The 56981-nt window shown below is 66.7% G+C and carries 48 protein-coding genes (1 of these 48 running past the window's edge); 28 read left to right on the plus strand and 20 right to left on the minus strand.

The window, feature by feature from the left end:
- Nucleotides 1-401 precede the first annotated feature (401 nt).
- Nucleotides 402-1661 (plus strand): enoyl-ACP reductase FabV, encoded by a 1260-nt coding sequence (gene fabV, locus AC5P60_RS17300; protein WP_164223292.1) that lies wholly within the window; start codon nt 402-404, stop codon nt 1659-1661.
- Between the two features lie 106 nt (nt 1662-1767).
- Here the strand turns inward: fabV and AC5P60_RS17305 are convergent, their stop codons facing one another.
- The 3 genes from AC5P60_RS17305 to AC5P60_RS17315 all read right to left on the minus strand — a co-directional run bounded on the left by AC5P60_RS17305 (nt 1768) and on the right by AC5P60_RS17315 (nt 5658).
- Nucleotides 1768-3837 carry an EAL domain-containing response regulator gene (locus tag AC5P60_RS17305; RefSeq protein WP_483692801.1) on the minus strand — a complete coding sequence of 690 codons (2070 nt, stop codon included), beginning with the start codon at nt 3835-3837 and terminating at the stop codon, nt 1768-1770.
- 91 nt (nt 3838-3928) lie between these two features.
- Nucleotides 3929-5113, minus strand: coding sequence for a BaiN/RdsA family NAD(P)/FAD-dependent oxidoreductase (locus AC5P60_RS17310; protein ID WP_049449849.1), 1185 nt, complete (start codon nt 5111-5113; stop codon nt 3929-3931).
- Nucleotides 5110-5658, minus strand: a complete 549-nt coding sequence (locus tag AC5P60_RS17315) for a YaeQ family protein (RefSeq protein WP_005409263.1) — start codon at nt 5656-5658, stop codon at nt 5110-5112. Before AC5P60_RS17315 ends, AC5P60_RS17310 begins: the two co-directional genes overlap by 4 nt.
- Nucleotides 5659-5783: 125 nt before the next feature.
- Here AC5P60_RS17315 and AC5P60_RS17320 point away from each other — a divergent pair, with 125 nt between their 5' ends.
- Nucleotides 5784-6662 (plus strand): pseudouridine synthase, encoded by an 879-nt coding sequence (locus tag AC5P60_RS17320; RefSeq protein WP_099604703.1) that lies wholly within the window; start codon nt 5784-5786, stop codon nt 6660-6662.
- Between the two features lie 6 nt (nt 6663-6668).
- Here AC5P60_RS17320 and AC5P60_RS17325 read toward each other — a convergent pair whose 3' ends face one another.
- Nucleotides 6669-7157, minus strand: a complete 489-nt coding sequence (locus AC5P60_RS17325) for a YaiI/YqxD family protein (RefSeq protein ID WP_005409265.1) — start codon at nt 7155-7157, stop codon at nt 6669-6671.
- A gap of 301 nt (nt 7158-7458) precedes the next feature.
- Between AC5P60_RS17325 and AC5P60_RS17330 the strand changes: the two genes are divergently transcribed.
- The 4 genes from AC5P60_RS17330 to AC5P60_RS17345 all read left to right on the plus strand — a co-directional run bounded on the left by AC5P60_RS17330 (nt 7459) and on the right by AC5P60_RS17345 (nt 11320).
- Entirely contained in the window at nt 7459-7668 is a 210-nt protein-coding gene (locus tag AC5P60_RS17330; RefSeq protein ID WP_004153307.1) for a cold-shock protein, read from the plus strand.
- A gap of 183 nt (nt 7669-7851) precedes the next feature.
- A complete protein-coding gene (locus tag AC5P60_RS17335) occupies nt 7852-8541 on the plus strand; it encodes a glutathione S-transferase family protein (protein WP_049402535.1) in 690 nt (229 codons plus the stop codon).
- Nucleotides 8542-8573: 32 nt separating this feature from the next.
- On the plus strand, nt 8574-10139 hold the full coding sequence (locus AC5P60_RS17340; protein WP_483692800.1) for a protein adenylyltransferase SelO: 1566 nt from the start codon (nt 8574-8576) through the stop codon (nt 10137-10139).
- A gap of 644 nt (nt 10140-10783) precedes the next feature.
- Entirely contained in the window at nt 10784-11320 is a 537-nt protein-coding gene (locus AC5P60_RS17345; RefSeq protein WP_285309950.1) for an adenine phosphoribosyltransferase, read from the plus strand.
- Between the two features lie 174 nt (nt 11321-11494).
- Here the strand turns inward: AC5P60_RS17345 and dbpA are convergent, their stop codons facing one another.
- Both dbpA and AC5P60_RS17355 read right to left on the minus strand, forming a co-directional pair.
- On the minus strand, nt 11495-12871 hold the full coding sequence (gene dbpA, locus AC5P60_RS17350; protein ID WP_483692799.1) for an ATP-dependent RNA helicase DbpA: 1377 nt from the start codon (nt 12869-12871) through the stop codon (nt 11495-11497).
- Between the two features lie 137 nt (nt 12872-13008).
- Nucleotides 13009-14088, minus strand: coding sequence for a YeiH family protein (locus AC5P60_RS17355; protein WP_033834911.1), 1080 nt, complete (start codon nt 14086-14088; stop codon nt 13009-13011).
- Nucleotides 14089-14190: 102 nt separating this feature from the next.
- On the opposite strand from AC5P60_RS17355, the gene AC5P60_RS17360 reads away from it, so the two are divergent.
- Together AC5P60_RS17360 and AC5P60_RS17365 are read left to right on the plus strand one after the other, a co-directional pair.
- A complete protein-coding gene (locus AC5P60_RS17360) occupies nt 14191-15066 on the plus strand; it encodes a LysR family transcriptional regulator (RefSeq protein WP_033834910.1) in 876 nt (291 codons plus the stop codon).
- A gap of 381 nt (nt 15067-15447) precedes the next feature.
- Nucleotides 15448-17331, plus strand: a complete 1884-nt coding sequence (locus AC5P60_RS17365) for an ATP-binding cassette domain-containing protein (RefSeq protein ID WP_005409272.1) — start codon at nt 15448-15450, stop codon at nt 17329-17331.
- A gap of 181 nt (nt 17332-17512) precedes the next feature.
- On the opposite strand, the gene AC5P60_RS17370 is transcribed toward AC5P60_RS17365, so the two are convergent.
- Entirely contained in the window at nt 17513-17974 is a 462-nt protein-coding gene (locus AC5P60_RS17370; protein ID WP_483692798.1) for a c-type cytochrome, read from the minus strand.
- Nucleotides 17975-17983: 9 nt separating this feature from the next.
- The gene (locus AC5P60_RS17375) at nt 17984-18373 is read right to left on the minus strand and encodes a c-type cytochrome (protein WP_005413034.1); all 390 of its coding nucleotides are present in this window, start codon (nt 18371-18373) and stop codon (nt 17984-17986) included.
- Between the two features lie 205 nt (nt 18374-18578).
- Here AC5P60_RS17375 and AC5P60_RS17380 point away from each other — a divergent pair, with 205 nt between their 5' ends.
- The 3 genes from AC5P60_RS17380 to AC5P60_RS17390 are packed head-to-tail and all read left to right on the plus strand — an operon-like array spanning nt 18579 to nt 26331.
- On the plus strand, nt 18579-19730 hold the full coding sequence (locus AC5P60_RS17380) for an efflux RND transporter periplasmic adaptor subunit (RefSeq protein ID WP_021204157.1): 1152 nt from the start codon (nt 18579-18581) through the stop codon (nt 19728-19730).
- The gene (locus AC5P60_RS17385; protein ID WP_005413037.1) at nt 19727-23248 is read left to right on the plus strand and encodes an efflux RND transporter permease subunit; all 3522 of its coding nucleotides are present in this window, start codon (nt 19727-19729) and stop codon (nt 23246-23248) included. Before AC5P60_RS17380 ends, AC5P60_RS17385 begins: the two co-directional genes overlap by 4 nt.
- Nucleotides 23245-26331, plus strand: coding sequence for an efflux RND transporter permease subunit (locus tag AC5P60_RS17390; protein ID WP_483692797.1), 3087 nt, complete (start codon nt 23245-23247; stop codon nt 26329-26331). The genes AC5P60_RS17385 and AC5P60_RS17390 overlap by 4 nt, the downstream gene beginning before the upstream one ends.
- Before the next feature lie 141 nt (nt 26332-26472).
- Here the strand turns inward: AC5P60_RS17390 and AC5P60_RS17395 are convergent, their stop codons facing one another.
- From AC5P60_RS17395 to ykgO, 6 genes are all read right to left on the minus strand, one after another.
- Nucleotides 26473-27693, minus strand: coding sequence for a TraB/GumN family protein (locus AC5P60_RS17395; protein WP_005409278.1), 1221 nt, complete (start codon nt 27691-27693; stop codon nt 26473-26475).
- A gap of 4 nt (nt 27694-27697) precedes the next feature.
- The gene (locus AC5P60_RS17400; protein WP_483692796.1) at nt 27698-28228 is read right to left on the minus strand and encodes a GNAT family N-acetyltransferase; all 531 of its coding nucleotides are present in this window, start codon (nt 28226-28228) and stop codon (nt 27698-27700) included.
- Nucleotides 28229-28241: 13 nt separating this feature from the next.
- Entirely contained in the window at nt 28242-29129 is an 888-nt protein-coding gene (locus AC5P60_RS17405) for a carbon-nitrogen hydrolase (RefSeq protein ID WP_005409280.1), read from the minus strand.
- Nucleotides 29130-29289: 160 nt separating this feature from the next.
- Nucleotides 29290-30327, minus strand: a complete 1038-nt coding sequence (locus AC5P60_RS17410; RefSeq protein ID WP_005413039.1) for an agmatine deiminase family protein — start codon at nt 30325-30327, stop codon at nt 29290-29292.
- A gap of 39 nt (nt 30328-30366) precedes the next feature.
- Nucleotides 30367-30666: a hypothetical protein gene (locus tag AC5P60_RS17415; RefSeq protein ID WP_227837998.1), complete on the minus strand. Its 300-nt coding sequence runs from the start codon at nt 30664-30666 to the stop codon at nt 30367-30369.
- A gap of 176 nt (nt 30667-30842) precedes the next feature.
- A complete protein-coding gene (gene ykgO, locus AC5P60_RS17420; RefSeq protein WP_005409283.1) occupies nt 30843-30968 on the minus strand; it encodes a type B 50S ribosomal protein L36 in 126 nt (41 codons plus the stop codon).
- A 197-nt stretch (nt 30969-31165) separates the two neighbouring features.
- On the opposite strand from ykgO, the gene cmk reads away from it, so the two are divergent.
- From cmk to galU, 8 genes are all read left to right on the plus strand, one after another.
- Nucleotides 31166-31843, plus strand: coding sequence for a (d)CMP kinase (gene cmk, locus AC5P60_RS17425; RefSeq protein WP_005409284.1), 678 nt, complete (start codon nt 31166-31168; stop codon nt 31841-31843).
- Nucleotides 31844-32041: 198 nt separating this feature from the next.
- Nucleotides 32042-33727, plus strand: a complete 1686-nt coding sequence (gene rpsA, locus AC5P60_RS17430; RefSeq protein WP_005409285.1) for a 30S ribosomal protein S1 — start codon at nt 32042-32044, stop codon at nt 33725-33727.
- Between the two features lie 88 nt (nt 33728-33815).
- The gene (locus AC5P60_RS17435; RefSeq protein WP_005409286.1) at nt 33816-34121 is read left to right on the plus strand and encodes an integration host factor subunit beta; all 306 of its coding nucleotides are present in this window, start codon (nt 33816-33818) and stop codon (nt 34119-34121) included.
- Nucleotides 34122-34197: 76 nt separating this feature from the next.
- Nucleotides 34198-34482, plus strand: coding sequence for a lipopolysaccharide assembly protein LapA domain-containing protein (locus AC5P60_RS17440; protein ID WP_005409287.1), 285 nt, complete (start codon nt 34198-34200; stop codon nt 34480-34482).
- 6 nt (nt 34483-34488) lie between these two features.
- Nucleotides 34489-35667, plus strand: a complete 1179-nt coding sequence (lapB, locus tag AC5P60_RS17445; protein WP_111188510.1) for a lipopolysaccharide assembly protein LapB — start codon at nt 34489-34491, stop codon at nt 35665-35667.
- Between the two features lie 3 nt (nt 35668-35670).
- Nucleotides 35671-36660, plus strand: coding sequence for an MraY family glycosyltransferase (locus tag AC5P60_RS17450; protein ID WP_033834903.1), 990 nt, complete (start codon nt 35671-35673; stop codon nt 36658-36660).
- Between the two features lie 3 nt (nt 36661-36663).
- Entirely contained in the window at nt 36664-38577 is a 1914-nt protein-coding gene (locus AC5P60_RS17455) for a polysaccharide biosynthesis protein (protein WP_005413043.1), read from the plus strand.
- Nucleotides 38574-39452, plus strand: coding sequence for a UTP--glucose-1-phosphate uridylyltransferase GalU (gene galU / locus AC5P60_RS17460; protein ID WP_483692794.1), 879 nt, complete (start codon nt 38574-38576; stop codon nt 39450-39452). The genes AC5P60_RS17455 and galU overlap by 4 nt, the downstream gene beginning before the upstream one ends.
- Nucleotides 39453-40006: 554 nt before the next feature.
- Here the strand turns inward: galU and AC5P60_RS17465 are convergent.
- The 3 genes from AC5P60_RS17465 to AC5P60_RS17475 all read right to left on the minus strand — a co-directional run bounded on the left by AC5P60_RS17465 (nt 40007) and on the right by AC5P60_RS17475 (nt 44350).
- A complete protein-coding gene (locus AC5P60_RS17465) occupies nt 40007-41215 on the minus strand; it encodes an acetyl-CoA C-acyltransferase (RefSeq protein WP_005409292.1) in 1209 nt (402 codons plus the stop codon).
- A 69-nt stretch (nt 41216-41284) separates the two neighbouring features.
- Complete coding sequence (locus tag AC5P60_RS17470) at nt 41285-43657, minus strand: 3-hydroxyacyl-CoA dehydrogenase/enoyl-CoA hydratase family protein (RefSeq protein WP_033834902.1); 2373 nt, start codon at nt 43655-43657, stop codon at nt 41285-41287.
- 39 nt (nt 43658-43696) lie between these two features.
- Complete coding sequence (locus AC5P60_RS17475) at nt 43697-44350, minus strand: TetR/AcrR family transcriptional regulator (protein ID WP_033834901.1); 654 nt, start codon at nt 44348-44350, stop codon at nt 43697-43699.
- Nucleotides 44351-44663: 313 nt separating this feature from the next.
- On the opposite strand from AC5P60_RS17475, the gene ndk reads away from it, so the two are divergent.
- From ndk to der, 7 genes are all read left to right on the plus strand, one after another.
- Nucleotides 44664-45089, plus strand: a complete 426-nt coding sequence (ndk, locus tag AC5P60_RS17480) for a nucleoside-diphosphate kinase (protein WP_005409295.1) — start codon at nt 44664-44666, stop codon at nt 45087-45089.
- Between the two features lie 10 nt (nt 45090-45099).
- A complete protein-coding gene (gene rlmN / locus AC5P60_RS17485; RefSeq protein ID WP_005409296.1) occupies nt 45100-46305 on the plus strand; it encodes a dual-specificity RNA methyltransferase RlmN in 1206 nt (401 codons plus the stop codon).
- Nucleotides 46292-47077 (plus strand): tetratricopeptide repeat protein, encoded by a 786-nt coding sequence (locus AC5P60_RS17490; protein ID WP_483692792.1) that lies wholly within the window; start codon nt 46292-46294, stop codon nt 47075-47077. The genes rlmN and AC5P60_RS17490 overlap by 14 nt, the downstream gene beginning before the upstream one ends.
- Before the next feature lie 18 nt (nt 47078-47095).
- Entirely contained in the window at nt 47096-47968 is an 873-nt protein-coding gene (locus AC5P60_RS17495) for a RodZ domain-containing protein (protein ID WP_005409298.1), read from the plus strand.
- 65 nt (nt 47969-48033) lie between these two features.
- Nucleotides 48034-48672, plus strand: coding sequence for a YfgM family protein (locus AC5P60_RS17500; RefSeq protein ID WP_005409299.1), 639 nt, complete (start codon nt 48034-48036; stop codon nt 48670-48672).
- Nucleotides 48672-49880: an outer membrane protein assembly factor BamB gene (bamB, locus tag AC5P60_RS17505; RefSeq protein WP_005409300.1), complete on the plus strand. Its 1209-nt coding sequence runs from the start codon at nt 48672-48674 to the stop codon at nt 49878-49880. Before AC5P60_RS17500 ends, bamB begins: the two co-directional genes overlap by 1 nt.
- 17 nt (nt 49881-49897) lie before the next feature.
- The gene (gene der / locus AC5P60_RS17510; RefSeq protein ID WP_005413118.1) at nt 49898-51295 is read left to right on the plus strand and encodes a ribosome biogenesis GTPase Der; all 1398 of its coding nucleotides are present in this window, start codon (nt 49898-49900) and stop codon (nt 51293-51295) included.
- 138 nt (nt 51296-51433) lie between these two features.
- Here the strand turns inward: der and AC5P60_RS17515 are convergent, their stop codons facing one another.
- The 3 genes from AC5P60_RS17515 to AC5P60_RS17525 form a co-directional block, all read right to left on the minus strand.
- Nucleotides 51434-52183 carry a hypothetical protein gene (locus AC5P60_RS17515; RefSeq protein WP_033834896.1) on the minus strand — a complete coding sequence of 250 codons (750 nt, stop codon included), beginning with the start codon at nt 52181-52183 and terminating at the stop codon, nt 51434-51436.
- 94 nt (nt 52184-52277) lie between these two features.
- Entirely contained in the window at nt 52278-52913 is a 636-nt protein-coding gene (locus AC5P60_RS17520; RefSeq protein ID WP_483692791.1) for a LysE family translocator, read from the minus strand.
- Between the two features lie 74 nt (nt 52914-52987).
- Nucleotides 52988-53803 carry a helix-turn-helix domain-containing protein gene (locus AC5P60_RS17525; RefSeq protein WP_483692790.1) on the minus strand — a complete coding sequence of 272 codons (816 nt, stop codon included), beginning with the start codon at nt 53801-53803 and terminating at the stop codon, nt 52988-52990.
- A gap of 89 nt (nt 53804-53892) precedes the next feature.
- On the opposite strand from AC5P60_RS17525, the gene moeB reads away from it, so the two are divergent.
- Complete coding sequence (gene moeB / locus AC5P60_RS17530; RefSeq protein WP_483692789.1) at nt 53893-55029, plus strand: molybdopterin-synthase adenylyltransferase MoeB; 1137 nt, start codon at nt 53893-53895, stop codon at nt 55027-55029.
- A 441-nt stretch (nt 55030-55470) separates the two neighbouring features.
- Nucleotides 55471-56981: the 5' portion of a monovalent cation:proton antiporter-2 (CPA2) family protein gene (locus tag AC5P60_RS17535; protein ID WP_483692788.1), read on the plus strand. Its footprint extends 322 nt past the window's final position; the window shows 1511 of its 1833 coding nt (coding positions 1-1511); its start codon is at nt 55471-55473; its stop codon lies off the right edge, out of view.

Genomic DNA, 56981 nt, shown 5'->3' on the forward strand with positions numbered 1-56981 from the left:
GTGGGTCCGGTTGCGGGGGCGTGAGCCGCATGGATGCGGCGACCGAGCTTACATGGGTGAGGGCGCTTTGCTTGCGAAGCACTGCTTCGCAAGCGCCCGAACGCACAGCCGCCAGCGGCTGGGCCGGGCCCCGGAGGGGGACTTGCAGCGCCCCCCTCAACCGGACCCACCCCGCCAACCCACAGGAACCCAGCTTATGACGTTGCTGTTGAGGTTGCCGGCCAGCGGCCGGCACTACCGCAGGTGCAGGGTGCAACCCTGCAAAACAAACACAACCCTACGCCAGCGTCGGTTGTGCATTCGGCCCCCGCGCACTACGATCCTGCGGTTCGCGCGCGCAGGCGCGCGCCCGTATTCCTGCTGAGCGCCCCGTGCGCCGCATCTGCCAACCCGAGGTATCCATGGTCATCAAACCGCGCGTCCGCGGCTTCATCTGCGTCACCACCCACCCGACCGGCTGCGAGGCCGCGGTCAAGCAGCAGATCGACTACATCCGCGCGCGTCCGCCGATCCAGAACGGCCCCAAGCGCGTGCTGGTGATCGGCGCCTCCACCGGCTACGGCCTGGCTGCGCGCATCACCGCTGCCTTCGGCAGCGGCGCCGCGACCCTGGGCATCTTCTTCGAGCGCCCGGGTACCGAATCCAAGCCGGGCACCGCGGGCTGGTACAACTCGGCCGCGTTCCACAAGTACGCCGACGAAGCCGGCCTGTACGCCAAGAGCATCAACGGCGATGCCTTCTCCGATGAAGTGAAGGCGAAGACCATCGAAATGATCAAGGCCGATCTCGGCCAGGTCGACCAGGTCGTCTACAGCCTGGCGGCGCCGCGTCGCAAGCACCCCAGGACCGGTGAAGTCATCAGCTCCACGCTGAAGCCGATCGGCGAGCCGATCACCCTGCGCGGCCTGGATACCGACAAGGAAGTAATCACGGAAACCACCCTGCAGCCGGCTACCCCGGAAGAGATCGCTGGCACCGTCGCGGTGATGGGTGGCGAAGACTGGCAGATGTGGATCGACGCGCTGGCCGACGCCGGCGTGCTGGCCAACGGCTGCACCACCACGGCCTTCACCTACGTGGGCGAAGAGATCACCCAGGCGATCTACTGGAACGGCTCGATCGGCGCCGCCAAGAAGGACCTGGACACCAAGGTGCTGGGCCTGCGCGAAAAGCTGGCGAAAATCGGCGGCGACGCGCGCGTGTCGGTGCTGAAGGCCGTGGTTACACAGGCCAGCTCGGCCATTCCGACCATGCCGCTCTACCTGTCGCTGCTGTTCAAGGTGATGAAGGAAAAGGGCACCCACGAAGGCTGCATCGAGCAGCTGGACGTGCTGTACGACATCCTCTACGGCGGCAAGGCCGACGGCGTGGCGATCGATCGCCTGCGCCACGATCTGGTCGATGGCGATGGCCATACCGTCGCGCTGGTCGACGAGGAAGGCCGCCTGCGTGCCGACTACAAGGAAATGGCGGCAGACGTGCAGGGCAAGGTGGTCGCGCTGTGGCCGCAGGTCACCAATGAGAACCTGTACGAGATCAGCGACCTGGCCGGCTACAAGGCCGACTTCCTGCGCCTGTTCGGTTTTGGCGTGGAGGGTGTCGACTACGAGGCCGACGTCAATCCGGACGTGAAGATCGACAATCTGGTCGACATGACCTGATCAATGAAAAGGCCGGCGAAAGCCGGCCTTCTCTTTTGGTGGGGCCGGCCGCTGGCCGGCAACCCTGGGGACCAAGGACGCCGGCCAGCGGCCGGCACTACCGCGGTCACCCGAACTCGAACCCCATCTCCGGCAGCGCCGGGCCGACGAAGTCGCCCTGCACGTAATCCACGCCGGCACTGAACAGCAGGGTCATCGAATTGGCGTCGCTGATGAACTCGGCGATGGTGCGGATGCCGGCCTCCTGCGCGCGTGCGGTGATCTGGCTGATGCGGTCGATGTTCTCGCGGGTGGCCGCCAGATCGCTGGTGAAACCGCGGTCCAGCTTGAGGAACTGCGGCTGGAAGTGGGCGAGCAGCTGGAACGAGTCCAATCCCGAACCGAACTGCTCCAGCCCGATGCGGCAGCCCAGTGGCGCCACTTCGGCAAGGAACTGCTGCGCACTGCGCAGGTGGGTGAACACCTTCGCTTCCGGCGCATGCAGCCACAGCCGTTCGCCGGGCACGCCCTGCGCCTGCAGCTCGCGCCGCAGGGTGGCGATCATCTCGGGGTCGTCGAACGATTCCGGCGTCACCTTCACCAGTACCTGGGTGGCGTGGCCCTGGCGTGCGCGCTGACCCAGTACGGCGATGGCCTGCGAAACCACCCAGCGGTTGATCTCCGCCAGCAGGCCGTACTCCTCGGCGATGCCCAGGAACGCGGTCGGGCTCAGCAGTTCGCCGTTGTGCTCCAGGCGCAGGTAGGCCTCGTACAGCTCCAGCGGCTCGCCCTGCAGGTTCAGCACCGGCTGGTAGTGCAGCTGGAAGCCGTCGCCGGCCAGTGCTTCACGGATACGGGTGACCCAGCGCAGCACGCGTTCTTCCTCGACGCGGTCGGCCGCAGCCGGGTCGAAGATGCGGCAGGTATTGCCCAGTTCGGCGGCGGCATGCGTGCACTCGCTGGCGCGTGCGAGCACCTGGCCGATGCTGGCGATCTTCTCGCCCACCTGCACGCCACCGATGCTGACCGTCACCGTAGCCGAGCGCGCGCCGATGCTGAACACATGCGCTGCATACGCTTCGCGGATGCGCTCGGCCAGTGCCACGGTCTGCGCGTAGGGCCCGGCCTGCAGCACGGCGAAATTGTGTTCGCCGAAGCGGGCCAGCTGCGCGTCCTCGCCAACGACCTCGGCCAGCAGGCCGGCAAGGGCGCCGATCAGCGCGTCGGCCGAGGCCAGGCCGATGTCCGGGAGCAGGCGCGCGTAGTGGTCCGGCTCGATCAGCAGCAGGCCGAACTGGCCTTCGCTGCGCCCGGCCTGTGCCACTGCGCTTTCCAGCTGCAGCATGAAGGTCGGGCGGTTGAGCAGGCCCGTGACCTGATCGCGCTGGCGCAGGTCCTCGACCTCGCGGGCCAGCTCCGGATCGAACTCCATGCGGCGGCGAAGCACCACCTGCAGGCAGGATTCGCCTTCGTAGGTGGCAGCGGTGAATTCCATGGTTGCCGCGAACGTACTGCCATCCTCGTGGCGGGCATCGAGCTGGTACTGCGGCGGCGGCGCCTCGCCACGGCTCAGGCCCTTCAGCAGCTGCTTGAAGCCTTCCACATGCTGCGCGGCGACCATGTCCAGCAGCGAGATGCCTTCGATGTCGTCGAACTGCTCGTAGCCGAACATTTCCAGGTAGGCATCGTTGGCACGGATGTGCATGCCTTCGTGCACGTAGGCGATGGGATCGCGCGAAGAGGCGATCAGCGCATCGCAGCGGCGCTCGGTCTCGCGCATCTGCGCCTCGATGCGGCGCAGGCCGCGACGGGCCTGCAGGTCCACCCATTGGTCGCGGACCACGGCCAACAGATGCTCGGAGCGCTGGCGCAGGGCGAGGGCACGGATGCCGTGGCTGCTGGCCTGCACCAGCTCGTCCTCGTCGATGCGATCGGCCAGCAGCACCAGCGGAATGTCCTTGCCGCTGGCGGCGATGTGCTGGGCCACCAGCGGCAGCGGGATGCCCTGCGAGGGGGACGCCAGCACCAGGTCGATGGCCTGGCTGGACAGCACCTGGGACAGCTCGGCCGCATCCTGTGGACGCCAAGGGCGCACCGCGATGCCGCTGTTGCGCAGCGTGCTGACAATGGCTTCGGCATTCTCGCCGCTGTCATCGACGATCAGCAGGCGGATGGTGATGTCGTTCGCGTTCTGCATGCACTGCTCCCCAATCTGCGAATCTAGATACACGATGCGCGGCGAACCGTCCATGCGCGCGCCCCTTGCACGCATCGAACGGCGATCTGGTTCACACCACGCCACCGGCCGCGTGGCCGCTGGCCCAGGCCCACTGGAAGTTGTAGCCGCCCAGCCAGCCGGTCACATCCAGCACCTCGCCGACGAAATGCAGGCCGGGTACGCGCTTGGATTCCATCGTCGAGGACGACACCTCAGCGGTATCCACGCCGCCCAGGGTGACTTCGGCGGTGCGATAGCCCTCGGTGCCGCTGGCCACCAGCGGGAACGCGCCCAGCAGCTGCGCGGCCTGGCGCAGCACCGGCTCGTCCAGCTGGCGCACGGGCCGGTCGGGCAGCCAGTGCTCGCACAGGCGCTGCGCCAGCCGCTTCGGCAGTACCTCGGCCAGCACCGTGCGCAGCTCGGCGGCCGGGCGCTCGCGCTTCATCTGGCGCAGCCACTCGCCGGCATCCTGGCCGGGCAGCAGGTCCAGCTCCAGCGCATCGCCGGGTTGCCAGAACGAGGAGATCTGCAGGATCGCCGGGCCGCTCACGCCGCGATGGGTCAGCAGCATGAAGTTCTGGAAGCTCTTGCCGTTGCAGCGCGCCTCGATCGGCAGGGCGACACCACTCAGATCAGCCAGCCGTTCCTGGTGCTTGCCGCTGAGTGTCAGCGGCACCAGCCCGGCGCGGGTCGGCAGCACCTGATGGCCGAACTGGCGGGCAATCTCGTAGCCAAAGCCGGTGGCGCCCATGCTCGGAATCGACAGGCCGCCGGTGGCCACCACCAGCGAGGCGCTGTGGAACAGGCCATGGGTGGTGTGCACGCGGAAACCGTCGCTGCCGTGCTCGATGCGCTGCACGCTGCACCCGGTGCGGATCTGCGCGCCGGCCGCCTGGCATTCGTCCACCAGCATCTTCACGATCTGCTTGGACGAGATGTCGCAGAACAGCTGGCCCAGCTCCTTTTCGTGATAGGCGATGCCGTGCTTGCTGACCAGCTCGATGAAGTGCCAGGGCGTGTAGCGCGCCAGCGCCGATTTGCAGAAGTGCGGGTTGGCCGACAGGAAGTTGGCCGGGGTGGTGCCGGTGTTGGTGAAGTTGCAGCGGCCACCGCCGGACATCAGGATCTTCTTGCCGACCTTGTTGGCATGGTCGATCACCTGCACCTGGCGGCCGCGCTGGCCAGCCGTGATCGCGGTCATCAGCCCGGCCGCGCCGGCGCCGATGACCACCACGTCGCAACGGATCGTGCTCATGCCTTGGCGCGCTTGCGCCAGTTCGGGACCACGTCGAGCTGCATCTGATCGTTGAGCAGCTGCACTTCACCGTCCTGGATCAGCACGCTCCAGCGCATCGCGCGCTGGATCTGCTGGCCCCACAGTTCGACGAAGGCACCATCGAGGTCAACCACCGACAGGTTGTCGAAGCGCGCCAGGCCCTTGCCCTGCTTGCCCCACCAGATCTCCGAGGCGTTGCCGCCGTAATTGACCACCTGCACCTGTCGGCTGCGGTTGCTGGCCTTGCGGATGCGGGATTCGTCGGGATGGCCCAGGTCGATCCATTGCAGGATGTCGCCGGTGTAGTCGTGTTCCCACAGGTCCGGCTCATCGTCGGTACTCAGGCCGCGGCCGAATTCCAGGCGGTCGCCGGCGTTCAGCGCGAAGGCGAGCAGGCGCACCATCAGTCGTTCGTCGGTCTCGGACGGGTGCTGGGCCAAGGTCAGGTTGTGGGTCGCGTAGTAGCCGCGATCCATGTCGCTGATCTGCAGTTCGGCCTTGCGGATGGTGGCGGTAAGAGCCATGGGGGATCCGTGGACTAAAGACGTCAATGATAGAGGTTTGCTCCAAGGGTGTCCGTTGCCGGGCTGTCTGCGCAGCGTCAACGGTGGCACTCTTGGCGCTCTTTCCCGTGGCCGGAATGGACGCCATGACCCTGCCCAGCCACCTGCAGCTGCCCCCCGGCCACTGGCCCAGCCTGCTCGATGGCCTGTGCGCGCGTTTCCCGCGCATCGGTCGCGCGCAATGGCAGGACCGCTTCGCCCGAGGCCGTGTGCAGGATGCGCAGGGCAGGGCACTGGCGCCGGACATGCCCTGGCAGGTGGGGCTGGAAATCCAGTACTTCCGCGAGGTTGCCGACGAGCCGGTGATTCCCTTCGCTGAGACCATCCTGCATCTGGATGCGCACCTGCTGGTGGCCGACAAGCCGCACTTCCTGCCGGTAACGCCGGCCGGTGGGTATGTGCGCGAAACCCTGCTGTCGCGCTTGGTCGCACGCACCGGCAACACCGAACTGGCGCCGTTGCACCGCCTGGACCGGCTGACCGCCGGCCTGGTGCTGTTCTCGACCCAGGCAGCCACGCGCGATGCCTATCAGCGGCTGTTCCGCGAGCGGCGCATCGAGAAGACCTATGAGGCGTTGGCACCGGCGCTGCCCGGGCTGGCGTTTCCGTTGCTGCGGGACAGTCGTCTGGTGCCGGGGGAGCCGTTCTTCCGCATGGCCGAAGTGCCGGGCGAGCCCAATGCGCGCAGCCTGATCGAGCCGATCGAGGCCGAAGGGCCGGTCTGGCGCTACCGGCTGAAGCCGGAAACCGGTCGCAAGCATCAGCTGCGCGTGCACATGGCCGCGCTGGGCGCCCCCATCGAGGGCGATGACCTGTATCCGCAGCTGAGGCCGCGCCGGGATGACACGTTCGAGTCGCCCCTGCAGCTGCTGGCGCAGGGGCTGGCCTTCGATGACCCATTGAGCGGGGAGCCACGGCGGTTCAGCAGCCAGCGCCGCCTGTGCCTGCCCGGCCAGAGCGGGTAGGGCCGTTCAGCGAACCGGGCGCCGCGCCAGCCAGCGGTCCAGCTCGGCGGCGAACAGCTGCCGGTCGCGCTGGCCCAGTGGCGGCGGGCCGCCGGTCTGGACCCCGGCGCCGCGCAGTTCTTCCATGAAATTGCGCATCGACAGCCGCTCGGCCATGTTGTTCGGCGTGTACAGCTGGCCGCGCGGGTTCAGCGCCACAGCCTTCTTCTCCAGCACCAGCGCGGCCAGCGGGATGTCCTGGGTGACGACCAGGTCTCCGGCAGCGACCCGTTCGACGATGGCGCTGTCGGCCACGTCCAGGCCCTGGGGCACTTGGATCGAACGCAGCCAGCGTGAGGGCGGGGTCCGGATCCACTGGTTGGCGACCAGAGTCAGCTCGATGCCAACGCGTTCAGCGGCACGGAACAGGATGTCGCGAATGACGGTGGGGCAGGCGTCCGCGTCCACCCAGATGCGGGGGAGGGCGGGTTCAGCTTGGGTTTCAGCTTCAGTCATTTACCCAGTGTAGGGTAGGAAAATCCTGAATGGGGACTCGGGGTTAGCCTCGATCGGCTGCCAGCCCTTGTCACGTCTAGCGGGCGGGGCCAGCCGATGAACGTCCGGGCTATCGCTTTTTGCAGAAAACACGCGTATCGTTCGTCCCACTGTGTTTGCTAGGGTCACCGTGAATCGTGGCCTGGTGCAGTTGATCTCACGATCCGCTCATCGATCCGCTTTACCAACGCCTGCAACTCAGTCTCGGCCCCGATACCCGGTGGCTGCGATTTTTTCAACATGTGTTTCAGGAGTTAGTCAAATGTCTGATCGTCAGACCGGCACCGTCAAGTGGTTCAACGACGCCAAGGGCTTCGGCTTCATCACCCCGGAAAGCGGCCCGGACCTGTTTGTGCACTTCCGTGCCATCCAGGGCACCGGCTTCAAGACCCTGCAGGAAGGCCAGAAGGTTACCTTCATCGCCGTCCAGGGCCAGAAGGGTATGCAGGCTGACCAGGTGCAGGCGGTCTAATCCGTCTGCTACCGTTTGGTAGCCAGAACGCCGGAAGCGAAAGCTTCCGGCGTTTTTTATTGCCTGCTGCTTTGTAGAGTCGAGCGTGCTCGACTGTCTCTGGAAAGCAGTCGAGCACGCTCGACTCTACAAGGGGCATGCAGCTGGCGCGGTACGATGTGGGCCTCCCCAAGGATCATCTCCATGCGCATCGTCCACCACCTGGAAAACTCCCGTTCCCTGCGTGTGCTGTGGATGCTGGAGGAGCTGGGGCTGGACTACGAACTGCGCCGTTATCCCCGCGATCCGAAGACGCTGCTGGCACCGCCCGAACTGCGCAACGTGCATCCGCTCGGCAAGTCGCCGGTGCTGCAGGATGGCGAACTGGTGCTGGCCGAGTCCGGTGCCATCCTCGACTACCTCGCGGATCGCTATGACACCCAACGCCAGCTGTCGCCGTCACCGATACCGGCCGACGGGGCCGAACGCATCGCTTATCGCTACTGGCTGCACTACGCCGAAGGCTCGGCGATGCCGCCGCTGCTGCTGACCCTGGTGATGGGCCGCATCCGCAACGCGCCGATGCCGTTCTTCGCGCGCCCGATCGCGCGCAGCATCGCCGACAAGGCCGAGCGTGGCTTCATCGGTCCGCAGCGGCGCCTGCACCTGGACTGGATGGAGCGCCGCCTGGCCGAAAGCCCGTGGTTCGCGGGTGAGCGGTTCAGCGCAGCCGACATCCAGATGAGCTTCCCGATCCAGGCCGCGGCCGCACGGGGTGGTGGCCTCGACGACAAGCCGGCGCTCCGTGGCTTCCTCAAGCGCATCAGCGAGCGGCCGGCGTACCAGCGCGCCGAAGCCCATGGCGGGCATCTGCAGGCGCTCAGCGGCAATTGAGGCGGGCGGCGGCCGCCCCCATCTTCAACCCCATGGATACCGACAGCCCCCGTTTCGACAACCGCCTGCTGCATGCCCTGCCGGGTGATCCCGAATCCGGCCCGCGCCGCCGCGAAGTACTGGGCGCCGCCTGGTCGCCGGTGATGCCGACGCCGGTGGCAGCCCCCACGCTGCTGGCCTGGTCGCCGGAGGTTGCCACGATGCTCGGCTTCGATACCGCTGAAGTCGAAAGCGAAGGCTTCGCGCGGGTGTTCGGCGGCAATGCGCTGTACGCCGGCATGCAGCCGTGGGCGGCCAATTACGGTGGCCATCAGTTCGGCCAATGGGCGGGCCAGCTCGGCGACGGCCGCGCGATCTCGCTGGGCGAACTGGTCGCACCGGATGGCCGTCATTGGGAACTGCAGCTGAAGGGTGCCGGTCCCACGCCGTATTCGCGGGGTGCTGATGGCCGCGCAGTGCTGCGCTCATCCATCCGCGAATTCCTGTGCAGCGAAGCGATGCATCACCTGGGCGTGCCGACCACGCGCGCGTTGTCGCTGGTCGGCACCGGCGAAGACGTGGTACGCGACATGTTCTACGACGGCCACCCGCGTGCCGAGCCCGGCGCCATCGTGTGCCGGGTATCGCCCTCGTTCCTGCGCTTTGGTTCATTCGAACTGCCAGCGTCACGCGGCGAAACTGCCTTGTTGCGGCAGCTGGTCGACGCGTGCATCGCCCGCGACTTTCCGGAGCTTGAAGGGCAGGGTGAGGCGCTGTACGGCGACTGGTTCGCGCAGATCGCGGTGCGCACTGCCGAGATGATCGCGCACTGGATGCGCGTCGGTTTCGTGCATGGCGTGATGAACACCGACAACCTGTCCGTGCTCGGCCTCACGCTCGACTACGGTCCTTATGGCTGGGTCGAGGACTTCGACCCGGACTGGACGCCGAACACCACCGACGCACAGGGCCGCCGTTATCGTTTCGGTACCCAGCCGCAGGTGGCGTACTGGAACCTGAGCCGGTTGGCGCAGGCGCTGTCGCCGTTGTTTGCCGATGTGGCGCCGCTGCAGGCCGGTCTGGCGGCCTACCAGTCCACCTTCGTGGCCTGCACCCGACGCGATGCCGCAGCCAAGCTGGGCCTGGCCGCCGCCGACGATGACGACCTGGGGCTCTACCAGCGCTGGCAGCAGCTGATGCAGGACGGCGGCATGGACATGACCCTGGCCTGGCGTGCGCTGATGCGGGTTGATCCAGCGGCGCCAGACGTGGGCGTGCTGGATGCGGTGTACTACGACGAGTCGCGCCAGCAGGCGGTGCAGGCGCCGTTGCAGCAGTGGCTGCAGGACTACGCGGCGCGGTTGCAGGCCGATCCACTTTCGGCCAGTGAGCGCGCGGCGAAGATGGCCAAAGCCAATCCGCTGTATGTGCTGCGCAACTGGCTGGCCCAGGAGGCGATCGACCGCGCAGAGCAGGGTGACCTCGGCGGTGTTCACGCACTGCAGGACGTGCTGCGCGATCCATACACCGAGCGTGCGGGGCTGGAACACTTCGCCGGCAAGCGCCCGGCGTGGGCAGACAACCGCGCTGGCTGCTCGATGCTGTCCTGCAGTTCCTGAGGGTGGGTTTCGGCAGGGCTGCGCCCTGCACCTGCAGAGGCCACCGCGCAAGCAACGGCCAAAGCCAAAGCGGCTCTGGATTGCTGATGGTCTGGCGGGACGGTGTGGGGCTGCAGGACACGCCGTAAACCCGTCCATGGGGGCTCGATGGCGCCATCCATGGCGCCAACGGTCCTGCAGCCCCACACCGCCCCACCTCCGACAGATTCCCGCGGCTGTTGGTAGGTGTCGACCTTGGTCGACACGGTAGATCCACGCCATGCGTGGATGCTCTTCGTTCAATCTTCGAAATACTCGATTTCGATGAAGATTCATCCAGACATGGCGTGGACCTACAGAACGCAATGCCCGACAGATCGCAGAAATCTGTCGAAGGCGGGGTGGGTCCGGTTGCGGGAGTGTCCGCGGCATGGATGCCGCGGCCAAGCCCCCATGGATGGGTCTACGGCGTCTCCCGCAACCGGACCCACCCCGCCATCCCACAGGAAACCCGCTGTTGCCTTTGCTGTTGCTGTTGCCGTTGAGGTTGCCGGCCAGCGGCCGGCACTACCGCAGGCGCCGGGCGCAGCCCGGCCGAACACCCCCAACAGGCAGGCGGCGCCCGGAACAGGTACCCTATGCCGCCATCAGATAGCCAATGTGACATGACCGACGCCATCGTCGCTCCGCAGTGGGCCTCCCGCCTGCGCGACATCGCCGACTTCCCCAAGCCCGGCATCCTCTTCAAGGACATCATGCCGCTGCTCGCCCATGGCGAGGACTTCCGCGGTGCCATCACCGCGATGGCCGACCGTTGGCGCGACCAGAAGCTGGACGCGGTGATCGGTATCGAATCGCGTGGCTTCATCCTCGGCGCCGCGATGGCGCTGGAACTGGGCGTGGGCTTCGTGCCGGTGCGCAAGCCGGGCAAGCTGCCGGGCCAGGTGCTGCGCGAGGAATACACGCTGGAATACCGCAGTGACTGCATCGAAGTGCACGCCGACGCGCTGCCGGCCGGGGCCCGCGTGGCGATCATCGACGACGTGCTGGCCACCGGCGGCACGCTGGTCGCTGCGCTGTCGCTGGTGCGCCGCCTGGGCGTTGACGTGGTCGGTGCCGGCGTGCTGGTCGAACTGGACGGCCTGGGTGGTCGCGCCCGCTGGGAATCGGATCTGCCGCTGTACACCGAACTGGTGTTCTGATCGAAGGACAGGTGCCAACCAAGGTTGGCATCTACCAGGGCGAATGGCCGGGAACCGGTAGTTGCCAACCTTGGTTGGCAGCGCTTTTCGCGATTGACTCCAGGGATGGGCCAACCAAGGTTGGCCACTACCAGGTCAGATCATTGCCAGCCGTGGTTGGCAACGCTGCTTCAATCACATCATCCGCACGCGGAAACGACGGCCCTTGATCTTGCCGGCTTCCAGCTTGGCCACGGCCTTGCTGGCCTGCTCACGGGCGATCGCCACGTAGGAGCGGGTCGGGAAGATCGCGATCTTGCCGATGAACTTGCTCGACAGGCCGGCATCACCGGTCAGCGCACCGAGGATGTCGCCTGGGCGCAGCTTGTCGGTCTTGCCACCGTCGATCCGCAGCGTGCGCATCGCGGCCTGCGGCAGTTCGGCCGGGCGCGAGGTTGCCAGCGGCGTCTTCTGCCAGTCCAGCGGCTGCCCCATCTGCGCTTCGATGGCTTCGGCGCGGGTCTTTTCGCGGCCGGCCACCAAGCTGATCGCCAGGCCGCTGGCACCGGCACGGCCGGTACGGCCCACGCGGTGCTGGTAGCTCTCCACGTCGGTCGGCAGCTCGTAGTTGATCACCGCCGCCAGCTCTTCCACATCGAGGCCACGTGCGGCTACATCGCTGGCCACCAGCACGTTGCAGCTGCGGTTGGCCAGCAGCAGCAGCACTTCCTCGCGGTCGCGCTGCTCCATGTCGCCGTGCAAGGCCAGTGCCGAGAAGCCGAACTGCTGCAGAGAGTTGGCTACTTCGTCCACGTCTTTGCGGGTGTTGCAGAACACCACCGCCGATTCCGGCGTGTACTTCAGCAGCAGGCCGGCCAGCGCCTTCTGGCGATGCGCCGGTTCCACCTCGCAGAACAGGTGGCGGATGGCTGGTGTCTGGTCGGCGCCTTCCACGGTCACTTCCACCGCATCGCGCAGCAGGTCACGCGCCATGGCGCGGATGCTGTCGGGGAAGGTGGCCGAGAACAGCAGGCCCTGGCGATCCTTGTGGGTGCGGCCGGCGATCTCGCGGATCGGCTCCTCGAAGCCCATGTCGAGCATGCGGTCGGCCTCGTCCAGCACCAGCGTGCGCACCGCGCCAAGATTCAGCGCGCGCTTGCGTGCCAGCTCCTGCACGCGGCCGGGCGTGCCGACCACCACGTGCGGGTCATGGCCTTCCAGCGAGGCCAGCTGCGGGCCCAGCGGCACGCCGCCGACCAGCAGCAACAGCTTCAGGTTGGGGATGCCGGTGGCCAGCTTGCGGATCTGCTTGCCGACCTGGTCGGCCAGTTCGCGGGTCGGGCACAGCACCAGCGCCTGCACGCGGATCAGGCTGGGGTCGATGGACTGCAGCAGGCCCAGGCCGAAGGCGGCGGTCTTGCCGCTGCCGGTGGGTGCCTGTGCGATTACATCGCGGCCATCCAGGATGGCCGGCAGGCTCTGCGCCTGCACGGGGGTGAGGGTGGTATAGCCGAGGGCATCCAGGCCGGGCTGCAGGGCCGGGCTCAGCGGCAGGGTCGAGAAGTCAGTCATGGCGCATTGTACCCGTCCGCGCGGCAGGTCCCGTCTAATGGGGCGGGGTGTCGGATCCCTTTCCGCAGGAAAGGGCTCTGACCCCCAAATGGAGCCGCCATCCACTGGTGGGTGCCGACCGTTGGTCGGCACTGCCCTCAGCCCAGCACCGCCAGCACGCCCTGATGAATCGCCAGGCCACCGAACAACAGCCAGGCAAACAGGATCGACGCCAGCAGCAGCGGCTTCAGGCCGGCCTGGCGCAGCGCCGAGACGTGGGTGGTCAGGCCCAGCGCGGCCATCGCCATCGCCAGCAGCACCGTGTCCAGCTGCACCAGCCGGGCCTGCAGGCCAGCCGGCAGCAGATGCAGCGAGTTGAAGCCGGCCACCGCCACGAAACCGAACGCGAACCACGGCACCACGATGCGTGCCTTGCCGCCGTCGGCGCTGGGCTTGCCGCCCCGCGCCAGCCACAGCGACAGCGCGACCAGGAACGGTGCCAGCAGCATCACCCGCACCATCTTGGTGATCACTGCGGTATCAGCCGCCGCTTCGTTGACCGCACGGCCGGCCGCCACCACCTGCGCCACTTCATGCACCGTCGCACCGGTGAACAGGCCGTACTGCCGTGCGTCCATCGCCAGCCAGCCGTGCGATTGCACCAGCGCATACAGCGCCGGGTACAGGAACATCGCCAGCGTGCCGAACACCACCACCGTCGACACGGCCACCGTGACCTGTGCCGCGCGGCCGCGCACCACTGGTTCAGCGGCCATCACCGCCGCCGCGCCGCAGATCGCGCTGCCGGCACCGATCAGCATCGCGGCCTCGCGTTCCATCCGGAACACGCGTACGCCCAGCCAGCAGGCCAGGCCGAAGGTGCTGGCGACCACCAGCACGTCCATCAGCACACCGGCCACGCCGACATGGCCGATGTCCTGGAAGGTCAGGCGCAGGCCGTACAGCACGATGCCGGCGCGCAGCAGCCAATGCTTGGAGAACCCGACGCCGGCCGCACTGCTTGGCGCCAACCGCGGGTAGACGGTGTTGCCAACCACGATGCCGGCCACGATGGCCACGGTCAGCGCGCTCAGGCCGTGGGCCTGCAGCCAGGGCAGCTCGGCCAGGTACAGCGACGCCGCCGCCACCAGGCCGACCAGCAGCAGGCCGGGCAGGCGCGGCTGCCAGCGTTGGCGCAGGGCGGGCAGGGACCAGGGTGACAGGGCAGGGGCGTTCATGGCGAAGGCAGGGTTGAAGTGACGGTGCAAGCGTGCGCCCGCACCGTTGACCTGTAAAACGAATAATATGGGTGAAACCTACCTATCAAGCGGGTAATTCCCATGCGCCTGACCTTGCGCCAGCTGCAGGTGTTCGTCGCCATCGCTGACCACGGCAGCACCACCGCTGCGGGCCAGGCCATCGCGCTCTCCCAGTCGGCCAGCAGCGCTGCCCTGCAGGAACTGGAGGCACACTTCGGCACGCCGCTGTTCGACCGCATCGGCCGTCGCCTGGCCCTGAACGGGCACGGCCGCGCGCTGCTGGAGCCGGCGCGTACGCTGCTGGTCAACGCTGCCGACCTCGAACGGCAGCTGGCTGCGGGCGGCGACCCGGCCCAGGGCGCCCCCCTGCGGCTGGTACTGGCCGCCAGTACCACCATCGGCAACTACCTGTTGCCGCCGCGCATCGCCGAGCTGCTGCGCCAGGCACCGCAGGCCGAGGTCGATCTGCGCATCGACAACAGCGCCGGCGTGGTCGCCGCCGTGCAGCGCCTGGATGTGGACGCCGGGCTGATCGAAGGCCCCTGCCACGAGCGCGGCCTGCAGGTGACCGCCTGGCAGCAGGACCCGCTGGTGATCGTGGCTGCCGCCGATGCCCCGGCGCGCTGGTCGCTGGAGCAGCTGCGCGGCGCACGTTGGCTGCTGCGTGAGCCCGGCTCGGGCACCCGCGAGGCGGTGGAGCAGGCGTTGCTGCCGCATCTGCGTGGCTTCGCCCAGACGCTGCAGCTGGGCAATACCGAAGCGATCAAGCAGGCCGCCATCGCCGGCCTCGGCCTGGCCTGCCTCTCGCGCCATGCGCTGGAAGAGCCGCTGGCCCTGGGCCGCCTGCGCGTGCTCGAGACCCCGCTGCCCGCCCTGCAGCGCACCTTGTGGCTTGTACGCCACCCGGGCAAACAATGGCTGCCGGGGTTGCAGGCGTTGTTGGGGGACGTGGGGTAATTCATCAGATTCCCATGTGTCGACCAAGGTCGACACCCACCAGAGCAGAATGCCGTTCCGACAGATCGCGGGAAACTGTCAGGGGCGGGGCGGTGTGGGTCTGCAGGACCGTTGGCGCCATGGATGGCGCCATCGAGCCCCCAAGGGTGAGGGCGCTTTGCTTGCGAAGCACTGCTTCGCAAGTGCCCGAACGCACAGCCGCCAGCGGCTGGGCCGGACCCCGGAGGGGGGGTTACGGCGTGTCCTGCAGACCCACACCGCTCCGCCATCCCACAGGAAACCAGCTTTTCACGTTGCCGTTGAAGTTGCCGGCCAGCGGCCGGCACTACCGCGGGTGCCGGGTGCAACCCGGCCGACGCCCCCAACCCGTACAATATCCGGATGCCTCTGATTACTCTGCAGAACGTCGACTTCAGCGTCGGCGGCCCGTTGTTGCTGGAAAAGGCCGAACTGTCGATCGAGCCGGGCGAACGCATCGCCCTGATCGGCCGCAACGGCGCCGGCAAATCCACCCTGCTCAAGCTGCTGTCCGGCGACCACAAGCCCGATGACGGCGAAGTCCGCGTGCAGCAGGGCGTGCGCGTCACCCGCCTGGAGCAGGAAGTGCCGCACGGCGCGGCCGGCTCGGTGTTCGACGTCGTCGCCGACGGCCTTGGCGAGCTGGGCCAATGGCTGGCCGAATTCCACCACCTCAGCCATGCCGAAGTCTTCGATGGCGAAGCCCTCGGCAACGTGCAGGCCAAGATCGATGCCGCCAACGGCTGGGGCCTGGACCAGCGCGTCAGCGAAACCCTGACCAAGCTCGACCTGGATGGTGAGGCCGAGTTCGGCCGCCTGTCCGGCGGCATGAAGCGCCGCGTGCTGCTCGCCCGCGCGCTGGTGTCCAGCCCCGATGTGCTGCTGCTGGACGAACCGACCAACCACCTGGACATCGAAGCCATCGACTGGCTCGAAGCGTTCCTGAAGGGTTGGAGCGGCAGCGTGGTGTTCGTCACCCATGACCGTCGCTTCCTGCGTGCCCTGGCCACCCGCATCGTCGAGATCGACCGCGGCCAGGTCACCAGCTGGCCAGGCGACTGGGCCAACTACGAGCGCCGCCGCGAGGAACGCCTCAATGCGCAGGCGCAGGAAAACGCCCGCTTCGACAAGCTGCTGGCGCAGGAAGAAGTCTGGATCCGGCAGGGCATCAAGGCCCGTCGCACCCGCGACGAAGGCCGCGTGCGCCGCCTGAAGGCGATGCGCGTGGAGCGTTCGCAGCGTCGCGACCTCAGCGGCAACGTCAAGATGGAGGCCGCGCAGGGCGTCAGCTCCGGCAAGAAGGTCATCGACGTCAAGGACATTTCGTTCGCCTTCGGCGAGCGCACCATGGTCCGCGATTTCACCACCACCATCATGCGCGGCGACCGCATCGGCCTGATCGGTCCCAACGGCAGCGGCAAGACCACGCTGCTCAAGCTGCTGCTGGGCGAACTGCAGCCGGCCAAGGGCGAAGTCAACGCCGGCACCAACCTGCAGATCGCGTATTTCGACCAGTACCGCGCTGTGCTGCGCGAAGACTGGAGCGCGATCGAGAACGTCGCCGAAGGCCGCGATTTCCTCGAGTTCAACGGCAAGCGCAAGCATGTGCATGCCTACCTGCAGGACTTCATGTTCACCCCGGAGCGCGCGCGTGCGCCGATTACCCGCCTGTCCGGTGGCGAGCGCAACCGCCTGCTGCTGGCCAAGCTGTTCGCGCAGCCGTCCAACCTGCTGGTGATGGACGAACCGACCAACGACCTGGACGTGGAAACGCTGGAGCTGCTGGAAGAGCTGCTGGGCGAATACACCGGCACCCTGCTGCTGGTCAGCCACGACCGTGACTTCATCGACAACGTGGTCACCTCCACGCTGGTGATGGAAGGCGATGGCGTGATCGGCGAGTACGTGGGCGGTTACAGCGACTGGCAGCGTTATGCGGCCAGCATCGCAGCGCCTGCCGCGGCCCCTGCGGCCAAGCCGGCGGCCGCTGCGCCGGCCACCCCGGCTACCGCAGCTCCGGCCGCACCCAAGCGCAAGCTGGCCTACAAGGAAGCGCGCGAACTGGAGCAGCTGCCGAAGACCATCGAGAAGCTGGAAGGCGATGTCGAAGGCCTGACCTCGGCGATGAACGACCCGTCGTTCTACACCCGCAGCAGCGCCGAAGTGACCGCGCACACCCAGCAGCTGGCCAAGGTGCAGGCCGAGCTGGATGCCGCGTACGCGCGCTGGGAAGAGTTGGAAGGCTGAGTATCGGTCGGCGCCAGCAGTGCGCCGATTGATCGAGTCGAGAATCAGTAGATCCACGCGATGCGTGGATGGTGGCATCAGTGCGGACCAAGGTCCGCACCCACCGAAGCCGGTTACACCTGCGTACGGACCAACGGTCCGCACTCACCAATCAACGATCCGCACCCACCGGGGCCTGCGGTCATTTGACCCCGTGCAGATCCCGCAGCTGGCTCGGCCGGCTGCCGAAATACGCCGCCAGATCGGCGATGTCCTGATCACTCAGGTCCTTCGCCTGTGGCGTCATCAACATGTGCTGGCGGTCACCGGCGCGGTAGGCCTGCAGCGCATGCGCCAGGTAGTCACCGTACTGCCCACCCAGCTTCGGATAGCTCGGATCGATCGGCGCATTGCCATCGGCCCCGTGGCAGTCGATGCAGCTCTGGTTGGTGGCCTTGCCCTTCACCTTGGCGCGGGCTTCACCGGCGGCCTCGCGACCTGCAGGCAGGCCAGCCGAAGAAGAAGAGCCGTGTTCGCCACTGGCATGGCCCGGATCGGCGGCGGATTTCTCGCTGTTTTCCACCTGCGACTGTGAACAGGCCGCCAGCAGCAGGGCAACGGACAGGGCGATGGCGTGACGCAGCGGATGCGCGGCTTTCGACATGGGCGGGCCTTACTTGACGGTGGACAGGTAAACAGAGAGATCGGCGATCTCCTGTTCGCTGAAACTCATCGACTGCGCCTGCATCGTCGGATGCCGGCGCTTGCCCTGGCGGTACTCGGTCAGGGCCTGGGCCAGGTACTGCTGGGTCTGGCCGCCGATCTTCGGCACCCGGTAGCTGGGGTAGGCGTTCTTGTAGCCGGTGATGCCGTGGCACCCCTGGCAGGTGTAGGCCAGCACGCGGCCATTGTCGAAGTTGCCGGTGGGCGCGGCAGGCGCCGGCGCGGCGGCAGGAGCCGGGGCCGGAGCGGGTGTGGCAGGAGCAGGAGCGGGCTGTGCGGCGGCCCCAAGGGGCAGGAGGACGGCCAGAGCGAGACAAGCGGCGAGCGGCTGCGGGCGCATGGTGTCGTTTCCGGGGATTCGGGTCTGGTCGTTCCGGCGTGGGGTACGGAACGCCCCGAGTATAGCCCCAGGTTTCATCTAGCTGAAATGGGGTCGGGCCGACCAGCGGCGTGAAGACACCATGACCTTTGGGATATGGTGTTGCCGTGAAGTGGTGCATTACTTTGCTACCACACCTGTCCACGCATCCTCCAGGGACCTGACGATGTCGCACCCAACCTTCCTGTCCGGCCGTCGCAGCGGAATCTGCGCTGCCGCACTGCTGATCTCCACCTCCCTGCTGCTGGGCGGTTGCGCCGCAGGGCCCAATTCCGAAGCCAAGGCCGCCGAGACCAAGGAGGAGAAGAAGGTCGATGCGGTCCCGGTCGAAGTGGCCGTGGCCAGCCATCGCGCGGTCGCGGCCAGTTACACAGGCACCGCCGCGCTGGAACCACGCGCCGAGTCGCAGGTGGTGGCCAAGACCTCCGGTGTGGCGCTGGCGGTGCTGGTCGAGGAAGGCCAGCGGGTCACCGCCGGCCAGCCGCTGGTGCGCCTGGACCCGGACCGCGCACGCTTGGCCGTAGCCCAGAGCGAAGCGCAGATGCGCAAGCTGGAAAACAACTACCAGCGTGCACAGAAACTGGTTGGCCAGCAGATGGTCAGTGCTGCCGATGTCGACCAGCTGCGCTTTGATCTGGAAAACGTCCGTGCGCAGTACCGTCTGGCGACGCTGGAGCTGTCCTACACCACCGTCGTGGCGCCGATTTCCGGTGTGATCGCATCGCGCTCGATCAAGACCGGCAACTTCGTGCAGATCAACACGCCGATCTTCCGCATCGTCGACAACTCGCGCCTGGAAGCCACCCTCAACGTGCCCGAACGCGAGCTGGCCACGCTGCGTGCCGGCCAGCCGGTGACGTTGGCCGCCGATGCGCTGCCGGGCCAGAGCTTCACCGGCACCGTCGATCGCATCGCGCCGGTGGTGGATTCGGGCAGCGGCACGTTTCGCGTGGTCAGCGCCTTCGATGGCGCCGCGCACGCGCTGCAGCCCGGCATGTTCGGGCGCATCCGCATCGATTACGACCAGCGTGCCGATGCGCTCGTGGTGCCGCGCCTGGCGCTGCTCGACGACGGTGAGCCGGCGGTGTTCCGGGTGCGCGAAGGCAAGGTCGCACGCGTTCCGGTCAAGCTGGGTTACGCCGAGGGCCCGTGGGTGGAGATCCGTGATGGCCTGGCGGCCGGTGATCAGGTGGTCACCGCCGGCAAGGTCGCGCTGCGCGACGGTACCGCGGTGCAGGTGATCGCCGATCCGAAGGCGAAGGCGAAGACGGTCGCAGCGGCCGCCAAGCCGGCAGACAAGGCCGGGAGCAAGCAATGACCGCCCCGGGCCACGACCACGGTGCCTCGCCGGCGAGCGATGGCGCCGCCGCCGGCATGCGCGGCGGCCTGGTGGAATTCGCCACCCGCCGCCGCGTGACCATCGCCATGTGCACGGTCACCCTGCTGCTGTTCGGCCTGATCGCGCTGGGCAACCTCAAGGTCAACCTGCTGCCCGACCTGAGCTACCCGACGCTGACCGTGCGCACCGAGTACACCGGTTCGGCGCCGACCGAAATCGAAACCCTGATCACCCAGCCGGTCGAAGAGGCCGTCGGCGTGGTCAAGAACCTGCGCAAGCTGAAGTCGGTCTCGCGCACCGGCCAGAGCGACGTGGTGCTGGAGTTCGCCTGGGGCACCAACATGGACCAGGCCAGCCTGGAGGTGCGTGACAAGATGGAAGCGCTGAACCTGCCACTGGAGGCCAAGGCCCCGGTGCTGCTGCGCTTCAATCCGTCCACCGAGCCGATCATGCGCCTGGTGCTGTCGAACAAGGTGGCGCCGACCAGCGATGCCGATGCGGTCCGCGAGCTGACCGGCCTGCGCCGCTATGCCGATGAAGACCTGAAGAAGAAGCTGGAGCCGGTTGCCGGCGTGGCAGCGGTCAAGGTCGGTGGCGGTCTGGAAGATGAGATCCAGGTCGACATCGACCAGCAGAAGCTGGCACAGCTGAACCTGCCGATCGACACCGTCATCAAGCGCCTGAAGGACGAGAACATCAACATCTCCGGCGGTCGTCTGGAGGAGGGGTCGCAGCGCTTCCTGGTGCGCACCGTCAACCAGTTCGCCGACCTGGAGGAGATCCGCAACCTGCTGGTCACCACCCAGGGTTCGAACGGAAGTGCAGCCGACTCGGCATTGCAGCAGATGTTCAACATCGCCGCGTCGACCGGTTCGGCCGCGGCCATCGCAGCGGCCTCGGCGGCGCAGAGCGCATCGTCCGGTGCTGGCTCCAGCGTGGTCGCCAATGGCGTGCCGGTACGCCTGAAGGACGTGGCCACCGTTCGCCAGGGTTACAAGGAACGCGAAGCGGTGATCCGCCTGGGCGGCAAGGAATCGGTTGAACTGGCCATCTACAAGGAAGGCGACGCCAACACCGTGTCCACCGCCGAAGCGCTGCGCAAGCGCCTGGAGCAGATCAAGGGCACGTTCCCGTCCGACGTCGAGATGACCACCATCGAGGACCAGTCGCGCTTCATCGAGCACGCCATCGCCGACGTCAAGAAGGATGCGGTGATCGGTGGCCTGCTGGCGATCCTGATCATCTTCCTGTTCCTGCGTGATGGCTGGAGCACGTTCGTGATCAGCCTGTCCTTGCCGGTCTCGATCATCGCTACGTTCTTCTTCATGGGCCAGCTCGGCCTCAGCTTGAACGTGATGTCGCTGGGCGGCCTGGCATTGGCCACCGGCCTGGTGGTGGACGACTCGATCGTGGTGCTGGAGAGCATTGCCAAGGCCCGCGAGCGTGGCCTGGGCATCCTGCAGGCAGCGATCGTCGGTACCCGCGAAGTGAGCATGGCGGTGGTCGCCTCGACCCTGACCACCATCGCGGTGTTCCTGCCGCTGGTGTTCGTCGATGGCATCGCCGGCCAGCTGTTCCGCGACCAGGCATTGACCGTGGCGATCGCCATCGCGATCTCGCTGCTGGTATCGATGACGCTGATTCCGATGCTGAGCTCGCTGAAGGGCCGGCCGCCGCTGGCATTCCCGGAAGAGGCGCCGAACGAACCGTGGCAGCCGCAGAACCGCTGGCAGAAGCCGGTGGCACTGGGCCGTCGTGGTGCCGTCGCAACCGCGCGCTGGAGCTTCTATGCGCTGGCCTGGCTGGTCGTACGTGCGTGGCGGGGCGTCGTGGCAGTGGTCGGCCCGGTGATGCGCAAGGCCAGCGACCTGGCAATGAAGCCCTACGCCGGTGCCGAGCGCGGCTATCTGCGCCTGTTGCCGAGCGCGCTGGCCCATCCGGGCAAGGTGCTCGGCGTGGCCACGATCATCTTCGTGGCGACCATGGCGCTGGTGCCGATGCTCGGTGCCGACCTGATCCCGCAGCTGGCGCAGGACCGTTTCGAGATGACGGTGAAGCTGCCGGCCGGCACACCGCTCAAGCAGACCGATGCGCTGGTGCGTGAGCTGCAGCTGGCCCACGGCAACGGCGAGGGCGTGGCCTCGCTGTACGGTGTCAGTGGCAGCGGCACCCGCCTGGATGCCAGCCCGACCGAGAGCGGCGAGAACATCGGCAAGCTGACCGTGGTGATGGAAGGCGGTGGCAATGCACGCACTGAAGCCGAGATCACCGAGCGCCTGCGCGACAGCATGGGCCAGCATCCGGGGGCACAGGTCGACTTCGCGCGGCCGGCGTTGTTCAGCTTCTCCACGCCGCTCGAAATCGAGCTGCGCGGGCAGGACATGGCGACGTTGGAAGTGGCTGGCCAGCGCCTGGCGGCGATGCTGCGTGGCAATGCGCACTACGCCGACGTGAAGTCCACGGTGGAAGAGGGCTTTCCGGAAATCCAGATCCGCTTCGACCAGGAACGTGCCGGTGCGCTGGGCCTGACCACCCGCCAGATCGCCGACGTGGTGGTGAAGAAGGTGCGCGGCGACGTGGCCACCCGCTACAGCTTCCGCGACCGCAAGATCGACGTGCTGGTGCGTGCCCAGGAAGGCGACCGCGCCAGCGTGGAGAGCATCCGCCGGTTGATCGTCAATCCGGGCAGCACCCGGCCGGTCACGCTGGATGCGGTGGCCGACGTGGTTGCCACCACCGGCCCCAGCGAGATCCATCGCGCCGACCAGACCCGCGTTGCGGTGGTTTCGGCCAACCTGCGCGACATCGACCTCGGCGCTGCCATGCGCGAAGTGCAGCAGATGGTGGCCGAACAACCGCTGGGCGCGGGTGTCGGCCTGCACATCGGTGGCCAGGGCGAGGAGCTGGCGCAGGCGGCGAAGTCGCTGATCTTCGCCTTCGGCCTGGCGATCTTCCTGGTCTACCTGGTGATGGCCTCGCAGTTCGAATCGCTGCTGCATCCGTTCGTGATCCTGTTCACCATCCCGCTGGCGCTGGTCGGCGCGATCCTGGCACTGATGCTGACCGGCAAGCCCATCTCGGTGGTGGTGTTCATCGGCCTGATCCTGCTGGTCGGCCTGGTCACCAAGAACGCGATCATCCTGATCGACAAGGTCAACCAGCTGCGCGAGGCCGGCGTGGCCAAGCACGAGGCCCTGGTGGAAGGTGCACGCTCGCGCCTGCGGCCGATCATCATGACCACGCTGTGCACGCTGTTCGGCTTCCTGCCGCTGGCGGTGGCGATGGGCGAGGGCGCCGAAGTACGCGCGCCGATGGCGATCACCGTGATCGGTGGCCTGCTGGTGTCGACCCTGCTGACCCTGCTGGTGATCCCGGTGGTCTACGACCTGATGGACCGCCGTGGTGATGCCTATTACCGCGAGCGTGGCCGCAAGCACGCCGGCGAGATCGAGCCGGGCGCAGCAGGCAGCGCGGCGGGTGCGGAGGAGCCGGCATGAGTGTTGCCGAGTTCTCCATCCGCCGCCCGGTCACCACCATCATGTGCTTCGTGTCACTGGTGGTGATCGGCCTGATCGCCTCGTTCCGGTTGCCGCTGGAAGCGTTGCCGGACATTTCCGCGCCCTTCCTGTTCGTGCAGATTCCGTACACCGGTTCAACCCCGGAGGAAGTGGAGCGGACCATCATCCGCCCGGTGGAGGAATCGCTGGCGACGATGACCGGCATCAAGCGCATGCGCTCGTCGGCCACCTCCGAGGCGGCGCTGATCTTCATCGAGTTCAGCGACTGGGACCGCGACATCGCCATCGCCGCCTCCGACGCACGCGAACGCATCGACGCGATCCGCAGCGATCTGCCGGACGACCTGCAGCGCTACAACGTGTTCAAGTGGTCCAGCAGCGACCAGCCGGTGCTGAAGGTGCGCCTGGCCAGCACCAGCGACCTGACCACCGCTTACGACATGCTCGACCGCGAGTTCAAGCGGCGCATCGAGCGTATCCCCGGCGTGGCCCGCGTCGACATTACCGGCGCGCCGCCGAACGAGGTGGAGATCGCCATTGATCCGAACCGGCTCAACGCGCATGGGCTGAGCATCAATGAGCTGAGTGACCGCCTGCGCACGCTGAACTTCTCGATCTCGGCCGGGCAGATCGACGACAACGGCCAGCGCGTGCGCGTGCAGCCGGTGGGCGAGATCACCGACCTGCAGGAAATGCGCGACCTAGTGATCAACGCCAAGGGCCTGCGCCTGGGCGACATCGCCGACGTGCGCCTGAAACCGGCGCGGATGAACTACGGGCGTCGCCTGGACGGCAACCCGGCGGTCGGCCTGGACATCTTCAAGGAACGCAGCGCCAACCTGGTGGAAGTCTCGCGCGCGGCGCTGGCCGAGGTCGAATCGATCCGTGCGGAGCCGTCGATGCGCGACGTGCAGATCAAGGTGATCGACAACCAGGGCAAGGCGGTGACCTCCTCGCTGCTGGAACTGGCCGAGGCCGGTGCGGTCGGCCTGATCCTGTCGGTGACGGTGCTGTTCTTCTTCCTGCGCCATTGGCCGTCCACGCTGATGGTCACCCTGGCCATCCCGATCTGCTTCACCATCACCCTGGGCTTCATGTACTTCGTCGGGGTGACGCTGAACATCCTGACCATGATGGGCCTGCTGCTGGCCGTCGGCATGCTGGTCGACAACGCCGTGGTGGTGGTGGAGAGCATCTACCAGGAGCGCGAGCGCCTGCCCGGGCAGCCGCGGCTGGCCTCGATCATCGGCACCCGCAACGTGGCCATCGCGCTCAGCGCCGGCACGCTGTGCCACTGCATCGTGTTCGTGCCGAACCTGTTCGGCGAGACCAACAACATCAGCATCTTCATGGCGCAGATCGCGATCACCATCTCGGTCTCGCTGCTGGCCTCGTGGCTGGTCGCGGTCAGCCTGATCCCGATGCTGTCCGCGCGCATGGCCACGCCCAAGCAGGTGCACTCGCAGACCGGCATGATCGCGCGCCTGCAGCGCCGCTACGCCAGGCTGCTGGACTGGTCGCTGCATCATCGTGGCTGGAGCCTGCTCGGCATTCTGCTGGTGGTGCTGGTCAGCCTGGTGCCGATGAAGCTGACCAAGATCGACATGTTCGGTGGTGACGGCGGCAAGGACATCTTCATCGGCTACATGTGGAAGGGCGCCTACACCTACCGGCAGATGTCCGAGGAAGTGGCGCGGGTGGAGAACTGGATCGATGCCAACCGTGAACGCCTGCACGTCAAGCAGGTCTATTCCTGGTACAGCGAGCAGGAAGGCAGCTCCACCGTGGTCACCCTGGACGAGAAGTACGCCAAGGACATCAAGGCGCTGCAGGAAGAACTGCGCAAGGGCCTGCCGAAGTCGGCGCGCACCGACTACTTCGTCGGCAACCAGGGCGGCGATGGGGGTGGCGGCGGCAACCAGGGCGTGCAGGTGCAGCTGGTCGGCGACTCCAGTTCGATGCTGCAGGAGATCGGCCAGGAAGTGGTGCCGCTGCTGGCCCAGCGTGCCGAGCTGCGCGATGTGCGCATCGACAATGGTGAGAAGGGCGGCGAGCTGAAGGTGCGCGTCGACCGCGAGCGCGCCGCCGCATTCGGCTTCAATGCCGAGCAGGTGGCCAGCTTCGTCGGCCTGGCCCTGCGCGGTGCGCCGATGCGCGAGTTCCGCCGCGGCGACAATGAAGTGCCGGTGTGGGTGCGCTTCGCCGGCGCCGAGCAGAGCAGCCCGGAAGACCTGGCCGGTTTCAGCGTGCGCACCGGCGACGGCCGCAGCGTGCCGCTGCTGAGCCTGGTCACCGTTGACGTCGGCTCGTCGGCCACCCAGATCGGCCGCACCAACCGCCAGACCACGCTGACCATCAAGGCCAACCTGGCCGAGAAGGTCACCGCACCGGATGGCCGCAAGGCGATGGAGTCGGTGCTCAAGCCGATGAACTTCCCGGCCGGCTATGGCTTCACCTTCGATGGCGGTGACTACGGCAACGATGACGAAGCGATGCAGCAGATGGTGTTCAACCTGTTGATCGCGCTGGTGATGATCTACGTGGTGATGGCGGCGGTGTTCGAGTCGCTGCTGTTCCCGGCGGCAATCATGAGTGGCGTGCTGTTCTCGATCTTCGGTGTGTTCTGGCTGTTCTGGATCACCGGTACCTCGTTCGGGATCATGTCCTTCATCGGCATCCTGGTGCTGATGGGCGTGGTGGTGAACAACGGCATCGTGATGATCGAGCACATCAACAACCTGCGGCGCGGCGGCATGGGACGCACGCAGGCGCTGGTGGAGGGTTCACGCGAGCGCCTGCGCCCGATCATGATGACGATGGGCACGGCGATCCTGGCGATGGTGCCGATCTCGCTGACCAATACGCAGATGTTCGGCAATGGCCCGGAGTACGCGCCGATGGCGCGCGCGATTGCCGGGGGCCTGGCGTTCTCGACCGTGGTCAGCCTGCTGTTCCTGCCGACCATCTACGCTGTGCTCGATGACCTGCGCAGTGCCGTGACGCGGCTGATCCGCCGTGCACGCGGCCTGGAGATGGTAGAGCCGGGCGCTGCCCGGCTGTAATACACGTCAACGTGTTGTGGTGTGGGGGAGGCCGGTCGTAGTGGGGCGGCCTCCCCCTTTTTTTTGCCGGGCATGGCGTGCCAACCAAGCTTGGCACCTACCAGAGCGCAGTCGAGCTTGGCTCGACGCTACACGGAACAATCAACCCGCCACCTTGCCCCACACCTTGAACGTGGTCAGCCACAGGCCGAGCATGCTGCCGATGTTGGTCAGCATGAAGGTCAGCACCACGCGGGTGACGCGATTGCGATACCAGCCCTTCAGGCTCTGCGCATCGTCGCGCAGCTTGAGGAAGTCCTCATACGCCGGCTTGCGCAGGCGCGCTTCCACCAAGGCCGAGAATGCGCCGGTCGGGATGCTCAGGCGGAACGGCTTGAACGGGGCCACCGCGATTGCAGTGAGGATGCTCAGCGGGTGGCCACCGGCCAGCAGGCAGCCCAGGCCGGCCAGGCCGCCGGTATACATCGCCCAGGTCGCCAGCAGCTCGGTGCCCACGCCCAGACCACCGCGGTAGAAGCCCACGCCGATGCCGGTCGCCACGATGGCCAGGATGCCCAGCGTGAACCACGGAATGTTGCGCTTCTTCGGCACCGCCTCCAGCTCGGCGCGCAGCGGTGCCGGTGCCTCGGTGTCGGTTTCCAGGTAACGCGCCAGGCCTGCCAGGTGACCCGCACCGACAACCGCCAGCACTTCACGCTGCTGCGGGTTGTGTTCCTCGCGCAGGCGCGTAGCCATGTAGCGGTCGCGCTCGCCGATGATGGTCTCGTACAGTGCCGGGCTCTCGCTGGCAAATTCACCGAAGCTCGATTCCAGCATGTCGCCTTGCTTGAGCTTCTCGATCTCGTTCTCGCCCACTTCCTCGGACGAGAACAGACCGGCGCCGAGACCGGCAACCAGCTTCAGCTTGCCGAAGAAACCCAGCCGCTGCGAGGCGCGGCGGAAGGTCAGGCCGACCTCGCGGTCAATCAGGTGCACCGGCAGGTCGCGTTCGCGCGCCAGTTCCACCGCGCGTTTCAGTTCCGCGCCCGGCTCGATGTCGAGCTGTTCGGCCAGGCGGCGCTGGTAGGCGGACAGGGCCAGGTTGGCGGCGAACAGGGCGACGCGGCCCTTGCGGATCACCTCGACCAGGTCGAGCTTGGCCAGCGTGTCCGGGTCGCTCAGTGCCTGCAGGCGCTGCGGGTCCAGTTCAACGGCCACCGCGTCGAAGCGACCGCTGTCGATGGCTTTCTCCACTGCCTCGACGCTGGCGCGTGAGACATGGGCGGTGCCCAGCAGGGTGTAGCGCACGCCGTCGCGTTCAACAACGCGTACCGGCTGGCCGGCGAACAGGTCGTCGCCGGTCTCGGGAAGGGTTTCGGTCATGGGTTTATTCATTGGAAGGTGCAGTGTCGGCGCCATCGCCGAGCGCGCGCTGCATCTGCACGGTATCCAGCCAGCGGCCATGCTTGCGGCCGAGGCCACGGAACACGCCGACCAGCTCGAAGCCGAAGCGTTCGTGCAGCTTGATTGAAGCGGTATTGGTCGGTTCGCCGATCACCGCCACCATCTGCCGGTAGCCACGCGCCACGCAGGCGTCGATCAACGCCTGCAGCAGGCCGGTGCCGACACCCTGGCCCTGGAAACGGGCATCGACGTAGACCGAGTTCTCCACGGTCCACTGGTAGGCAACGCGGGTGCGGTAGGTGTTGGCGTAGGCATAGCCGGCCACCTGGCCGTCAATCTCGGCGACCAGGTAGGGGAAGCCGCGGTCGATGATGTCGCGCATGCGGCGCAGCATCTCGGACGCGTCCGGGATGTCGTACTCGTAAGTGTTGACGAAGTCGGTCACTTCCACCGCGTAGATCGCGGTGATCGCCTCGATGTCGGCCGGGCCGGCATCACGGATGAGGACGGCCATGCGCGGCTCCGGCTCAGTCGATGTAGCGCTTGAGCAGGTCGCCGTAGGCATCGATGCGGCGGTCGCGCAGGAACGGCCAGATGCGGCGCACATGCTCGCTGCGCTGCAGGTCGACATCGCACAGCAGAACCGTGGCATCGGTGCCGGCTTCGGCCAGGAACTCGCCCTGCGGGCCCAGCACGTGGCTGTTGCCCCAGAACTGGATGCCGGAGGCGCCCAGCGGCGAGGCCTCGTGGCCGACGCGGTTGCAGCTCAGTACCGGCAGGCCGTTGGCCACGGCGTGGCCGCGGTGGCTCAGCACCCAGGCGTCGCGCTGGCGGGTCTTCTCGTCCTGCACGTCGTCCGGGTCCCAGCCGATCGCGGTCGGGTAGAGCAGCAGTTCGGCACCGGCCAGCGCCATCAGGCGCGCCGCCTCCGGGTACCACTGGTCCCAGCACACCAGCACGCCAAGGCGACCCACCGAGGTATCGATCGGCTTGAAGCCGATGTCGCCCGGGGTGAAGTAGAACTTCTCGTAGAAGCCCGGATCGTCCGGAATATGCATCTTGCGGTACTTGCCGAGCAGCGTACCGTCCTTCTCGAACACCACGGCGGTGTTGTGGTACAGGCCGGCAGCGCGGCGTTCGAACAGCGAGCCGACCAGCACCACGCCGTGCTTCTTCGCCAGCGCGCCCAGGCGCTCGGTGCTGGGGCCCGGAATCGGCTCGGCCAGGTCGAATTCGTCCACCGATTCGTGCTGGCAGAAGTACGGACCGTTATGCAGTTCCTGCAGCAGCACCAGCTTGGCACCCTGCGCAGCCGCCTCGGCCACGCGTGCTTCGATCACCGCCAGGTTGGCGGCGGCATCACCGTGGTTGCGCTCCTGGATCAGGGCGACGGTAAGGGGGCTGCGCGAGTTCATGCGGGGCGTTCCTGCGGGGAAAACCAGCATGTTAGCGCGGATGGACGGCGACGGCGTGTCGCGCGCTGAATGGGTGCGATCGGTAGTGCCGGGCGCCGGCCGGCAATCCCGCGGATCCATCAGGCAGTGCGGGGTTGCCGGCCAGCGGCCGGCACTACCGTCATGCCTTCAACAGCCCTTCCGGCAGCTGCATGGTGATGCAGTGCAGGCTGCCGTTCTGCCAGATCAGCGAGCGGCAGGGCACCTGCACGATCTCGCGGCCCGGGTGCGCCTGGGCCAGCACATCGCGGGCCAGGTCGTCGGCCGGGTCGCCATAGGCCGGCATCAGCACCGCACCATTGACGATCAGGTAGTTGGCGTACGACGCAGCCAGGCGGCGGCCTTCGTCGATCACCGGCTGTGCCCACGGCAGCGGGAACAGGCGGTACGGCTGCCCATCCTTGGTGCGCAGTGCGGCCAGCTCGTTGCCCATCGCCTGCAGTTCGGCGTAGTGCGAGTCGCTCTCGTCGTCACAGGCCTGGTAGACGATGCTGTCGGCCGAGGCGAAGCGGGCGAGGGTGTCGATGTGCGCGTCGGTGTCGTCGCCTTCCAGGTAGCCGTGGTCCAGCCACAGCACGCGGTCCTGCTGCAGCCAGTCGGCCAGGTCGGCGCTCAGGCTGGCGCGGTCGCGGTCCGGATGGCGCTCGTGCAGGCACTTCCAGGTGGTCAGCAGGGTGCCTTCGCCATCGGTCTCGATGCCGCCGCCTTCCAGCGCGAACGGGATGCTGCGCACCGGCGCGTCGTTGAACACGCCGGCCTGGTCCAGCACGCCCACCAGCTGGTCATCCAGGGTGGCGTCGAACTTGCCGCCCCAACCGGTGAAGCGGAAATCCAGCAGCTGGAAACCGCCGTCGGCACGGCGCAGGGTGATCGGGCCGGAGTCGCGCAGCCAGGTATCGTCGTAGGCGGCCGTGGTGAAGTGGACCTTGTCCATGTCGATGCGGTTGGAGCGCAGCCGCATTTCGGCATAGGTCTCCACATCGTCGTCGGCCACGCAGATCAGCACCGGCTGGAAGCGGGTGATGGCCGCGACCAGGGCGATGTAGGTCTCTTCCACCTGGCCCAGGCGGTCGGCCCAGTCGGTGTCGGCGGTGGGCCAGGCAATCAGGACGCCGCTCTGGGCTTCCCACTCGGCAGGAAAACGAAGGGTCTGGTTCATGGTCTCGCTACACAGGCCCGCCCACGGCGGGTAAAGGGATCAACGGATCGGTGGTTTCGGGCCGATTTCGTTCGGGTCCGCCTGGTTGGCCACCACGTCGATCACCTTCTGCTTCTCGAAGTAGACGGTGAACTGCGGGTACACCCAGCGGTTGATGGTCGGCCATTGCCGCTTCTGCCCGCCACGCGGCTGCAGCTGTTCGCTCGGCGCGCCGAACTGCGCCTGTACCTGCTGCATGCTCTGGCCGCGCACGGGCAGGGCACCGGCCGGCTTCTCGCGGGCGCGGTCGACAAGCAGGGTATCGGCCAGCGCCGGCGTGGCGGCGGCCAGGGTGGCCATCACGGCCAGGGCGGACAGGTAACGCTTCATCTCGATCTACTCCCCAGTGGTCAAGAAAGGCGATTACAGCAAAATCAGCAGGAAAAAGCCGCATAAACAAAAAACCGCCCGAAGGCGGTTTCTTGCATCGGGTCGGCCCCGCGTAGGGCCAGCCGCAGCCGTGAAGGCTGTTGGGCTTAGCGCTGACGCGCCTTGAAACGCGGGTTCGACTTGCAGATGACGAAGATCTTGCCGCGACGACGGACGACCTTGCAGTCGCGGTGACGGGCCTTCGCCGACTTCAGGGAGGACAGGACTTTCATGGCATACCTCGGCGTAAACAGTAGTTGTTCGGGTGGAGCGTGGCCGCGATATGCGAAAGACAATCGGCAGTTGACGCTCGTTCAAGCCCGCCATTCTACCGGGCTTTTCCTCGTGGTTTCAAGTGGTTGCACAAAAGACCCCGCTGGGGGTGTCTGGCAGGGGCTAGAATGGCCCCTTCACACGCTCTGGGAACCCCATGAATCCACTCGCTCCCGTCCTGACCATCGACGGCCCTTCCGGGGCCGGCAAGGGTACCATCAGCCGCATCATCGCGCGCCGGATGGGCTGGCATTACCTGGATTCGGGGGCGCTGTACCGCGCGGTGGGCGTGGCCGCGAGCTGGGCCGACATCGACACCTCCGACGCCTCGGCGCTGGTGCGCTGCACCTTCGACACCCATGTTCAGTTTGTTGAACAGGGCGAGTCGATGCGGGTCATGGTCAACGGCACCGATGCCACCGACGAGCTGCGCCTGGAGACCACTGGCGCCCTGGCTTCTGCCATCGCCGCCATTCCCGAGGTGCGCGCCGCGCTGAAGGAGCGCCAGCGCGCATTCAGGGAGCTGCCCGGCCTGGTCGCCGATGGCCGCGACATGGGCACGGTGATCTTCAAGGACGCCCCCTACAAGGTCTTCCTGACCGCCAGTGCCGAGGAGCGCGCCGAGCGCCGGCATAAGCAGTTGAAAGACAAGGGGGTTTCTGTTAACTTTGATGACCTCCTGCGCGAGATCATGGCCCGCGACGCCCGTGATGCCCAGCGTACCGTGGCGCCCCTGAAGCCGGCAGACGATGCTGTCCTCATCGACACCACAGGCATCGGCATCGATGATGTCGTTGCCCGAGTGATGGATCTGCTTCCGGTTCCGGCTGCCTGATCCGTTCGCGCGGGAGCACTGCCAGCTGCATCGGTGGTGGTCGCGCAAAGCAGTGCTGTACCAGCTCCGTCGCGCAATGATGCGTGGCGGTTTTCCTACTACACACGACCTGCGTTTCCGGGGTCGACCAACAGGCGGGCGGTCGCCATTCCCCTGAAGGGGACGCCACCGACCCATGTGTCCAACAGAGTAAATCTAATGACCGAATCATTTGCCGAACTGTTTGAAGCCAGCCAGGCCAACCTGGCCAAGCTGAAGCCGGGCGCCATCGTCAGCGGTACCGTTGTTGAAGTCCGCGGCGACGTCGTGGTGATCAACGCTGGCCTGAAGTCCGAAGGCATCGTGCCGATCGAACAGTTCCGTAACGACGCTGGCGAAATCGACGTCGCCGAAGGCGACATCGTCAAGGTCGCCCTCGACTCGATCGAGAACGGCTTCGGCGAAACCGTCCTGTCGCGCGAGAAGGCCAAGCGCGCGATGGTGTGGGACGAGCTGGAAGAAGCGTTGGAAAAGAACGAAACCATCACCGGCCGCATCAGCGGCAAGGTCAAGGGTGGTTTCACCGTGGACATCAAGGATGTCCGCGCCTTCCTGCCGGGTTCCCTGGTCGATGTGCGCCCGGTGCGCGATCCGGCCTACCTGGAAGGCAAGGAACTCGAGTTCAAGCTCATCAAGCTGGACCGCAAGCGTAACAACGTCGTGGTCTCGCGCCGCGCTGTCGTCGAAAGCGAGCACTCGGAAGAGCGCGAGCAGCTGATGGACAAGCTGCAGGAAGGCGCGATCCTGAAGGGTGTCGTCAAGAACCTGACCGATTACGGCGCGTTCGTGGACCTGGGCGGCATCGACGGCCTGCTGCACATCACCGACATGGCGTGGAAGCGCGTGCGTCACCCGTCGGAAGTCGTGAACGTCGGCGACGAGCTGGACGTCCGCGTGCTGAAGTTCGACCGCGAGCGCAACCGCGTTTCGCTGGGCCTGAAGCAGCTGGGCGAGGATCCGTGGGACAACATCGGCCGTCGTTACCCGGCCAACAGCCGCGTCTTCGGCAAGGTCTCCAACGTCACCGATTACGGTGCGTTCGTTGAGATCGAGCCGGGCGTCGAAGGCCTGGTGCACGTCTCCGAGATGGATTGGACCAACAAGAACGTCAACCCGTCCAAGGTTGTGCAGGTTGGTGACGAAGTCGAAGTGATGGTGCTGGACGTCGATGAAGAGCGTCGCCGTATCTCGCTGGGCATGAAGCAGGTTGCCGCCAATCCGTGGGAAACCTTCGCTGCCACCCACAAGAAGGGTGACAAGGTGTCGGGCCAGATCAAGTCGATCACCGACTTCGGCATCTTCATCGGCCTGGACGGCGGCATCGACGGCCTGGTCCACCTGTCCGACATCAGCTGGAACACCACCGGCGAAGACGTCGTTCGCAACTTCAAGAAGGGCGATACCCTGGACGCCGTCGTCCTGGCTGTCGATCCGGAGCGCGAGCGCATCTCCCTGGGCGTGAAGCAGCTGGAGCAGGATCCGTTCGGCCAGTACATGGCTGCCAATCCGAAGGGCTCCAAGGTCGAAGGCGTGGTGAAGGAAGTCGACGCCAAGGGCGCGATCATCGAGCTGGCTGACGGCATCGAGGGTTACGTTTCGGCTCGCGACATCGCCAACGAGCGCGTTGACGACGCCACCCAGCACCTGAAGGTCGGCGACAAGATCGAAGCCAAGTTCGTGGGCATGGACCGCAAGGGCCGCACCCTGCAGCTGTCGATCAAGGCCAAGGACGACGCGGAAATGCGCGAAGTGCTGGAGGAATACCAGTCCTCTTCGGCTTCCAGCGGCACCACCCAGCTGGGCGCGCTGCTGCGTGCACAGCTGAACGGCAACAAGTCCGAGTAATCGGCCTTACGCTGTTTGTTGTTTCCTGGACGGCCCGGGCTTCTGCCCGGGCCGTTTCAGGCTGAGATGCCCCTGATGTGAGCCGGTGATGACCAAATCCGAACTGATCGAAATCCTTGCGCGCCGCCAGGCGCACCTGAAGGCCGATGATGTCGATCTGGCGGTGAAGTCGTTGCTGGAGATGATGGGCGGATCGCTGTCCGCCGGGGATCGCATCGAAATCCGTGGTTTTGGCAGCTTCTCGCTGCACTATCGTCCGCCGCGCCTGGGTCGCAACCCGAAGACCGGCGAATCGGTTGCCCTGCCGGGCAAGCACGTCCCCCATTTCAAGCCGGGCAAGGAACTGCGCGAGCGGGTCAGCAGTGTGCTGCCGCTGGACGCCGATCCGGCCTGAGCCCCCGTCGCGCCACCGCGTGCGAATCCAGCCGCGGGTCGGATAAGCTACGGACTCCTGCCACTGGAGCTGTCGCATGAAGGTCTTTCGTCTGCTGGTCCTGCTGGCGGTCCTGATCCTTGGGCTGATCATTGGTGCGGTCAACATGACCGCGATGTCGATCAACCTGCTTTTCACTCAATTGCACACCTCGGTGGGCGTGGCGCTGATCGCTGCGCTGCTGGTGGGTGTCGTGGTCGGTGCCGGCCTGGTACTGGTGAGCGTGGTCATTCCGCTCTACAGCCAGCTGCGCCGTGCCAACAAGTCCGTGGCGGCAACGCCGGCCGCGGGTGTTTCCCCCCAATCTTTTGATGGACGCTGATCGAAGATGGATTTCGTCACCGAGTGGCTGTGGTTTTTCCTGTTCGTTCCGCTGGCCGCACTGGCCGGGTGGGTGATCGGCCGGCGTGGTGGCCAGCGCCACGGTGACAACCAGGTCAGCCGCCTGTCCAGCACCTACTTCCGTGGCCTGAACTACCTGCTCAACGAGCAGCCGGACAAGGCCATCGAACTGTTCCTGCACATCGCCGAGCTGGACAAGGAAACCTTCGAGACCCAAGTCGCGCTGGGCCACCTGTTCCGCCGCCGCGGTGAAGTCGACCGCGCCATCCGCCTGCACCAGGGGCTGGTCAACCGCCACGACCTGAGCGACGCGCAGCGCGTGCAGGCCCTGCTGGCGCTGGGCGAGGACTATATGAAGTCCGGCCTGCTGGACCGTGCAGAGACGGTGTTCACCGAGCTGGCGCAGCTGGACCAGCGCGCCCCGCAGGCGCTCAAGCACCTGATCGGCATCTACCAGGCCGAGCGCGACTGGGAAAAGGCGATCGACAACGCCACCCGCTTCGAAGACGTCACCGGCGAGCCGATGGGCAAGCTGATCGGGCAGTTCGAGTGCGAACTGGCCGAACGCTTCCGCGGCGCCGGCAAGTTGGAAGAGGCGAGGGCAGCGATTGCCCGGGCCTACCAGGCCGATGCGATGTCGGTGCGCGCCGGCATCATTGAGGGTCGCCTGGAAACCGATGTCGGCAACGCTGAAGCCGCCGTGCGTGCATTCGAGCGCGCCGCGCGCAACGACCCGGAGTACCTGCCCGAGCTGCTGCCGGCGTTGATGGAAAACTACCGCAAGGTGGGCGATCTGGCAGGCGCACGTGCGTTCCTGTCGGAAATGACCGAGCACTACCGTGGCATCGCCCCGGTGCTGGCCCTGACCCGGCTGATGGAAGAGCAGGAGGGCGTGGCTCCGGCCCGAGCCTACCTTGGCCGCCAGCTCAAGGATCGTCCGTCGGTGCGTGGCGAATCGGCGCTGATCGACCTGACCCTGGCCGAGGGCGCCGATTCCACGGCGACCCTGCATGACCTCAAGCACATCACCGACCAGCTGCTGGTGCGCAATCCCGCTTACCGCTGCACCCGTTGCGGGTTCGGTGCACGCACCCACCACTGGCAGTGCCCGAGCTGCAAGGAGTGGGGCACGGTCAAGCCACTGCTGAACTACGCGGTGCTCTGATCCATGCCGTGGCTCGTGATGGGCGCGCTGCTGGGGCTGGCCCTGCTGAGTGCGGGGTTGACCTGGGCGGCACGGGGTTATGCCCTGCGCCAGCAACTGCTGGATCACCCCGGCGAGCGTCGCAGCCATAGCGTGGCAACGCCGCGCGGTGGTGGCATCGCCATCGTCATCAGCCTGCTGGTCACCGCCGGTGCAGCGATGTGGGTCTGGCCTGAATCGACACCGAGCCTGCTGGTGGCCAGCCTGGGCCTGGTGCTGGTGGCGGGCATCGGCTGGTGGGACGACCACCGGCCGTTGCCGGCCATGCGCCGCCTGCTGGTGCACTTCATTGCCGCCGCGCTGCTGGCCGCCCTGGTCAAGGTGCATGGTGGAAGCTGGTTGCTGGCCGGGCTGGTGCTGGTATTCACCGCCTCGTTGATCAACATCTGGAACTTCATGGATGGCATCAACGGTATTGCCGCCAGCCAGGCCATTGTTGTTGCGCTGGGCCTGGCGCCGGTGCTGCCCTGGCCGTATTCGCTGGCCGCGGTGGCGCTGGGCCTGGCCTGCCTGGGCTTCCTGCCGTTCAATTTCCCGCGGGCCCGGATCTTCATGGGTGATGTCGGAAGTGGCGCGCTGGGCTATGCAGTCGCCGTCGTCCTGGCGATCGCTGCGGTGCGTACCGATATCAACTGGATCCTGCTGCTGGTGCCGGCTTCGGCGTTCCTCGTGGACGCGGGCTTCACACTGGCGGCGCGCATCATCTCCGGACAACGCTGGATGGAACCCCATACCCAGCACGTCTACCAGCGGGCGGTGCAGGCAGGAGCCAGCCACGCCCAGGTGACAGGGATGTACTTTGCTTTGGGCCTGTTCAGTATTACAGTGCTTAATGTCTGCTCCAATTTGCAGCCGAGGTGGGAGGCTGTCCTGGCGGTCGCGTGGTTTCTCGCGCTGAGCGTCCTCTGGATCCTCCTGCGCAATGGATTGCGTCACCGACAAGGAAATACCTGACTTATGGCTTCACCCTGGCGGGACAGAATCCTCGGCCTGATGCCGCGTTCGGCCATCGTCTGCCACGACCTGTTCATGGTCTGGGCATGCTGGCAGCTGCTCCACGCCGGGCGGTACTCGATCCTCCCCAACGCGCCCTCGCTTCCGCTCTGGAATGTCGACACCACCCTGGTGCTGCTGCTGCAGGGCCTGGTGTTCTGGCGCGTGGGCCTGTATCGCGGGCTGTGGCGTTTCGCCAGCGTCAGCGACCTGCTGAACATCTTCAAGGCCAGCTTCATCGGCCTGGTCGGCATCGTGCTGGTGCTGATGTGGAAGCGTTTCGACGGCGTGCCGATGTCGGTGCTGGTGATCTATCCGTTCGCGCTGTCGGCGCTGCTCGGCGCGCCGCGCCTGCTGTACCGGGCCTGGAAGGATTACCAGGCACTGCAGTCGGATTCGAGCGCGCGCCGCGTGCTGATCCTCGGTGCGGGGCAAGCCGCCGAGACGCTGGTCCGCGATCTGCGCCGCTCCGGCAACTTCGAACCGGTCGGCCTGCTGGACGACGCACCGCACCTGCGCGGCGCCAAGCTGCAGGGCCTGCCGATCCTGGGCAGCCTCGATGATGCCCCGGCCGTGGTCCGCGAGACTGCAGCCAAGTTGCTGGTGATCGCCATGCCCTCGCTGGATGCCGCAGGCATGCAGCGGGTGGTCGCCATCTGCGAAAGCACCGGCGTGCCGTTCCGCACCGTGCCCAAGCTGAGCGACATCCTGCAGGGGCAGTCGCTGCCCGGCCAACTGAAGGAGGTGGCGATCGAGGATCTGCTCGGCCGCAAGCCGATCACCCCGGACTGGAACCTGATCCGTGGCTGGTTGGGCGGTCGCACCGTGATGGTGACCGGTGCCGGTGGCTCGATCGGCTCGGAGCTGTGCCGCCAGTGCGCGCGCCACGGTGCCGGCCGCATCATCCTGCTGGAGATCAGCGAACTGCTGCTGCTGACCATCGAGGGTGAGCTGCGTCGCAGCTTCCCCGATATCGAGATCGAAGCGGTGCTGGGCGACTGTGGCGATCCTGCGGTGATCCGCCATGCGCTGTCGCTGCATCCGGTCGACACCGCGTTCCATGCCGCAGCGTACAAGCATGTTCCGGTGCTGGAACGGCAGCTGCGCGAAGCCGTGCGCAACAACATCCTGGCGACCGAGAACGTGGCCCGCGCCTGCCTGGAAGCGCGCGTCGAGCATTTCGTGTTCATCTCCACCGACAAGGCGGTCGATCCGGTCAACGCGCTGGGTGCCAGCAAGCGCTATGCCGAGATGATCTGCCAGAGCCTGGACCAGAAGTCCACGCACACCCGTTTCGTTACCGTGCGCTTCGGCAACGTGCTGGCCTCGGCCGGCAGCGTGGTGCCGCTGTTCCGCGAGCAGATCCTGCGCGGTGGCCCGGTCACGGTTACCGATCCGGAAGTCACCCGCTACTTCATGACCATCCCCGAGGCCTGCCAGTTGATCCTGCAGGCCGCGGCCTCGGCCTCGCACGGTGCGATCTACACGCTCGACATGGGCGAGCCCGTGCCGATCCGGCTGCTGGCCGAGCAGATGATCCGTCTGGCGGGCAAGCAGCCGTACAAGGATGTGCAGATCATCTATACCGGCCTGCGTCCGGGCGAGAAGCTGCACGAGACGCTGTTCTATTCGGACGAGGACTACCGCGCAACCGCGCATCCGAAGGTCCTCGAGGCCGGCGTGCGCATGTTCTCGCGCGATCTGGTGCTGGGCAACGTCCCGCGCCTGCGCGAGGCGGTGTGCAGCTACGACACCGAAACCATCAAGGAAGTCCTGTTCGCGACGATGCCCGAGTTCTCGCCAATCGAACAGGATGCTTACATTTCATCCGCTAAAGTCGTGCCCTTTCCCGCACGCGAGGCCAACAGGCACCAATGAGCAAGCGAATTCGCAAGGCAGTTTTCCCCGTAGCGGGTTTGGGGACGCGTTTTTTGCCAGCAACCAAGACCGTGCCGAAGGAGATGCTGCCGATCATTGACCGGCCGCTGATCCAGTACGCCGTGGATGAAGCAATCGAGGCCGGCTGTGACACGCTGGTGTTCATCACCAACCGCTACAAGCACGCGGTCGCCGACTACTTCGACAAGGCCTACGAGCTGGAGCAGAAGCTCGAGCGCGCCGGCAAGCAGGAGCAGCTGGAACTGATCCGTCACGTGCTGCCCAATGGCGTGCGCGCGATCTTCGTGACCCAGGCCGAGGCGCTGGGCCTGGGCCATGCGGTGCTGTGTGCCAAGGCCGTGATCGGTGACGAGCCGTTCGCGGTACTGCTGCCGGACGACCTGATCTGGAACCGCGGCGACGGCGCGCTGAAGCAGATGGCCGATCTCAACGAAGCCAGTGGCGCCAGCGTCATTGCCGTTGAAGATGTGCCGCACGACAAGACCGCCAGTTACGGCATCGTCGCGACCGAGGCCTTCGATGGCCGCAGGGGCCGTATTTCGCAGATCGTGGAGAAGCCGAAGCCGGAGGACGCGCCGAGCGACCTGGCCGTGGTCGGCCGCTACGTGCTGAGCCCGAAGATCTTCGAGCTGCTGGAGCAGACCGGCAGCGGTGCCGGCGGCGAGATCCAGCTGACCGATGCGATCGCGCAGCTGCTGAAGACCGAGGAGGTGGATGCCTACCGTTTCGAGGGCACTCGTTTCGACTGCGGTACGCACCTGGGGCTGGTGGAAGCGACGATCCGCTTCGCGCTGGACAACCCGAAGCTCGCAGGGCCGGCGCGGGAGAAGCTGACGGCGATGTTGGCGGAGTAAGGGTTTTATCAAGCGCTCCGTTCGCGGCGCCTTGATTGATACGTGGTGGGCGGTACGGGTGGGCCTTTGCAGGACACGCCGTAAACCCATCCATGGGGGCTCGATGGCGCCTTGCTCGTGTGCGCTGTCCTGCGCACACGGCAAGACCGGGGTTGGGCGTCCTGCCCAACCCGCCCGAGGCATGCCTCGGGCCCATGGCGCCAACGGTCCTGCAAAGGCCCACCCGTCCCGCCTGCCAGGTTTCCTGCGGGCGCGGACGGGAAGGGCGGAATCGAGGGCGGGAGCACAATCAAAAAAGGCAGCCTATGGCTGCCTTTTTTGTTTTCCAGAGCAGGGCCAAAAGCATCCACGCATGGCGTGGATCTACTGCTCTTGCCTTTGCTCATCCCTCCGCCGCGGGGAGGCTGGGAGGGCCGGGTTGGCAGGGCTGCCTGGGACCGTTGGCGCCATGGATGGCGCCATCGAGCCCCCAAGGACGGGTTCACGGCGTGTCCCGGGCAGCCCTGCCAACCCGGCCCACGCCATGAAGCCCAACGAGGCAACGCTTTTGACCCTTACAGCGCCTCGAAAATACCCGCTGCGCCCATGCCGGTGCCGATGCACATCGTCACCATGCCGTACTTCTGCTGGCGACGACGCAGGCCGTGCAGCAGGGTGGCGGTACGGATCGCGCCGGTCGCACCCAGCGGGTGGCCCAGGGCAATCGCGCCACCCAGCGGGTTGACCTTGCTCGGGTCCAGGCCGCAATCGCGGATCACCGCCAGCGACTGCGCGGCGAACGCTTCGTTCAGTTCAATCCAATCCAGCTGGTCCTGGGTCAGGCCGGCCTGCTTCAGTGCCTTCGGGATCGCGGCGATCGGGCCGATGCCCATCACTTCCGGGCGCACGCCGGCCACCGAGAAACTGACGAAACGGGCCAGTGGGGTCAGGCCGTAGTCCTTGATCGCCTGTTCCGAGGCCAGCAGCACGGCACCGGCGCCATCGCTCATCTGCGACGAGTTACCGGCGGTGACGGTGCCGCCGAACTGGCCGTTGCGGAACACCGGGCGCAGCTTGGCCAGGCCTTCAGCCGAGGAATCCGGGCGCGGGCCTTCGTCGGTGTCGGCGATCTTGTTGCGGGTGATGATGCGCTGGCCGTCGGCCAGGTCCGGCAGGTGCGAGACGATCTCGTACGGGCTGATCTCGTCCTTGAACTCGCCGTTCTGGATCGCGGCCATGGCCTTCTGGTGCGAGGCGAGGGCGAAGGCGTCCTGGTCTTCGCGCGAGACCTTCCACTCTTCGGCCACCTTCTCGGCAGTGATGCCCATGCCGTAGGCGATGGCCACGTGGTCGTTGTCGAACACGCTCGGCGCCATGGCGATCTTGTTGCCCATCATCGGCACCATCGACATCGACTCGGTGCCACCAGCCAGCATCAGGTCGGCGTTGCCCAGGCGGATCGCGTCGGCGGCCTGCGCCACGGCCTGCAGGCCGGAGGAGCAGAAGCGGTTCACGGTCTGCGCGGCGATGGTGTTCGGCAGGCCGGCCAGCAGCACGCCGATGCGTGCCACGTTCATGCCCTGCTCGGCTTCCGGCATGGCGCAGCCGATGATGGCGTCATCGATGCGGTTGACGTCCACGCCCGGGGCCTGCGCGACGACGCTGCGCAGCACGTGCGCAAGCATGTCGTCGGGGCGGGTGTTGCGGAACATGCCCTTGGGCGCCTTGCCGACCGGAGTGCGGGTGGCGGCGACGATGTAGGCGTCCTGGATTTGCTTGGTCATTGCAGTGATCTCTTGAATAGGGGGTGGAAGAGGTTGCCGGCCAGCGGCCGGCACTACCGATGTCTTCCGTCAGTTCCGCAGCGGCTTGCCGGTCTTCAGCATGTGCGCGATGCGGGCCTGGGTCTTTTCCTGCTGGGCCAGTTCGACGAAGTGCTTGCGCTCCAGGGTCAGCAGCCACTCTTCGTCCACCAGGGTGCCGCGGTCGACCTTGCCGCCGCACAGCACGGTGGCGATGCGCTCGGCGATCTCGTAGTCGTACGGGCTGATGAAGCGGCCTTCCAGCATGTTGACCAGCATCATCTTGAAGGTGGCGATGCCCACGTCACCGGCCACCTGGATGCGGCGTGCCGGCAGCGGCGGACGGTAGCCCGCTTCGGCCAGTGCACGGGCTTCGGCCTTGGCGATGTGCAGGGCCTCGTAGCTGTTGAACACCACCTTGTCGGTACTGCGCAGCAGGCCCAGTTCCTTGGCGTTGACCGCCGAGTTGGACACCTTGGCCATCGCCACGGTCTCGAAGGTCTTCTTCAGTTCGGCGAACACGTCGCCACCCGGGCCCGCGGCCTGAGAGGCACGCACGGCCAGTTCCTTCAGGCCGCCACCGGCCGGCAGCAGGCCGACACCGGCCTCGACCAGGCCGATGTAGCTTTCCAGGAAGGCCACGGTCTTGGCGCTGTGCATCTGGAACTCGCAGCCGCCGCCCAGGGCCAGGCCACGCACCGCTGCCACCACCGGCACCAGCGAGTACTTGATGCGCTGGCTGGTGCGCTGGAAGTTGGCGACCATTTCCTCGAACTGGTCGACCTTGCCGGCCTGCAGCAGGCCCAGTGCACCGGCCAGGTCGGCACCGGCGGAGAAGGGTTCCTTCTGCTGCCAGATCACCAGGCCCTGGAAGTCCTTCTCGGCGCGGCTCACGCATTCCTGCAGGCCGTCCAGCACCTGGTCGGACACGGTGTTCATCTTGGTCTTGAAGCTGACCACGGCGATGCCATCACCGTCGTGCCACATGCGCAGGCCGTCGTTCTCGAACACGGTCTCGCCCGGCGCGAACTTCTCGCCCAGCAGCGGATCCGGGAAGCGCTGGCGCTGGTACACCGGCAGCGACGAGCGCGGCAGCTTGGCGTTGCGCGACGGGCTGTAGCTGCCTTCGGCGGCATGCACGCCGTCGCGGCCATCGAACACCCAGTCCGGCAGCGGGGCGTTGCTCATGCTCTTGCCGGCGACGATGTCATCGGCGATCCACTGTGCCACCTGCTTCCAGCCGGCAGCCTGCCAGGTCTCGAACGGGCCCAGCGACCAGCCGTAGCCCCAGCGGATGGCCAGGTCCACGTCGCGCGCGGTCTCGGCGATGTCGGCCAGGTGGTAGGCGCTGTAGTGGAAGAGGTCGCGGAAGGTCGCCCACAGGAACTGCGCCTGCGGGTGCTGGCTTTCGCGCAGCTTGGCGAACTTCTCGGCCGGGTTCTTGATCTTCAGGATCTCGACCACTTCCGGCGCGGCAGCGCGATCGGCCGGGCGGTAGTCCTGCTTCTCCAGGTCCAGCACCACGATGTCCTTGCCGACCTTGCGGAAGATGCCGGCGCCGGTCTTCTGACCCAGTGCGCCCTTGGAGATCAGCGCGTCCAGCCACTTCGGCGACTTGAAGAACTCATGCCACGGATCATTCGGCAGGGTGTCGCCCATGGTCTTGATGACGTGCGCCATGGTGTCCAGGCCGACCACGTCGGAGGTGCGATAGGTCGCCGACTTCGGGCGACCGACCAGCGGGCCGGTCAGGCCGTCCACTTCATCGAAGCCCAGGCCGAACTGCTGGGTGTGGTGGATGGTGGACAGGATCGAGAACACGCCGATGCGGTTGCCGATGAAGTTCGGGGTGTCCTTGGCGTACACCACGCCCTTGCCCAGGGTGGTGACCAGGAAGGCTTCCAGGCCTTCGAGCACGGCGGCGTCGGTGGTGGTGGCCGGGATCAGCTCGGCCAGGTGCATGTAGCGCGGCGGGTTGAAGAAGTGCACGCCGCAGAAGCGGTGACGCAGCTGCTCGGGCAGCACGTCGGCCAGCTTGTTGATGCCCAGGCCCGAGGTGTTGGAGGCCAGCACCGCGTGGTCGGCCACGAACGGCGCGATCTTCTTGTACAGGTCCTGCTTCCAGTCCATGCGCTCGGCAATGGCCTCGATGATCAGGTCGCAGTCCTTCAGCTGCTCCAGGCCCGACTCATAGTTGGCCGGGGTGATGGCTTCGGCCAGCGACTTGCTGGCCAGCGGCGCCGGGCTCAGCTTGCCCAGGTTGGCGATCGCCTTCAGCACGATGCCGTCGGCCGGACCTTCCTTGGCAGGCAGGTCGAACAGCACGGTGTCGACGCCAGCGTTGGTGAGGTGGGCGGCGATCTGGGCACCCATGACGCCGGCACCCAGCACGGCGGCGCGGCGGACTAGCAGGGAATTGGACATGGTGTAGGGCCTTTGTTGGTCAGCAGTTACTGGGTGGAATCAAAGGGAAGCGGGCAGGGCGCTGGCGCGTGCGGCGGCGCGGAACCCGGCTTCGGCGAAATGGATCAGTTCGTGGGCGGCATGGGCACGATGCGCCGCTTCGGTGACACCGGCGGGACGCTTGATCAGCCCGAAGTCGGCCATGGCATAGGTGAGCGAGCCGGCCAGGAAGTCCAGGCGCCAGTACAGCTCTTCCTTGCTCAGGCCGGGCACGCACTCGCCGATGGCCTTGCCGAACGCACGCAGCACGTGGCCGTAGTGGTCGGACAGGAACTTGCGCAGGTTGTCGTTCTTCTCGGCATAGGCGCGGGCGATCACGCGCACGAAGGCGCCGCCGTTCTGGCGGTCCTGGGCCAGCGCCAGGGCAGGCTCGACGAAGGCGGCCAGCACCGGGCGCAGTTCGCCCGGGTGCTCCGTGCGGGCGCGTTCCAGCTGCGACAGGCGGGCGCCGGTCATCTCGTCCATGCGGCGGCGGAAGACCTCGTTGACCAGGTTTTCCTTGGAGCCGAAGTGGTAGTTGACCGCGGCGATGTTGACGTCGGCCTGGCTGGTCACCTGGCGCAGCGAGGTGCCGGCGAAGCCGTGCTGGGCGAACAGCTCCTCGGCGGCACCGAGGATCCGGTCCTTGGTCGAGAAGTGGGCGGGCTTGGCCATCGGTGGTCGGACCTTAATCAAACGATTGTTTGATACTAGGACCAGACGGTACCGTATGGCATTTTGCAGTGCAGCAAAATCGGCCGACCCGGTCAGATTTCACTCAGGTCGGTGAATGGGGTAGTGCCGGCCGCTGGCCGGCAGCCCCGAGGTTGAATGGCGCCCTATGCCGGCCAGCGGCCGGCACTACCATGCCGCCGCTTTATCTTTTACAATTCGCCTACGTTTATCAGGCTAAGCCCGCGTCCCGACGCGGGTTTTTTTCATGTTACCCTTCGGGCCATCAGCGGCCCGATTCCATTGGAGACATCCCATGGCGCTGGAGCGCACCCTTTCGATCATCAAGCCGGACGCCGTTGCCAAGAACGTCATCGGCGAAATCTACGCCCGCTTCGAGAAGGCCGGCCTGAAGGTCGTGGCCGCCAAGTACAAGCAGCTGTCGCGCCGTGAAGCCGAAGGCTTCTACGCCGTGCACCGCGAGCGTCCGTTCTTCAACGCGCTGGTCGAGTTCATGATCTCCGGCCCGGTGATGATCCAGGCCCTGGAAGGCGAGAACGCCGTCCTGGCCCACCGCGACCTGCTGGGCGCCACCAACCCGAAGGAAGCCGCGCCGGGCACCATCCGCGCCGACTTCGCCGAATCCATCGATGCCAACGCCGCCCACGGCTCGGACTCGGTCGAGAATGCCGCGATTGAAATCGCCTACTTCTTCGCCGCCACCGAAGTCGTTTCGCGCTGAGAGTAATGCCGTGAACGAGGTCGTACAGTCCCCCGCCATCCAGCCGCTGCCGAAGTCGGCACCCACGGCTGGCAAGCAGAACCTGCTCGACCTCGATCGCGCGGGCCTGGAGAAGTTCTTCGTCGAGGTTCTCGGCGAAAAGAAGTTCCGTGCCCATCAGGTGATGAAGTGGATCCACCATCGCTACGTCACCGACTTCGATGAAATGACCGACCTCGGCAAGGTCCTGCGCGCCAAGCTGCAGGCCCATGCCGAGGTGCTGGTTCCCAACATCGTGTTCGACAAGCCCTCCGCCGACGGCACCCACAAGTGGCTGCTGGCGATGGGCGTGGATGGCAAGAACGCCATCGAGACCGTGTACATCCCGGACAAGACCCGCGGCACGCTGTGCGTGTCCTCGCAGGTCGGTTGCGGCCTGAACTGCACGTTCTGCTCCACTGCTACCCAGGGCTTCAACCGCAACCTGACCACCGCCGAGATCATCGGCCAGGTGTGGGTTGCCGCGCGCCACCTGGGCAACGTGCCGCACCAGATGCGCCGCCTCACCAACGTGGTGATGATGGGCATGGGCGAGCCGCTGATGAATTTCGACAACGTCGTGCGCGCCATGAGCGTGATGCGCGACGACCTTGGCTACGGCCTGGCCAACAAGCGCGTGACCCTGTCGACCTCCGGCCTGGTGCCGCAGATCGACCGCCTGTCTGCCGAAAGCGACGTGTCGCTGGCGGTGTCGCTGCATGCGCCGAACGACGCGCTGCGCGAGACCCTGGTGCCGCTCAACAAGAAGTACCCGATCGCCGAGCTGATGGCCTCGTGCGCACGCTACCTGCGCGCCAACAAGCGCCGCGAATCGGTCACCTTCGAATACACCCTAATGAAGGGCATCAACGACAAGCCCGAGCATGCCCGCGAGCTGGCCCGCCTGATGCGCCAGTTCGACAACGCGGTGCAGGCCAAGGATTCGGGCAAGGTCAACCTGATCCCCTTCAACCCGTTCCCGGGTACCCGCTACGAGCGTTCGGAAGAGGCGCACATCCGCGCCTTCCAGAAGATCCTGCTCGACAGCAACGTGCTGACCATGGTCCGCCGTACCCGTGGCGACGACATCGACGCCGCCTGTGGCCAGCTCAAGGGCCAGGTGATGGACCGCACCCGCCGCCAGGCGGAGTTTAACAAGACGCTGCAGGCGGGGAAGGGGAGCGATGCCGCGGCCTGACCGCCTCTGGCTGGTTCTGCTCGCAGGCACGCTGGCCCTCGCGGTCGGCGGCTGCAAATCCCATCCCAAGGCCAAGCTTGGCCCGAGCGAGGCGCCGGTCTACTCCGTCCGTGATCCGGAAGGGGTGCGGCAGCAGGTGCGCTGGCAGGAATTGCTGACCCTGGCCGGCCGCGACATCCAGGGCGGCAATCTCGATGCTGCCGAGCGGAAGGTGCGCGAAGCCCAGAAGCTGGTGCCGACGGCCCCCGACGGCCTGGTCCTGCTTGCGGGCATCGACGAGCGTCGCGGTCGCAGCCAGCAGGCCGGCGAGAACTTCCGCAAGGCTGCCGAGCTGGCGCCGCAACGTGGCGACGTGCTCAACAACTATGGTGCCTGGCTGTGCCAACAGGGCCACGCGGCCGAATCGCTGGTGTGGTTCGATCGTGCCCAGCGGGCGCCGGGCAATCCCGCCGTCGCCGAAGCGCAGTCCAATGCCGGCAGCTGTGCGCTGGATGCAGGCCAGTTCGAGCGTGCCGAGCGCGACCTGCGCGCGGCGCTGTCGGCGCTGCCGGGAAACCCGGTCGCGCTGGAGGCCATGGCCCAGCTCAGCTTCCGCCAGGGCCGCTACATGGAGGCCCGGGCCTTCGCCGAACGTAGGATTGCGGCTGCACCCGCAACGCGTTCCGTGTTACAACTTGCGTCTCAAATCGAAGCGCGGCTGGGTGATCGGGCGGCATCTGACCGCTATCTTCAGCGCATTCGACAGGAATTTCCGCAGGAAGCGGGCTCCTAACTCCAGGGTTGATGCATTGTGATTGATGACCAGACTGTGAGCGCTCTCGAGACTGCGGCCGGCTGCGGCACCCGCCTGCGCCAGGCCCGTGAAGCGGCCGGACTGACCCTTGAGGATGTCGGCTCGCGCCTGCGCATGCCGGTCCAGGTGGTCAGGTCGCTGGAGGAAGAGCAGTGGCAGAAGCTGGGCGCGCCCGTCTTCGTGCGCGGCCAGTTGCGCAGCTACGCGCGCCTGCTCGACGTCGATGTGAGCCAGCTGCTGGAGCAGGCCCAGGTGGGCCCTGTCGTGCCGCCCACCCTGGTCAGCCATACCCATACCCCGCGTGCGCGCCGCATTGCCGAGAATCTCGGCCGGCGCGTGCTGTACGTCGGCATCACCGCCGTGCTGGCCGTGCCGGTGTGGTTCGCCACCCGCGGCCATTTCGATGGCAGCGCCACGCCGTCGCCGAACACGGCCTCGCTGGACGCAATCCCGGCCGCTGTGCCGGTGGCCCCGTCCGCTGCGGGTGTCGAGCCGGCAGCCCCGGCTGAAGTCGCGAGTGCCCCGGCCAGCAAGCCGGCCGCAACCCCGTATGTCGCTTCGCTGTCCCCGGTGCCGCGTTCGGCACCCGCTGCGCCCGCAGCCGCCAATACGCTGGAGATGCAGTTCAGCGGCGACAGCTGGGTCGATATCGGTGGTCCGGACGGCGCCACGGTCGAAAAGGCGCTGATCAAGTCCGGCGAGAGCCGCAGCTTCACGCCGGGCCAGGTGACCCGGGTGACCCTGGGCAACGCCTCGGCGGTCCAGGTTCAGCAGAACGGCGCTATCGTCGATCTGACCCCCTACCAGCGAGCCAACGTGGCACGCTTTCAGGTATCCTCTGAAGGCTCCGTAGTCCCGGTTTCGCACTGAGGCGCGGTTTCACCACCTTCGATTAAACCCAATGGTCCCTCCCGATGGGCGGGGCGAGAGTACGCATGGCGATCGACGATCTGCTCGACGAGCACGAACAAAGTGAACGCGTCCGCAGCTGGCTGCGGAAGAATGGCGCCAGCATCCTCGGTGGCGTAGCCATCGCGATCGGTGCCATTGCCGGCTGGCAGTGGTACCAGAAGGATCAGGGCGGCAAGCTGGCCTCGGCCAACGTGGAATACCAGAAGGCTCTGGTCGGTCTTCAGCAGAACAAGCTTGACGACGCTGCCAAGGCAGTGAAGGCGCTCGAAGCGGGCCCGTCCAGCATCTATGGCGACCTCGCGGCGCTGCAGCTGGCCAAGGCCCAGGTCGACGCCGGCAAGAACGAAGAAGCGCTGGCCACCCTGCGCGCCGTGAAGGTCGAAAGCGACCTGCAGCGCGTGGTCGACCAGCGTGTGGCCCGCCTGCTGGTGGCCACCGGCAAGAGCGACGAGGCGATCAAGCTGCTGGGCAGCGCCACCGACAGCAGCAGCCTGGAAATCCATGGCGATGCGCTGATGGCGCAGGGCAAGCGCGATGACGCCCGCGCACAGTACGAGAAGGCGCTGAAGTCGCTGGACGTGGCAGCGCCGCAGCGGCGCCTGCTGGAAACCAAGGTTATGGATGCCGGCGGCACGGTCGCCGCCCCTGCGGAGTCGGTTTGATGAGTCAGAAGGTCATGATCACCCGCGTCGCCACCGTGCTCCTGATGGGCATGGCCCTGACCGGCTGCAGCACCATGAAGGGCTGGTTCGCCGGCAAGGACGCGGCAGCGAAGAAGGCCCAGGAGCCGGCTGAGCTGGTCAAGTTCGAGCCGAGCGTCAAGGTCAACAAGGCCTGGTCGGTCAACCTCGGCAAGGGCGAGCGCCGCATCGGCGTGCGCCAGGGCCCGGCCGTTGCCAATGGCCACGTGTTCGCTGCGGCGATCACCGGCGGCGTGCACGCCATCGACCTGCAGACCGGCAAGAAGGTCTGGACCTGGGAGCCGCAGAAGGAAAAGAAGAAGCCGAAGCTGCGCCTGTCCGGCGGCCCGGGTGTCGGTGAGAACCTGGTCGTGATCGGCACGCTCGATGGCCAGGTCATCGCCCTGGACATCAATGACGGCAGCGAGAAGTGGCGCGCCCGTGTTCCGGGTGAGGTCATTGCCGCGCCGGCCGTGGCCCAGGGCCTGGTGTTCGTGCGCAGCAACGACGGCCGCGTCACCGCGTTCGATGCCGGCAACGGCACGCAGAAGTGGTTCAACCCGAGCGAACTGCCGGCGCTGACCGTGCGCGGCAACGCGCCGGTGGTCACCGGTCCGGGCGTGCTGTTCATCGGCAAGGACGAAGGCGCGGTTGCCGCGCTGGCCATGCAGGATGGGCGTACCCTGTGGGAACAGAACCTTGGCAACGGCGAAGGCCGTACCGAACTGGACCGCATGGCCGATGTCGACGGTGCTCCGGTGCTGGAGGGCAACACCCTCTTCGTGAGCAGCTTCAAGAACCAGACCATGGCCATCGAAGGCCCGACCGGTCGCCCGCTGTGGGCGCGCGACCATGGCGGTGCAGGTGGCGTGGCGGTGTCGTCGGGCAATGTGTTCGTCACCGACAACAAGGGTGGCGTGTTCGGCCTGGACAAGGCGACCGGCGCTGCCATGTGGTCGCAGACCGAGCTGGCGCGTCGTTCGCTGACCGGCCCGGCGCTGCACGGTGATTACGTGGTCGTCGGCGACTACAAGGGATACGTGCACTGGTTGAAGACCTCCGATGGTGCGATGGCGGCACGGGCGAAGAGCGGCGGTGACGCCCTGCTGGCCCAGCCGGTCGTCGTCGACGGGGTGCTGCTGGTGCAGAACGTGGATGGCAAGCTGACCGCCTTCCGGTTGGCAAATTAAAAATTGGAGTAATCGCGATGCTGCCTTTGGTCGCCCTGGTTGGACGGCCGAATGTCGGCAAGTCGACTATTTTCAATGCGCTTACGCGCACCCGCGACGCGCTGGTCCATGACCAGCCCGGCGTCACCCGTGACCGCAACTACGGCGTCTGCCGCCTCGACGAGGACAACCATTTCCTCGTCGTGGATACCGGCGGTATTGCCGGGGAAGACGAAGGCCTGGCCGGTGCCACCACGCGCCAGGCCCGGGCTGCGGCGGCCGAAGCCGATCTGATCCTGTTCGTCGTCGACGCGCGCGAGGGCACCTCGGCGCTGGACGACGAGATCCTGGCCTGGCTGCGCAAGCTGTCGCGCCCGACGCTGCTGCTGATCAACAAGATCGACGGCACCGACGAGGACAGCGTGCGTTCCGAGTTCGCCCGTTATGGCTTCGGCGAGATGCTGACCGTCTCGGCCGCGCATCGCCAGGGCCTGGACGACCTGCTGGACGAAGTGATCCAGCGCCTGCCGGAAGAAGGCAGCGGCGAAGAGCTGGACAACGACCCGAACCGCATCCGCATCGCCTTCGTCGGCCGCCCGAACGTGGGCAAGTCGACCCTGGTCAACCGCATCCTCGGCGAGGAGCGCATGATCGCCTCCGACGTGCCGGGTACCACCCGCGACTCGATCGCGGTGGACCTGGAGCGCGACGGCCGTGAGTACCGCCTGATCGACACCGCCGGCCTGCGCCGTCGTTCGCGCGTGGATGAGGTCGTCGAGAAGTTCTCGGTGGTCAAGACCATGCAGTCGATCGAGCAGTGCCAGGTGGCCGTGCTGATGCTCGACGCCACCGAAGGCGTGACCGACCAGGACGCCACCGTGCTCGGTGCCGTGCTCGACGCCGGCCGCGCGCTGGTGATCGCCATCAACAAGTGGGATGGCCTGACCGAGTACCAGCGCGAGCAGGCGGAAACCATGCTGTCGCTGAAGCTGGGCTTCGTGCCGTGGGCCGAATCGGTGCGCATCTCGGCCAAGCACGGCTCGGGCCTGCGTGAGCTGTTCCGTGCGGTGCATCGTGCGCACGAATCGGCGAACAAGACCTTCACCACCAGCGAAGTGAACAAGGCGCTGGAAGTGGCCTACGAGACCAACCCGCCGCCGACCATCCGCGGCCATGTCTCCAAGCTGCGCTACGTGCACCCGGCCGGTTCCAACCCGCCGACCTTCATCGTGCACGGCACGCGCCTGAAGGAACTGCAGGAGTCATACAAGCGCTACCTGGAGAACTTCTTCCGCAAGCGCTTCAAGCTGATCGGCACGCCGGTGAGTTTCATCTTCCGCGAGGGCACCAACCCGTACGAGGGCAAGAAGAACGTCCTCACCGAGCGGCAGGTCAAGGCCAAGCGGCGCTTGATGAAGCACGTCAAGGGCAAGTGATTCACGGGAAGGCGGCCGCAGGGCCGCCTTTCTTGTCTGTGGTAGTGCCGGCCGCTGGCCGGCAACCCGATGATGCCTGGCGTGTTCACGAGGTTGCCGGCCAGCGGCCCGTACTACCCCTACGTCTACAATCCTCAATCATGGCGAACTGTTGCGACGAGCGCGGCAATGCGGAAACGCGCATGGGGCGCTGCGGGGCGCGGCCATCATCGATTCGGGCAGCTGCGCCTGCCCCGTGAGGCTCGCCCAGACCAGGGTGGTACCCAGTACCCCTGCCAGGTACGCCACCGACACCGCGCCGATCACCAGACCCGCGGCATGCTCCAGCCACGGAAGCAATCGACAACACCCCTGTGCCCAGCGCGGATGGCTGCCGAGCCACGCCATCAGCAGGCCGAGCGACAGCGCGACGCCGCCCAGGCAGGCCACGTAAGCGGCCTTTGTATCCATGTCGGCAACGAGGCCGCTGACCAGGGCTGCAACCGCCAACTGCAGCGTCCAGTTGTTGATGCTGGCCAGCGCCAACAGGCATCCAGCCTCGGCGTGCGGCCAACGGGAGCGGGCCTTCAGGCCCCAGGGCATCTGCAGGGAAAGCGGAGAGAGGGAGGTCAGCCCGGCGTCGCGCAGGCACATCCCCGCCAGGCGCAGCAGCAGCAGGCAGCCCGCGCACTCCATCGCCAGCGTCCACAGGCCGCGGTTTCCCAGCATGCCCGCCGCAACGAAGGCCGTGGCGCAGATGGTGCCCGTACCGATGGCGATACCGAACGATGCGGCCATGGCGGCGTGCCCGCCCGCGCCCATCGCGGTGCGCAGGATCTTCGCGTGATTCGACGCAGGCAGGAGCATGGCGAAGCCGTACAGCACCGCGACGATGAAGAACTGCTGCACGAAAACCTGCCACCAAACTACAGAAAGTGCCGAGTGTGGGCTGCGCTGGACGCGCCGTATTGAACGCTATTGCGACAGGCGCGAATTACCGGCATCAGCCCAGCCACAGCGACACGGCGATCCAGAGCGCCAGCGCAATCATCAGGAGCCCTGCGGCCCGTTCCAGCCAGGGCAGGGCACGCGCGAATCGACCCAGCACCCACGGGTGGCCGACCAGCGCGGCAACCAGCAGATCCCATAGCAGGACGATGCCGAACATCCACGCGCCATAGAAGAACTTCGTTGCGGCGCTGGCCTGCGGACCGTTGAGCATTGCCGCCAACGTTGCGTAGAACAGCGCATTCTTCGGGTTCAGCAGCGCAGACAGGGCGCCCAGCCCTGCCGCCGTCCACCATCCGTGGGCACCGTCCGCTCGCGATCCGGCGGCAGCGTCAGATGCCTGCAGCGTCGTCGAACCCGCATGGCGCAGGAACAGCGTGCCGAGGTACAGCAGGAACCCGCAGCCCGCCAACTGCACCGCAATGAACCCTGCGCTACCTGCGCGCAGCATGGCCATTCCGGTGAAGGCGGCCACGATGAAAACGCCATTGCCGAGGGCGATGCCTGCGCAGGCGCCACTGGCGGTGCGCCAGCCAGAGGTGATTGCAGTGCGCGCAACAAGGAAGAAGTCGGGGCCGGGTGAGAGCAGGGCGAGAAAATGTACGGTGGCGATGATCAGGAACTGTTCCATCGGGTCCGGCGGCGGCTGGCGGGGGCGCCAGTGTGGGGATGCGCCGCGCGATGGTATTGAACGTTATTGCAGGCTCAGCGCCGGTACTGGCCCGGGGTCGCACCGGCGTGGGCCTTGAAGACCCGCTGGAAATGGCTCTGGTCGGCGAACCCCAATGCATGGGCGACCACGGCCAGGGCCTGCCCTTCGCACAGCCGCCGCCGGGCCTCCTGGATGCGCTGGTCGATCTGCCAGGCGTGAGGGGTCAGGCCCGTGGCACGCCGGAAGGCGCGGATCAGCTGGTAGCGGCTCATGCCTGCCAGCGATGCCAGCTCCTGCAGGGCCGGGGTGTGTTCGAGCCGCTGGCGCAGAATGTCCATCACCGGCTGCAGCCGCTGCTGTAATGCGGCATCTTCGGGCGGGCCGGTGACGGCTACACCATCGTGTTCATCCAGATCGCCGACGAACGCGATCAGGGCCGCTTCCTTGACGCTGACCGGATCGTCGGAAAACAGCGTCTCGTTGAGCTGGCAGTATTGCTGGTAGCGCGGGCGATGGTTGGAAATCCGGATCGGTTCCTGCTGCCAGTCGGGTTCGGGCAGGTCGTCATACTCGGCGCGGACCTCGGCCATCCAGCGCGCGTCCAGATGCAGCATCTGGTAGCTCCAGACCTGGCCGGGCAGGGGGTTGCAGGCGTGCACGCGGCCTGCGGGTACGCCGACCAGACTGCCGGGCTGCAGCAGGCGCGGTCCTTCCGCAGCACCGGTGAACAGGCTGCTGCCGGCGTCCACGGCGCCGATCGAGAAGGTGTCATGGCTGTGCGGGCGATGGCAGGCGCGGCTGTTGCACGCCCGTCGGCTTTCGACGAAGGGCATGCGCGGGTCACGCCAGAATTCGGTGGCAGAGCGCATGCAGCGGTTCCGGGATGCAGGGGGCAACGCCCGCATGGTGCCATGTTCGGGGCAAGGCGCGGCGAAGGTGTCTGCGCGATAATGCGGCCATGAGCATCCAAGAGCTTTCCCCCGCGCAGGCGCGCGAGCGCCTGGCCCACGGCGCGGTGCTGATCGATGTACGTGAGGCGCATGAACGGGCCGGCGGGATGGCCGAGGGCGCGCGCGGCGTGGCCAAGGGCGAGCTGCAGGCCGACCCGGCCGCGCATCTGCCGCGGCGCGACCAGGAGATCCTGCTGATCTGCCAGAGCGGCAAGCGCTCCGCCGATGCTGCGCAGGCGCTGCTGGAGGCTGGCTACACAAACGTCGCTTCCGTGACGGGCGGCACCGTGGCCTGGCGCGAGCAGTCGCTGCCGCTGGTGCAGCCGCTGGCCAGCGCCGCCGACCGCGATTTCTACGACCGCTATTCGCGGCATCTGCTGCTGCCGCAGGTGGGTGAGGCGGGCCAGCGCCGGCTGCAGCAGGCGCGCGTGCTGGTGCTGGGCGCGGGTGGGCTGGGTGCGCCGGCTGGGTTCTATCTGGCTGCGGCCGGGGTGGGGCACCTGCGCTTCGCCGACCACGACCGCGTCGAACGCAGCAACCTGCATCGGCAGATCGTGCATACCGAAGCCAGCGTCGGCCAGCTCAAGGTCGATTCGGCGCGCGACCGGCTGCTGGCGCTGAACCCCTCCATCGACGTCGAAGCGGTGCCCGAGCGGGTCACCTCCGAGAACGTGGATGCGCTGCTGGACGGCGTGGATGTGGTGCTGGATGGGTCGGACAACTTCCCGCTGCGCTACCTGCTCAACGACGCCTGCATCAAGCACGCCAAGCCGCTGGTGTATGCCGCCATCGAGCGCTTTGACGGCCAGGTAAGCGTGTTTGACGCCGGCCGCCAGCGTGGCGTGGCGCCGTGCTACCGCTGCCTGTTCCCCGAGCCGCCGCCGCCGGAGTTCGCGCCGAACTGCTCCGAGGCCGGTGTGCTGGGCGTGCTGCCCGGGCTGGCTGGTGTGCTGCAGGCCACCGAGGTGCTGAAGCTGCTGCTGGGCATCGGCGAGCCGCTGGTCGGCCGCCTGCTGCGCTTCGACGCGCTGGGCATGCGCTTCCGCGAGACCGGCATCCGGCCGGACCCGCACTGCCCGGTGTGCGCGCCGGACGTGCCATTCCCGGGGTATATCGATTACGCCGCGTTCTGCCGGGGTGGGTGAGGCTGGCCGGGGAATGCCTTGGTAGATGCCGACCTTGGTCGGCGTTTTCGTGCCAACCAAGGTTGGCACCTACCGAAGCGGATGCATGGTTTCGGGATCCGGCATCCGGCCGGACTCGCAGTGCCCGGTGTGCGCGCCGGGCTTGCCGTTCCCGGGTATATCGATTACGCCGCGTTTTGCCGGGGTGAGTGAGGCTGGCCGGGGAATGCCTTGGTAGATGCCGACCTTGGTCGGCGTTTTCGTGCCAACCAAGGTTGGCACCTACCGAAGCGGGTACATGGCGGCACCCACCGACGCGGATGCATGGTTTCGGGATGATGCTGGGGGTAGCTCCCTACATCGTTCCACCTCCAAGACAATCCGGCGCAACATGCGTGCTATTGCCGTCATCGGCATTGCTCTATTGTTGAACCCGATTCTGGATCTTGGGGAAAACACCGCATGGCGGTAGAAGCAGCGACCAGCGAGCTGGTCAAGGTCGTCGCCCTGCTGGGCGCGGCGGTGGTGATGGTGCCCTTGTTCCGCCGGGCCGGCCTGGGCTCGGTGCTGGGCTACTTCGCCGCCGGCCTGGCGATCGGACCGTTCGGGCTGGGCTGGTTCTCCGACCCGCAGGCCATCCTGCATACCGCCGAGCTCGGCGTGGTGATGTTCCTGTTCGTGATCGGCCTGGAAATGCGGCCCTCGCACCTGTGGAGCCTGCGCAAGGAGATCTTTGGGCTGGGCACGCTGCAGATCGTCACCTGTTCGCTTGTGCTGACCAGCATCGCCAAGCTGTTCGGCCTGCCGTGGCAGGTGGCCTTCATCGGCGCCACCGGCTTCGTGCTGACCTCCACTGCGGTGGTGATGCAGCTGCTGGCCGAGCGCGGTGACATCGCGCTGCCATCGGGGCAGAAGATCGTTTCGATCCTGCTGTTCGAAGACCTGCTGATCGTGCCGCTGCTGGCGCTGGTGGCGTGGATGGGCCCGAGCGCCGGCAGTGCCGACGGCGAGGGTTCGCGCTGGCTATCGGTGGCGATCGGTGTGGGTGCCATCGTCGGCCTGGTGCTGGTCGGCCGCTTCCTGCTCAACCCACTGTTCCGCGTGCTGGCCGAATCGAAGGCGCGCGAGGTGATGACCGCTGCCGCGCTGCTGGTGGTGCTGGGTGCGGCGCTGCTGATGCAGCTGTCCGGCCTGTCGATGGCGATGGGCGCGTTCCTGGCCGGCGTGCTGCTCAGCGAATCGACCTTCCGCCACCAGATCGAGGCGGACATCGAGCCGTTCCGCGGCATCCTGCTGGGCCTGTTCTTCCTCAGCGTGGGCATGGCGCTGGACCTGGGCGTGGTGGCGGGTAACTGGCAGCTGATCCTCGGCCTGGTGCTGGCCCTGATGGCGGCCAAGGCGCTGTGCATCTACGTGGTCGCGCGCATCATGGGCAGCGACCACGCGCAGGCGCTGGACCGCGGCGTGCTGATGGCGCAGGGCGGCGAGTTCGCCTTCGTGCTGTTCTCCGCCGCGGCATCGGCCGGCGTGATCAACATGGAGATCAATGCCAACTTCACCGCCGTGGTGGTGCTGTCGATGGCGCTGACCCCGCTGGTAGTGCTGGTCTACAAGCGCATCGCGCCGAAGCCGACGGTGAACATGGACGGCGTGGACGAGGCCGAGGGCCTGTCCGGCAGCGTGCTGCTGATCGGCTTCGGCCGCTTCGGCCAGGTCGCCAGCCAGTCGCTGCTGGCGCGCGACGTGGACGTGACCATCATCGACAACGATGTGGAGATGATCCAGAGCGCGGCGCGCTTCGGTTTCAAGATCTACTACGGTGATGGCACGCGTCTGGACGTGCTGCATGCCTCGGGTGCGGCCACCGCACGTGCGATTGCGGTGTGCGTGGACAAGGCCGAGGCGGCTGACCGCATTGTTGAGCTGGTGTCGCACGAGTTCCCGCAGGCCAAGCTGATGGTGCGCTCGTTCGA

It is taken from the genome of Stenotrophomonas sp. YJH_SMC_120 (genome assembly GCF_059368675.1).

Coding starts and splice junctions, on each gene's coding strand:
- AC5P60_RS17345 (WP_285309950.1), top strand. CDS start 10,784: ATGACCGACGCCATCGTCGCTCCGCAGTGGGCCTCCCGCCTGCGCGAC.
- AC5P60_RS17435 (WP_005409286.1), top strand. CDS start 33,816: ATGACCAAATCCGAACTGATCGAAATCCTTGCGCGCCGCCAGGCGCAC.
- AC5P60_RS17500 (WP_005409299.1), top strand. CDS start 48,034: ATGGCGATCGACGATCTGCTCGACGAGCACGAACAAAGTGAACGCGTC.
- fabV (WP_164223292.1), top strand. CDS start 402: ATGGTCATCAAACCGCGCGTCCGCGGCTTCATCTGCGTCACCACCCAC.
- AC5P60_RS17330 (WP_004153307.1), top strand. CDS start 7,459: ATGTCTGATCGTCAGACCGGCACCGTCAAGTGGTTCAACGACGCCAAG.
- AC5P60_RS17525 (WP_483692790.1), bottom strand. CDS start 53,803: ATGCGCTCTGCCACCGAATTCTGGCGTGACCCGCGCATGCCCTTCGTC.
- AC5P60_RS17520 (WP_483692791.1), bottom strand. CDS start 52,913: ATGGAACAGTTCCTGATCATCGCCACCGTACATTTTCTCGCCCTGCTC.
- AC5P60_RS17395 (WP_005409278.1), bottom strand. CDS start 27,693: ATGACCGAAACCCTTCCCGAGACCGGCGACGACCTGTTCGCCGGCCAG.
- AC5P60_RS17390 (WP_483692797.1), top strand. CDS start 23,245: ATGAGTGTTGCCGAGTTCTCCATCCGCCGCCCGGTCACCACCATCATG.
- AC5P60_RS17440 (WP_005409287.1), top strand. CDS start 34,198: ATGAAGGTCTTTCGTCTGCTGGTCCTGCTGGCGGTCCTGATCCTTGGG.
- AC5P60_RS17335 (WP_049402535.1), top strand. CDS start 7,852: ATGCGCATCGTCCACCACCTGGAAAACTCCCGTTCCCTGCGTGTGCTG.
- rpsA (WP_005409285.1), top strand. CDS start 32,042: ATGACCGAATCATTTGCCGAACTGTTTGAAGCCAGCCAGGCCAACCTG.
- lapB (WP_111188510.1), top strand. CDS start 34,489: ATGGATTTCGTCACCGAGTGGCTGTGGTTTTTCCTGTTCGTTCCGCTG.
- AC5P60_RS17370 (WP_483692798.1), bottom strand. CDS start 17,974: ATGTCGAAAGCCGCGCATCCGCTGCGTCACGCCATCGCCCTGTCCGTT.
- cmk (WP_005409284.1), top strand. CDS start 31,166: ATGAATCCACTCGCTCCCGTCCTGACCATCGACGGCCCTTCCGGGGCC.
- ykgO (WP_005409283.1), bottom strand. CDS start 30,968: ATGAAAGTCCTGTCCTCCCTGAAGTCGGCGAAGGCCCGTCACCGCGAC.
- AC5P60_RS17405 (WP_005409280.1), bottom strand. CDS start 29,129: ATGAACTCGCGCAGCCCCCTTACCGTCGCCCTGATCCAGGAGCGCAAC.
- AC5P60_RS17450 (WP_033834903.1), top strand. CDS start 35,671: ATGCCGTGGCTCGTGATGGGCGCGCTGCTGGGGCTGGCCCTGCTGAGT.
- AC5P60_RS17465 (WP_005409292.1), bottom strand. CDS start 41,215: ATGACCAAGCAAATCCAGGACGCCTACATCGTCGCCGCCACCCGCACT.
- AC5P60_RS17385 (WP_005413037.1), top strand. CDS start 19,727: ATGACCGCCCCGGGCCACGACCACGGTGCCTCGCCGGCGAGCGATGGC.
- AC5P60_RS17475 (WP_033834901.1), bottom strand. CDS start 44,350: ATGGCCAAGCCCGCCCACTTCTCGACCAAGGACCGGATCCTCGGTGCC.
- AC5P60_RS17315 (WP_005409263.1), bottom strand. CDS start 5,658: ATGGCTCTTACCGCCACCATCCGCAAGGCCGAACTGCAGATCAGCGAC.
- AC5P60_RS17470 (WP_033834902.1), bottom strand. CDS start 43,657: ATGTCCAATTCCCTGCTAGTCCGCCGCGCCGCCGTGCTGGGTGCCGGC.
- dbpA (WP_483692799.1), bottom strand. CDS start 12,871: ATGACTGACTTCTCGACCCTGCCGCTGAGCCCGGCCCTGCAGCCCGGC.
- moeB (WP_483692789.1), top strand. CDS start 53,893: ATGAGCATCCAAGAGCTTTCCCCCGCGCAGGCGCGCGAGCGCCTGGCC.
- AC5P60_RS17415 (WP_227837998.1), bottom strand. CDS start 30,666: ATGGCCACCCTGGCCGCCGCCACGCCGGCGCTGGCCGATACCCTGCTT.
- AC5P60_RS17410 (WP_005413039.1), bottom strand. CDS start 30,327: ATGAACCAGACCCTTCGTTTTCCTGCCGAGTGGGAAGCCCAGAGCGGC.
- AC5P60_RS17325 (WP_005409265.1), bottom strand. CDS start 7,157: ATGACTGAAGCTGAAACCCAAGCTGAACCCGCCCTCCCCCGCATCTGG.
- AC5P60_RS17400 (WP_483692796.1), bottom strand. CDS start 28,228: ATGGCCGTCCTCATCCGTGATGCCGGCCCGGCCGACATCGAGGCGATC.
- AC5P60_RS17305 (WP_483692801.1), bottom strand. CDS start 3,837: ATGCAGAACGCGAACGACATCACCATCCGCCTGCTGATCGTCGATGAC.
- AC5P60_RS17340 (WP_483692800.1), top strand. CDS start 8,574: ATGGATACCGACAGCCCCCGTTTCGACAACCGCCTGCTGCATGCCCTG.
- der (WP_005413118.1), top strand. CDS start 49,898: ATGCTGCCTTTGGTCGCCCTGGTTGGACGGCCGAATGTCGGCAAGTCG.
- AC5P60_RS17375 (WP_005413034.1), bottom strand. CDS start 18,373: ATGCGCCCGCAGCCGCTCGCCGCTTGTCTCGCTCTGGCCGTCCTCCTG.
- AC5P60_RS17320 (WP_099604703.1), top strand. CDS start 5,784: ATGACCCTGCCCAGCCACCTGCAGCTGCCCCCCGGCCACTGGCCCAGC.
- AC5P60_RS17490 (WP_483692792.1), top strand. CDS start 46,292: ATGCCGCGGCCTGACCGCCTCTGGCTGGTTCTGCTCGCAGGCACGCTG.
- bamB (WP_005409300.1), top strand. CDS start 48,672: ATGAGTCAGAAGGTCATGATCACCCGCGTCGCCACCGTGCTCCTGATG.
- AC5P60_RS17355 (WP_033834911.1), bottom strand. CDS start 14,088: ATGAACGCCCCTGCCCTGTCACCCTGGTCCCTGCCCGCCCTGCGCCAA.
- AC5P60_RS17455 (WP_005413043.1), top strand. CDS start 36,664: ATGGCTTCACCCTGGCGGGACAGAATCCTCGGCCTGATGCCGCGTTCG.
- galU (WP_483692794.1), top strand. CDS start 38,574: ATGAGCAAGCGAATTCGCAAGGCAGTTTTCCCCGTAGCGGGTTTGGGG.
- AC5P60_RS17360 (WP_033834910.1), top strand. CDS start 14,191: ATGCGCCTGACCTTGCGCCAGCTGCAGGTGTTCGTCGCCATCGCTGAC.
- AC5P60_RS17310 (WP_049449849.1), bottom strand. CDS start 5,113: ATGAGCACGATCCGTTGCGACGTGGTGGTCATCGGCGCCGGCGCGGCC.
- ndk (WP_005409295.1), top strand. CDS start 44,664: ATGGCGCTGGAGCGCACCCTTTCGATCATCAAGCCGGACGCCGTTGCC.
- AC5P60_RS17380 (WP_021204157.1), top strand. CDS start 18,579: ATGTCGCACCCAACCTTCCTGTCCGGCCGTCGCAGCGGAATCTGCGCT.
- AC5P60_RS17365 (WP_005409272.1), top strand. CDS start 15,448: ATGCCTCTGATTACTCTGCAGAACGTCGACTTCAGCGTCGGCGGCCCG.